We start from the raw sequence: 53,989 nt of genomic DNA on the forward strand, positions 1-53,989 counted from the left end.
CGGTCTGCAGCGACGCGTAGCAGAACGCGTACACGTCGAGTCCGGCCATGTCAGCGATCGCGAACGGACCGAAGAACGGCAGCCGGAAGCCGAAGGTGGTGCGCACGATCGTGTCGATGTCCTCCGGCGTGGCGACGCCCTCCTCGACCAGCTGGGTGGCCTCGTGGAACAGCGCGTACTGCAGGCGGTTGAGCACGAAGCCGGTCGCGTCCTTCACGCGCGCGGTCTCCTTGCCCGTGGCGGCGACGATCGCCTCCACCGTCGGAAGAACGGCCTCGTCGGTTCCCGCGTGCGGGATGAGCTCCACACCCGGGATGAAGGGAGCCGGGTTGGAGAAGTGCACGCCGAGGAAGCGCTCCGGGTTGCTCACCGCTTCGGCCAGGCGGCCGATGAGGATGGTGGACGTGTTGCTGCCGATGATCGCATCGGGTGCCGCGGCCTCTGAGATCCGACGCAGCGTCGCGTGCTTGATCTCGATCTTCTCCGGCACGGCCTCCTCGATGAAGGTGGCGCCGGAGACGGCGTCCTCGATGGTGGCCGCGACGACGCGCTCCGCGATGACCGCGGCGGCGTTCTCCGGAAACAGGCCGTCGGCGGTGAACTGTTCCGCCTCGGCGATGAGACGGTCACGGTTGGTGCGCGCGATCTCGATGTCGACGTCGGCGATGCGCACATCGGCGCCCGAGAGGGCGAGCATCTGAGCGATGCCACCACCCATGTAGCCGCTGCCGATCACCGCGTAGACGGGACGCTCTTCGGTCATGTCATTCTCCTTGTGGATCAACGGATCAGGCGTCTGCCGAGTCGGGCAGAAGCGTTCGCAGGTAGTCGCGGTTGGTGGCGCAGACGCCGAGGCTGTCCCCGCCGTACTGCTCCATGAGAAACGGGCCGCGGAAGCCGAGCTCGAGGGCCCGCGCCACCATCGCGCGGTAGTTGATGAGCCCGAGCTCCATGCTGGTCGGCACCGCGGTCTGCCAGCTGCCGTCTGCGGACTCATCGCGGATGTAGTTCTTCACATGCCAGTAGTTGGCGTACGGCAGGGTCTTCTCGTGCATCTCCCGCCAGTCCTCGATGGGACGGTGCAGACGCACGAGGTTTCCGATGTCGGGGTTGAGGCCCACGTTGTCCAGACCGATCTCCTCGATCAGTCGCACGGCGCTGTCGGCGGTGCCGAGATAAGTGTCCTCGTACATCTCCAGTGCCATCGGCAGGCCCACGGATGCGGCGTGCTCGCCCAGCTCGCGGAGGCGGCGCACGGCCAGCGCTCGTGTTTCCGCGTCGTCGGGGTCGACGGGACCCTGCGCCGTCCAGAACCACAGGGCGCGACGCTGAGCTTCGCTGAACGGCTGGTGCAGACCGGTGGAGAAGACACTCATTCCGAGTTCGGCTGCGGCATCGATCGCCCGGTGCGCGTAGGCGAGGTTCTGCTCTCCCTTGCCCGGCTCGATGACGCTCTGACGCTGCACGTGGACCGAGATCAGCTCGACGCCGTGGGAGGTGGCGATCTGCTTCAGCTCGGCCCGGCGCGCCGGGTCCAGCTCCGAAGGGCGGATGTGGCTGTCGGCGATCTCGACCGCGGTGAAGCCCAGGCGCTCGATCTGACGGAAGACCCCGTCCCAGGTCTCGGCTGACGCATCGTGCAGGCGCGTGCCGTCGGCGGCGACCGGAGCGAATCCGTGCATGCAGACAGCGATGGGCCAGTTCTGACTGGTGAGGGGGTGCGACGTTGCGGTCATGACGACTCCGTTGACGTGATGGCGAACCGTTATCGGCTCTTCGTAGATCCTATAGGAAATAGGTCACGCGTCAACCCGTGACTTTCACGCACGAGAAAAGCGCACGGCCTCGGGCGAGACCGTGCGCATGCCGTCAACGACGAATCAGACCTGCTCGAGGTCGAGGGAGCGCGCCCGCACCTGTTCGATGTGGTGCTGCATGAGGCGTTCGGGTGCATCGGGGTCATCGCCGGCGAAGGCATCGGCGATGGCCTCGTGCTCGGCGATCGCTTCGCGCACATCGGTCACGCCGTGCAGCACGGACTGGCGCATGCGGTGCAGCTGCGCGCCGAGCGACTCGGACATGTCGCTGAGGTAGCGGTTGCCGCAGTGATCGAACACGACGCGGTGGAAGGCCGCGTCGGCGGCGAAGTAGGAGGCCGTGAGTTCCACATCGGTATCTCCGGCGCGCAGCGCCGTGATGACCCGCTCTCCGATCCGGCGGTGCGTCTCTTCCGCCGCCCGCAGCTCGTCGAGCATCGCCGGACTCGCCGGAGTGGCGAGGCGAGCCGCGCGGGATTCCAGCATGATGCGCGCATCGAACAGCTCACGCAGCTGGGCAACGCCCAGGGGCGGAGCAACGCGGTAGCCCTTCAGCGCTTCGCGGGTCACCAGGCCGGTGCGCTCCAGCTGCACCATCGCCTCGCGCACCGGGGTGGGCGAGACGTCGAGCTGGCGGGCGATCGTGTCGATGGACAGGCGTGCACCGGGGGCGGCCTCCCCGCTCAGCAGGAGCCGCAGGATGCGGTCGTACACGTGGTCACGCAGCCCTCGACGTTCGATCGTCGAGTCCAGTCCGCGCAGACCACCGTCGCCTGCTGACACCATCCGTACCTCCCAGAGCCGGGCGCGATCACGCCGTCAGCGCACCCACTTCATCGAGGATGTCACGAACTGCGCCCGGTTCGTGCGCGAATCGGCCGAGGAACAGTCCGTCCACGCTGTCGGAGATACGGGTGAGGAGCCCGGGTCCGGCACTGCCGCCGTAGATGACGCGCGCGGGACGCTCTCCCGCGCTGAGGTGCGCGCGCAGTCGGGTGCACACGCCGCGAATGTGATCGTCGCCGGCTGGGGCCGGCGCACCGATCGCCCAGAGCGGTTCGTAGGCGATGACGACTTCTCCCGCTACCCCCGCCTCATCAGCTGCGCCGAGGGCGAAACGGATCTGCTCGATGCAGGCGCTAGCTGCGCTCGCGGCGTCGACCCGCTCCGATTCCCCGACGCACACGATGGGCACCAGCCCGTTGCGAATCGCGGCGTGGGTCTTCGCCGCGACGACAGCGTCGGTGTCTCCGAACATCCGGCGCCGCTCCGCGTGCCCCACCTCCACAAACCGGCACCCGAGCTCCGCGAGCACCGCGGCGGATACCTCACCCGTGAACGCACCGGAGTCCTCCGCGGCGACGTCCTGCGCCCCCACGAGCAGGTCCCCCGCACGTTCGAGAGCAGCAGGAATAGAGGGGTACTGCGGGATCACGAATGCCGTCACGGCGCTTCGCGCCGGATGCGCCGCGACAAGCGCGGCGACCTCCGACACCCACGCGACGGTCCGCGCGTGGGAGAAGTACATCTTCAGGCTCGCGCCGATGAGCATCGCGATTCAGCGCTCTTCGTAGGCGCAGATCTCCCGCACTTTGTCGGCGGACGCGCTCTGCGGGTCGAAGGTGTAGGTGAGCCACTCCGCGGCCAGCCGGCGGGCGAGCTCGATGCCGATCACCCGCTGCCCCATGCACAGCACCTGGGCGTCGTTGGAGAGCACCGAGCGCTCGACCGAGAACGAGTCATGAGCGGTGACGGCCCGGATGCCGGCCACCTTGTTCGCCGCGATGGCGACGCCCAGGCCGGTGCCGCAGAGCAGGATCGCCCGATCCGCGTCTCCCGCCGCGACACGCTCGGCCGCAGTCGTCGCGATCGTCGGGTAGTTGGTGTGGCCATCGGCGTCCACGCCCACGTCCACCACCTCCGACACCAGCGGGTTGTTCAGCAGATCGGCCTTGATCCGCTCCTTGTAGTCGAAGCCGGCGTCGTCGGATCCGATGACGAGTCGAAGTGCCATGTCAGTTCTCTTTCTGCAGGATGTCGAGGACGGTACGAGTGATGAGCGCGAAGGACACCGCACCCGGATCGGGGGTGCCGAGGCTCTTGTCGCCGTGGGCGCGAGCGCGGCCCAGGCGAGCGGTAAGGCTCGCGGTCGCCTGGGCCGCGGCCGAGGCGGTGGCGGAGGCGCGTGCCCACGCCTCGGTGAGGTTCGCGCCCGCGGCGAGGCGCTCGGCGAGAGCGTCGGCGAACGGCACGATGGCGTCGATCATCGTCTTGTCGCCGACCGTGGCCTTGCCGAAGGACATCACCGCGTCCTTCATCCGGCCGACGCCGGCGCCCACGTCGGCGGCTCCGACCTCAGCGTCGTCGCCGAAGGACTCGCCCAGCGCGACGAGCATCTCGCCCCAGATCGCTCCCGACGTTCCGCCGCCGATGTCCGCCCACGAGTCTCCCGCGTGGTGCAGCACGGTACGTGCGCCCGCGCCTCGCGACAGCACCTCTGCGGCGGCCGTCGCCGCGGCCCGACTACCGCGCTGCATGCCGATGCCGTGGTCGCCGTCTCCGGCGATGCGGTCGATCCGCCCCAGTTCTTCGGCCTCGGCGTCGAGCATGTCGGCGATGGCGGCGAATACGTCCGTGATGAGCGCGGCGGCACGACGCGACTCCTCGGTGGCTGGCGGAACCACGATCTCTTCCGCGACCTCCTCGATCGCGTCGACAGCGACACGCCCCTCGACGGCACCGCGCCGGAACGCCGGGGTGTCGCAGGCTGCGAGCCACAGCCGCTCAAGTTCGTCGTCCAGCCACAGCAGCGTGAGGGAGGCACCCGCCATGTCGAAGCTGGTGCAGAACTCACCGACCTCCGGGGAGATCACGGTGATCCCCGCTTCGGTGAGCAGGCGATCGACGGTCGCGTAGACCACGTAGAGCTCTTCGTACTTGACGCTGCCGAGACCGTTGAGGATCGGCACCACGCGCGCGTTGGCGAGGTCGATGTCGTCGGGCACTTCGGCGAGGAGCGAGGAGACGAACAGCTCGGCGAGGCCTGCAGCCGTGGGGATGTCGACCTCGTCGATGCCCGGCTCGCCGTGGATGCCGAGTCCCACGGCCATCCGCCCCTCGGGAACCGTGAACAGCGGTTCATCGGCACCGGGCAGAGTGCATCCACCGAAGGCGACGCCCAGCGAGCGAGTCCGGTCGTTCGCTCGCGCGGCGACGCGCTCGACGCCGTCGAGGTCCTGGCCCTCTTCCGCTGCGGCACCGGCGATCTTGAAGACGACCAGGTCTCCGGCGATGCCGCGCCGCTTCTCGCGCTCGGTGATCGGCGCACTGGAGATGTCGTCGGTGACGGTGACGGTGCGGCAGTCGACACCCGCGGCCCGCAGTCGCTCCTGCGCCTGAGTGAAGTGCAGGACATCGCCGGCGTAGTTGCCGTAGCTGAGGAGAACGCCGCGTCCCTCGTGCGCTGCCGTGGCGACGGAGTGCACCTGATGCGCGGACGGTGAAGCGAAGAGGTTGCCCATCACGGCGCCGTGCGCGAGCCCGGGGCCGACGAGTCCGGCGAAGGCCGGGTAGTGCCCGCTGCCACCCCCGATGACGACGGACACCGTGGGTTCGGCACCCCGCGTGGAGCGGACCACTCCCCCGGTGACGGCCCGCACCCACCGGCCGGAAGCCGCCACGAACCCCGCCGCCGAATCGGCCGCGAAATCATCCGGGTCATTGAACAAGCGCGTCATTGCGATCTCCTCGAGCTGGAGCGGGCCAACCCCGCTGCTCTGCATCCTATAGGAAATTGGAAAGAGGAAGCGAGGGGTAAGCGGGAGACGGACGCGGGGTGACTCCGGGCACGTCGCGAAAAGAGGACGATGTCGCCAAACGAGGATCACTTCGGCTGAAGCGTCCTCCTTCGGCGACAATGCCCTCCGCTCGCGACATGCCACGCGATGCGCCACAACGACTTAAGGCGGGTGCGGCCCAGGAACGCCGACACACGGCGCGTCACGACGCCAGACCGAACGCCCCGCCCGCACCACCCTCCGAGGCGTACCTGCGCTCAAGGAACGTCCTCAAAAGAGGACGATGTCGCCACACGAGGATGATTTCGGCTGAAACGTCCTCCTTTGGCGACAATGTCCTACACTCGCGACACCGTAGGCCCCCGCGCCGACCCGTACCGCCCCAACCCGGCCCGTACTGCCCACCCGCCCGCGCCACGCCCGCACCCCAGAAACAGCAAAACCCCACGTGCGCGGGGTTTCACTGGTGCCGGATCTCAGCTGAGGCCGGAGTAGGCGTGCAGTCCCTTGAAGAAGACGTTGACGATGGTGAAGTTGAACAGCACCGCGGTGAAGCCGACGATCGACAGCCAGGCGGAGCGAGCACCACGCCAGCCGCGGGTGGCCCGCGCGTGGATGTAGCCGGCGTACAGCACCCAGATCACGAAGGTCCAGACTTCCTTGGTGTCGAAGCCCCAGTACCGGCCCCACGCGTCGTTGGCCCAGATGGATCCGGCGATCAGTGTGAAGGTCCACAGGATGAAGCCGACGATCGTGAAGCGGTACGCGAGACCCTCGAGGCGCGTGGCGTCGGGAATCGTGTCGAGGAACGAGCGCTTCCGGGAGTCTGCACTCTTGGCGGCGCGGCGGGCCTGCATCAGCTGCAGGATCGACAGCCCGCAGGCCAGCGCGAAGAAGGCGCAGGCGAGGGTCGCGACGAACACGTGGATCACCAGCCACACCGACTTCAGCGGGTCGGCCAGCGGCACCACCTTCACGTAGAAGCTCAGGGTCGCACCGGCCAGGAACAGCACCACGATGAGGGAGATGAACGACCCGAGGTAGCGCAGGTCGTAGAAGAACAGCACGACGAGGTACACCAGCGACACCAGGAACGTCCCGGTCATCGCGAACTCGTACAGGTTCGACCACGGCACGTGACCGATCGCGAGGCCGCGCAGGATGATGCCGGCGAAGTGGAACAGCAGGCCGAGCCACATGATGCTCGTGGCGATGCGCGCGTACAGGTTGCGCTTGCCGCCCGATCCAGCGGAAGCGGCCGAGATGCCGCCACTGGTGACTGGGTTGGTGCCGTCGGCGCCCACCAGCACCTTCTCGCGCACGGTCACGGCGGCGTCGACGCGGTCTGCCGCCTGCTGGGCGCGGCGCGCGATGTCGAAGGCGTAGACGAGGAGGGCGAGCGCGTAGAGCGCGATCGCTGTCCAGATCGACAGGAGGGAGAACTGCTCGAAATCGGACGCGGACATGGGCTCAGTCTACTTTCTGACCGGAATCGGACGACGGCTGGGGGGATTCGGCGAGCGCCGCCTGGTGTTTGTCCGCGATGGCCTCCACGGCCGCGGCGAGCTGGGGGTCCTCACCTCGAGCGAGACCCGCGTACTCGAGGGTGACGCGCTCCCCCTTCGGAGTGGCCTTCACCCACACGCGCCGACGCGGGATGAAGAGCGCGAGCAGCAGCCCGAGCAGCGCCAGCACCGCGAAGATCAGCACGAAGATCGACGTCGGGTCGTGGTGCATCTGCAGCGAGACGTAGCGCGGAACGGAGTGCTCGTACTCGGTGGTGTGATCCGCGGCGGGCGACAGCTGCGCCTTGGGATCCAAATTGTCGAACGTGACCGTTCCCCAGCCGTTCGGCAGGTCGACGGTCTCCCCCGGCTTCATGATGAGGGCCGGGAAGTCCGCCTTGGGGCCGGCGATGTTGCGCATGCTGGACACGTCCAGCGTGTAGACGTTCACCGGGGTGCCGTCGTTGATGCCGAGGTCTCCCGCGTACACGTTCAGCGAGAGCGTCGGCATGATCAGGTCGGGATACACCGAGGTGAGGGCGCCGGTGTCGAGCTCTCCGACAGTCGGGTAGAAGAAGCCCTGCAGGCCCACCTGCTCCGGAAGTCCGTCGGTGATCTTCACCACACCGCCCGACATCATCGTGCTGTTCTCCTGCGGCACAAAGGGCACCGCCTGGCTGAAGATCGCCTCGCCGTCCGCGTTTCGCACCGTGATGTGCGGCGCGTAGCCGTTGCCCAGCAGGAACACCCGATCGCCCCACAGGTCGAGCGGATGGTTCACGCGAACCGTCTGCTTCTCCTTGTGGCCGTCGCCGGGAGCCGTGATGGTGAGGTTGGCGGCGAAGTCACCGGCCTGTCCCGGCGAGTTGCTGTCGGGCAGCTGGTAGGTGACGTCGAACGAGTCGAGCGTCATCCCGTACGGGACCAGTGCCTCGTCGCCGACGAAGCGGCCCTTGTTCATCGACGAATAGTCCACGAGCTGGTTGACGAAGGTGGTGCCCTCGACAATCACGGTCTGCCCGGTGTAGGAGAACCCGCCGCCCAGGCCCACGGAGATCAGCACGCCCACGAGCGACACATGGAACAGCAGGTTGCCGGTCTCCCGCCAGTACCCGCGCTCGGCGGACACCGAGAACGCGCCGCGCCCGTCGTACCGTTCCACGCGATAGCCGGCCGAACGCAGCTGACCGGTGGCCACCTCCACGGCGTGCTCAGCCTCCGCTGCGGCATCGCCCGGCACCTCGAAGACGTCCTCGCGATGATCGGCCAGTCGCGACAGACGTGCCGGCGTGCGGGGCGGCCGCGAGCGCAGCGCCTTCGCGTGGTGCTTGATGCGCGGGATGATGCAGCCGACCAGCGAAACGAACAGCAGGAGGTAGATCGCCGAGAACCACACCGACGTGTAGACGTCGAAGAGCTGGAACCAGTCCGCCACCGGGAACATGTCCGGGTTGTTGGTCTTCCACGCCACGACACCATTGGGGTCGGCACTGCGCTGCGGGAAGATCGACCCGGGAATCGCGGCGATCGCGAGGATCAGCAGCAGCACCAGCGCGGTGCGCATGCTGGTCAGCAGTCGCCAGGCCCAGCGGAACCAGCCGATCAGACCGAGCGCGGGCGCATTGACGTCCTCACGATCGGCGCCCGGAGCGCTGTCGATGTAGTCCGACGGGCGAAGCGGATCGGTGGCGTCGGCCGCGGAGGCCTTCGCGATCCGCGGCTTGCCGCCCGGGCGAGGGTCAGAGGGGGAGGATGACACTGGACATCACTGATCCAAGACGGGTCATGAGCATCGTCCAGACGCCCAGGACCATGAGAAGGCCGACGATGATGAGGAGCACGCCGCCGATGATGTTGACGACGCGGATGTGCTTGCGGATGAACGCCACGGACTTGGAGGCCCACCCGAGGCCGAGCGCCAGCAGGATGAACGGGATCCCGAGACCCAGCGAGTAGGCGATACCGAGGATCGCGGCGCGCCCCGGGTCGCCCAGTCCCCACGCGACCGAGATGATCGTGGCAAGAGTCGGGCCCATGCAGGGGGTCCACCCGACGCCGAGGGCGATCCCCAGCAGCGGCGCTCCGATGAGGCCCGTCTTTCCGGACACGTCCATCTTCACCGTGCGTTGCAGGAACGACACCTGACCGATGAACACCAGGCCCATGAGGATGACCACCACACCGAGGATGCGGGTGATGAGGTCCTGGTACTGCAGGAAGACGCCGCCGAAGAAGCCGCCGAGCACGATCACCACGACGAAGACCGCGGTGAAGCCGAGGACGAACAGCAGCACGCCCAGCAGCAGACGCCCGCGTGAAGCCGTGCCCGCCTCGGAGCCGCGGGACATCGAGCCGCCGAGGAAGCCGAGATAGCCCGGGACCAGCGGGAGCACGCACGGCGACAGGAAGGAGATCAGACCGGCGAGCAGTGCCACGGGCAGGGCCGCCCAGAGCGCACCGCTCGCGACGAGCCCGTTCACGAGACCTCCACGGCCGACGGTGAGCCGGTCACGATTCGTCGGAGAGTTCGGTGACGAAGGTGTTCAGCACGGACGGGCCGTCGATCGCACCGATGATGGTGGCGGCGACGCGACCCTTCTTGTCGAGCACGACCGTGTTCGGCGATGCCTGCAGCGGAACCGTCTGCGCGAAGGCGATCTTGGCTGCGCCGTCGCCGGCGTCGATGATGCTGGGGTACGTGACCCCGTAGGTCTTCATGAACGACTTCGCGGTGTCGGCCTGGTCGGCGGTGTTGATGCCGACGAAGCTGACGCCCGAGTCCTTGTGGTCCTGGTAGATCTTCTCCAGGTCGGGAGCCTCGACTCGGCAGGGACCGCACGCGGCGTACCAGAAGTTGATCACCACGACATCTCCGCGCAGATCCTCGCTGGAGATCGCGTCGCCGTCCTGCGTGACTCCGGCGAAGTCGACCGGCTCACCGCGGTCTGCCTCGGGAATCTCCGACCAGCGTCCGTCCCCACCGATGTACCCGGCGTTCTGCCCGTCGCGGAATGCCTGGGTGGCGGCGTCCGTGGACGTGCAGGCCGAGAGCGAGAAGGTGAGAGCCACGGCCGCGAGCGCGGCAGCGGCGGTGGCGAACACACGACGCCTGGTCATACTGCTCCTACATCGACAGCGGATCCGGTGGATGCCGGTTCGGCGTAGCCGACCTCGGTCCACACGCCGTCATGCCGCTCGAACGACGTGACGGAGGAGAGCGCGCAGCGGCGCGTGCTCGGGTTGTGCGCGAGCTTCTCGCCCGCGACGGAGAGGTGCGTGATCCAGATGGGCGCCTGGTGCGAAACGATGACGGCGTCGGCGTCGTCGGTCTCATCCCACAGATCGTCCATCGCGGCGCGCATGCGGGCGGCGATCGATGTGAAGGGCTCCCCCCAGCTGGGAACCGAGGGACGCATCAGGTAGCGCCAGTTGAGCGGGTTGAGCACAGCGAGACGCATCCGCTTGCCTTCGAACGCGTTGGTCGGCTCAATGACCCGATCATCCACCACCGGCGCGAGACCGAAGCGCGCGGTGAACGGCTGCGCCGACTCCTTCGTGCGCTGCAGCGGGGAGCAGATGAGGGCACCCACTGGGCGGTCGAGCCCGGCGACGTAGTCGGCCGACTGACCCGCCATGGCACGCCCGGCCTGGCTCAGCCGATAGCCCGGAAGACGACCGTAGAGCACGCGCTCGGGGTTGAAAACCTCCCCGTGGCGCACCAGGTGGAGACGGGTTGCGGGCACCCTTCGATCTTACTGAGGGCCACCTGGCGACCGGCTGGACGGATGCTGTGCGAGAACGTCAGCCGAGCAGCGACAGCCCCAGGCCTGCGAGGTGCCCCACGACGCCCGCGAGGATGCCCAGCAGGATGCCTAGGATCGTGAGCCAGACCGCCCCGTTTCCGCGCTGACGCCGCCGCAGCAGGCCGATCAGGAAGAACACGAGTGGCAGCGCGAACGGCAGGACCATCGTGGCGAGCGCGACCAGGCGCCGCGTACCGCTCGCGTTCGCCGGGGTCGGCAGGCTCGTGTAGTCCATCAGCAGCACGGCGCCGCCCCAGCCGAGCAGCAGGAAGACGAGGGCGAGCACGAGGTCGACGATGCTCGGGCGGATGCGATCGACCGTCTCAGCGGTGGCGGTGGTGCGTGGCGACATGGTGCTTCCACCGTAGGCGATGAGCGGCGGTCGCGCCTGCCCCCGCTCGGAAACCCGCGGATCATCCGCCGTTCACCGGGCGGACGATTGGCCGCCATGCTCGATGCATAACGTCATCGAGGCCCTGCCGCCGGTCGGGCCTTGAGAGGACACAGCAATGACCCGAACCATTCGTCCGTTCCGCCGCCTCGCCGTGGGCGTCGCGGTCGCCGGAATCGCCGCGCTCACCCTGTCGGCGTGCTCCGGGACCGCTGATGCCGCCGGCACCGCCGGTGCCACTGAGAGCGGCTCGTCGTCGGTCGACGCCGCCACCGCCACCAGCCTCAGCGACTTCGGCACCCTGGCCGACCTGGAGGCCGCCGCCAAGGCGGAGGGAAAGCTCAACGTCATCGCCCTGCCGCGGGACTGGGCCAACTACGGTGAGATCATCGACGCCTTCACCGCGAAGTACCCCGAGATCACGGTCACCGAGCAGTCGCCCGATGTCTCCTCGGCCGAGGAGATCACGGCTGCGAAGACCAACAAGGGTCTGGACACCGCCCCCGACGTTTTCGACCTGGGTCTCACCGTCGCCCTGCAGAACACCGACCAGTTCGCCGCCTACAAGGTGCAGACCTGGGATGAGATCCCCGACGCGCTGAAGGAGTCGACGGGCCTGTTCGTCGGCGACTATGGCGGGTATATGTCGGTGGGCTACGACTCGAAGAAGTTTCCCGCCCCGGCCGCGATCACCGACTTGCTGAAGAGTGAGTACAAGGGTGCGGTCGCGCTCAACGGCGACCCGACGCAGGCCGGTGCCGCGTTCGGCGCCGTGGGTCTGGCTACCGTCCAGAACGGCGGGACGCTGGACGACTACAGCGCGGGCATCGACTTCTTCTCGAAGCTGAACGCAGCCGGCAACCTCCTCAAGGTCGACGTGACGACCGCGACCGTCACGTCCGGCGAGACGCCCGTGGTCTTCGACTGGGACTACCTCAACGCCGCGCACACGAAGGACAACAAGGACTGGAAGGTCGTGGTCTTCCCCGGTAACGGCTACGCCGCGTACTACAACCAGGCCATCAACGTGGACGCCCCGAACCCCGCCGCGGCTCGCCTGTGGCAGGAGTTCCTCTACAGCGACGAGGTACAGAACCTGTGGCTGAAGGGTGGCGCTCGCCCGGTGCGCATGGAGGCCATGACGGAGGCCGGAACCATCGACGCCGACCTGGCAGCCAAGCTGCCGGAAGCGCCGAAGGACACGCTCGTTCCCACCGAGGAGCAGAGCACGGCGGCCGGCACGCTGCTCGGTGAGAAGTGGGCGGCTGCGGTTCAGTGACCGCGACCGCCGTCTCCCACGGCACCGTTCCCGCCGACTCGGAGCTTCGCGCTCCGGGCCGGCGGGTTCGCCGTTCGTCCCTCGCGGGTCTCGGGCTCGCGCCGTTCCTGGTCTATGTAGCGCTGTTCCTCGTGCTGCCCACCATCATCGCGATCGGGTCCGGCCTGTTCGCGAAGGATGGCTCGTTCACGCTGGCCTCCTTCGCCGCGCTCGGCGACCCCGTGATCATCGCCACCTTCGGGAACTCCACCTGGCTGTCACTGCTCACCGCCGTGGTCGGCGCGATCGTGGGCGCCCTCGTCTGCTACGCGCTGCTGGGCCTGTCCCCCACCGGTTTCGTGCGCACGACCGTCGACGCCGCGTGCGGTGTGCTGGCGCAGTTCGGCGGCGTGATGCTGGCGTTCGCGATGATCGCCACCATCGGAATCCAGGGTGTGCTGACTCGATTCCTCCGCGATGTGATGGGAATCGACATCTTCGCGGACGGTGCGTGGATCTACGCTCTCCCCGGTCTCATCCCCGCGTATCTGTACTTCCAGGTGCCCCTCATGGTGATCACGTTCATGCCCGCCGTCGCCGCGCTGCGCGCGTCCTGGGCGGAGGCAAATCTCACGCTCGGCGGCACCCGCGCCGGATTCTGGCTGCACGTCGGCGTCCCGGTGCTGGCACCGTCGTTCCTCGCCAGCGCGCTCCTGCTGTTCGCCAACGCGTTCTCGTCCTACGCGACCGCCGCGGCCCTCGCGAGCCAGGGATCGCAGATCGTGCCGTTGCAGATCCGGACGGCGCTGACCAGCGAGACACTCCTCGGTCGCGAGAACCTCGCCGGCGTGCTCGCGTTCGGGATGATCGTGGTGATCGGCGTCGTGATGTGCGCGTACGCGCTCGTGCAGCGTCGGGCCGCGAGGTGGCAGCGATGAGCCGCGCCGCCGGAGACATCGGCCCCTCCCTGCCCACTCGCTGGATCATCGGAATCGTCGTGGGCGCGATCTTCGCGATCCCCCTGGCGTCGACCCTGCTGTACACGCTGCAGGACGCCGATGGTGCCCTGACTCTGGACCACTGGATCGACCTGTTCAGCGCCGCCAACCCGTCCGTGATGAATCCGCTCACGACGGGTCTCGGCAACTCGCTGATCCTCGCGGTGGTCACCGTCGTGATCGTTATCGTGCTGCTCGCGCCCACGATGATCCTCGTGAATCTGCGCTTCCCGCGGATGAAGGCGGTCTTCGAGTTCGTCGCTCTGCTGCCGATCTCGATCCCGGCCATCGTGGTGGTCGTGGGCCTCACGCCCATCTACCTCCAGATCGGGCGCACGCTCGGCACGGGCGCGTGGACGCTCGCGTTCGCCTACGGGGTCACGGTGCTGCCGTTCGCGTATCGCTCGATCCAGGCGTCGATCGACGCCGTGGATCTGCGCACGCTCACGGAGGCGTCGCGATCGCTCGGCGCGAACTGGCCCACGGTGTTCGTCACCGTGCTCGTGCCGAACCTGCGCTCGGGGCTGCTGGCCGCCTCGCTGATCTCGATCGCGGTGGTGCTCGGCGAGTTCACGATCGCGTCTCTCCTCAACCGCCAGGTGCTGCAGACAGCGCTGGTGGTGGTCGGCAAGATCGACCCCTACGCCTCGGCCATCTTCACACTGCTGGCCCTCACGTTCTGCTTCCTCCTCCTGCTCGCGCTGGGCTTCGCCGCCCGCGGGCGCTCACGAAAGGTGCGGTCATGACTGACGCCCCGCTGAACCTCCCGCCCACGGGCGACAACCTGCTGCTCGCGGATGCCGGCACCGGTACACGGGTCGATCTGGTGAACGTGGTGAAGGACTACGGCAGCACCCGCGTGCTGCACGGACTGGATCTGCGCATCCGACCGGGCGAGTTCGTGTCGCTGCTCGGACCGTCGGGCTGCGGCAAGACCACGGCGCTGCGCGTACTCGCCGGCCTCGAGGACGCGTCCGGCGGATCGGTGCTGATGGACGGGGTCGATGTGTCGGCGGTCCCCGTCAACAAGCGCGACATCGGCATGGTGTTCCAGGCGTACTCGCTGTTCCCCCACCTGCGCGTGCGCGAGAACACCGCGTACGGCCTGCGCCGCCGCAAGGTCGCCCGAGGTGAGGCGCTGCAGCGAGCGCAGGACGCGCTGGAGCTGGTCGGACTCGGCGGCTTCGCCGATCGCTACCCTCACCAGCTGTCCGGTGGACAGCAGCAGCGCGTTGCTCTCGCGCGAGCGCTGGTCACCGCTCCCCGAGTGCTGCTGCTCGATGAGCCGCTGTCGGCCCTCGACGCCAAGGTGCGCGTGCAGCTGCGCGACGAGATCCGGCGGCTGCAGCTGCGTCTCGGCATCACCACGGTGTTCGTGACGCACGACCAGGAGGAGGCGCTGGCGGTGTCGGATCGGATCGCCGTGATGAACGCGGGACGCATCGAGCAGATCGGTACGCCGGAAGAGCTGTACTCGGCGCCCGCGACCGCCTTCACCGCGGCGTTCGTCGGTCTCTCGAGCGTGGTTTCCGCGGTCGCCGACGGCGCTCGTGTCCGCGTGTGGGGCCGGGATCTGCCGCTGCTGGAGCCTGCGACCGGCGAGGTCGAGGTGTTCCTGCGCCCGGAGCATCTCTCGCTGGCACCCGCCGGAGCGGGCGATGCGGAGGGCGTGGTCCAGGAGAGCACGTTCCTCGGCAGCATCCGACGCACGCTGGTGCGCACCGCGGCCGGCGAGCTGGTTCGGGTGCAGCACGACGCCGCAATCCGTCCCGAGTTCGGCGAACCGGTGGGCGTGCGGCTGGCCGATCGTCCTGTCACGAGCAGACCCCTCGGCGAAGCGTGAGTTCGTTCGTCGTCACGTTGCCTGGGGGCTCATCCGGTGAGCCGGTCCGCAACGCTATGTTCCCCTCAGCGCACGCCTCCGAAATCCCGGATGGTGCCCGACCCAGGAGGTTCCCCATGGCAGGAAAGTTCGAGCTGTACCAGGACAAGGCCGGCGAGTGGCGTTTCCGTCTCAAGGCCGCCAACGGCGAGGTGATCGCCAGCGGCCAGGGCTACGCCTCGAAGTCCGGCGCTCAGGGCGGTATCGAATCCGTCCGCCGCAACGCCGCCGACGCCGAGGTGGTCGAAGTCGACGCCTGACTCTCGGAGAGCACTTCGTCTCGCTCCGCGGTTGCTGAGCAGGCGCCAGCGAGACGAAGTGCGCTCAGGGACTGGGCGCCCGGCGCAGTGGCCGAGCGTCAGACCTCGAAGTCGACGGCGACGCGGCCGGAGACCACGCTGCGCACGTAGGCGACGACCTCCTGGTGCGCCGGGTGGATCTGATACCGCTCCAGCGCCTCACGGTCCGCGAAGTCGGCGACCACCGCGACGTCCCAGTTCTGCTCGTAGAGCGCTTCCGGGCCGGCCGAGATCGAGAGGATCTCCGGCACGACGCCCTCAAGTGCCAGCAGCCGATCCGCGATGCCGCGGGCATGCTCGGCCTTCAGCACGGCGTCCTCGGCAGCGACCTGCCAGGCGACGATGTGACGGATGGTCATGGGTCCTCCGGGGATGAGGGTCAGGAGTGTGCGCGATCGGCGTCCAGCAGCGCGGACTGCAGACGATCCGCCGCCACGCGCCAGTGCGCGTGCAGCGAGTCGTCGATCAGCACCACCGGGATCTTCTCCCACCACAGTTCGTAGAGCGCCGGGTCGTCGAGGATCGACTTCTCCACCACCTCGACGCGGTCGGCAACGTCCTCGGGAAGCTCCGAAAGAACCCGCTCGACGACCCCCTGAGCCACATCACAGAGGTGGCACTCGGGCTTGCCGATGATGGTGAGAGTGGTCACTCTCTCATCCTATGCCGCTGCAGGCATACGGGCTTCGCCGCCCCGGACGATGTGGAGAGTCAGTGCTCGACAGGCTTGCCCATCGCGATCCAAGCACCCGTACCGCCGTCGATGTTGGTCGCGTCGTGGCCCTGCGCCTCGAGGTACTCCACAACGCGTGCCGAGCGGCCGCCGGCCTGGCAGATCACATCGAAGGCGCCGGACGGGAGCTCGTCGAGCCGACCGGTGATCTCCGACATCGGGATGTTGACGGCGCCGGGAACGTGTCCGGCCGCGAACTCGTCGGTCTCCCGCACGTCGATGAGCGGCAGGCCACGACCCTCGAGTTCGGTGATGTCAATGCTCTTCATGGCTGAGGATGCCCTTTCCGTGGAAGGCGAGGAGCGTCTGCATCCCGCCGGAGAGTGTCGCGGAGTCGAACCCGGCCGCCACGAGCTGACGGTGGGCGAGATACGAGCGTACGCCCGACGCACAGTGGATACGCACCGGGCGGCCGGCAGCCACCTCCCGCACCTCGTCGATGCGTTCGCGCAGTTCGGTGTGCGGCACGTGCAGCGATCCCGCGAGGAAGCCGCGAGCGCGCTCATCCGCGCGTCGCACGTCGAGGATCAGAGTGTCCCGCTGCGCCGTCTCCAGATCCCACGGGTACCAGAGCACGGTGGTCCCGGTGAGCACATTGTCGCCCACCAGACCGGCCATCGTGATCGGGTCCTTCGCGCTGCCGTAGGGCGGGGCGTAGGCGAGATCCAGATCGATCAGGTCGTCGACGTGAAGTCCCGCTCGCATCGCCGTCGCGAGGACGTCGATGCGCTTGTCGATGCCGTCGCGGCCCACCGCCTGCGCGCCGAGCAGCGTACCGGTCGCGACATGAGCGTCGTCCGCCGCGAAGTGGATCACAAGGTGCACGGGTTCGGATCCCGGGAAGTAGCCCGCGTGCGACCCGGCGTGCAGGTGCAGCGTGTGGTGCGCGATGCCGGCAGCGAGAAGCTCGGCACGGTTGCGACCGGTCATGGCGACGGCCTGCCCGAACACGCGCACGATCGACGTTCCGAGCGGAGTCGGCTGCGTTCGCGCCGCGCCGGAGGTGAGCATGGCGTCGGCGATCAGCCGGCCGTTGCGATTCGCCGGGCCCGCGAGTGCGGCGACCAGGTCGCCACCCGTGAGCGGATCGGTGACGCTGGTGGCGTCTCCTGCCGCCCACACATCGTCCACCGCGGTCGCGCCGTGCGCATCCACCGCTATGAAGCCCGCCGAGGTCAACGGGACCGCGCCCCGCAGAAAATCGGTGTCCGGACGGGTGCCGGCCGCGATGATCACCGTGCGCGCGGGAAGTCGGGTCCCGTTGCTGAGCAGCACCTCGGCCTGGTCGCCCTGATCCTCGATCGCCGCGACCGTCACCCCCGTGTGGACCGACACGCCACCGCGCTGCAGTTCGCCGGTGACGAGGCTCGCCAGCTCCGGCTCCAGTCGGCTGAGGACGTGCGCGCCGCGCTGGATCACGTGCACGTCGTCCCCACGGAGGCGGAAGGCCTCCACCGCCTCCAGACCGATGTAGCCGCCGCCCACCACGACGACGGGTCCCGTGCCGGCGCGCTCGCGCAGGGCCACGGCGTCCTCCACGGTGCGCAGCAGCGACACCTGCGGTGCGTCGATGCCAGGGATCTCGGGACGCAGCGACGCCGCACCGGGGGCCAGCATCAGTCGGTCGTAGTGCTCGATGCTCTCGCCCGCCGCCGAGCGCACGGTGATCGTGCGAGCGGTGGTGTCGACAGCGACCACATCGTGCCCCACGCGCACATCGATGTCCAGCGCCGCGCGCAGGGACTGCGGTGTCTGCACCAGGAGGGCGTCGCGCTGCTCGATCTCGCCGGAGACGTAGTAGGGCAGACCGCAGTTGGCGAAGCTCGGGTGCAGGCCGCGCTCGAACACCACGATCTCAGCGCTTTCATCCAGCCGACGCGCACGCGCCGCGAAACTCATTCCCGCGGCCACGCCGCCCACCACGAGGATGCGCAGCGGTGCCTTCGTTGACTGATCCATTCGTCCTCCGTGATCTCTGCAGAGAGAAACACGAAGCGCCCGTCCGGAGACAGGCGCTCGGTGTCAGGCCCGCCGGGCCTTGCCGCTTACTTCTTGTTGCGGCGCTGGTGGCGAGTCTTGCGAAGCAGCTTGCGGTGCTTCTTCTTCGCCATGCGCTTGCGGCGCTTCTTGATGACAGAACCCACGGAAACCTCACTAGATCGGGGCTGGGTGAACACGTGCGTTCACCCGGGAACGGGCAGATGAAAAATTGCCTCGCGACAGTCTACAGGACGCCGGGAGTCGACTCGTTCAGCCCACGTCCGAGATGGGTCGCTGCAACAGCTGAGCCACCGCGGATTCGGGCACGCGATAGGAGCGGCCGAACCGAACGGCCGGCAGTTCACCGGCGTGCACCATGCGGTACACGGTCATCTTCGACACGCGCGCGAGCTCGGCGACCTCTGCCACCGTGAGGAAGCGCACATCAGAGTAATCGGACACGAAACCCCTCCTTCCGAACCTGCACAGCCTATGGCTTTCCTGAGAAGGATGTAAACATTCGAGTCCAGCGTGACGCCTGTGGCTCGTGTGAACCCTGGGAATTGTGATCACAGCTCAGACGCTCAGCAGACGCATAGGGCGCTCTGCGCCGCGTTTCAGACCCGTGTCGTTTACTTGTTCACATCGAGGCTCGCAGAAGCACTCGATGACCGGACGGGTGCGATGTTCTCCCCTTTCACAGCACCAATCCGGTCCGATCGCGAAGACACGGGACTGAATTCGCGACATCGGATGGCGAGCCTCGCGGTTGTCGGGACCGATGTGACGGGCGGGTGAGCTGAGCTCCCCGCCCGTCGCCATGTCCGCCGTCGTCAGCGCCCTGTCCGCTTGCGGAACGGCGACGTCACCGCATGAGTGATCGCGGCGGCGGTGCGACCGACGAAGTCCGCCGCGTGCACAGCACCCTCCGGGAGCGCGGCGATCACCTGATCGTCGTGGGCGTCGATGAACGGCATCAGCCAGTCCTCGATCGCCTCCATCGGCACGATGTCGAGGCTGTAGAAGCGGTGCTGGCCCTCCTCGCGGACGGTGACCAGCCCCGCGTCGCGCAGGACCTTGAGGTGCTTCGACACGGTGGGCTGGCTGATCCCGAGGTCAGCGACGATCTGGGAGACGCTCGTTCCGTCGTATCCGGGGGCGTCTGATCGGTCCAACAACAGTCGGAGAATCTCTCTCCTGGTGCTGTCGGCGATCACGTCGAAGATGTCGGCCATGTGTTTAGGGTAGTCAGGACCAGACCGGAGTACCATGACGGACGGCCGGAATCGGGAAGAGGGAGCCAGATGCCACGCGTGTCCGCACGTCGGCTGATACCTCAGGAGCCGGGATCATGGATCCAGCGACTGGGCGTGAAGTTGCGCGACACCACCACGGAATCGCCTGCTCGATTCGCCGTCGTGATCTTCGTCTCGCTCATCGCGCTGTTCACCGTGCTGTTCTCGCTGCCCGCCGCCAGCGCCGACGGCCAGCAGACGTCTCTCGCAGACGCCCTCTTCACCGCCGTCTCCACGATCTGCGTGACGGGTCTGGCGACGGTGGACATGGACTCACACTGGTCGCCCTTCGGCAACGCGCTGGTGTTCATCGGCGTGCAGGTCGGTGCGCTCGGCGTGCTGACGCTCGCGTCGATCCTGGGTCTGGTGATCTCCAAGCGCCTCGGACTGCGCGCGAAGCTCATCGCCGCCGGTGACAGCAATCCGCTGCGTGTGCACGGTGGCCCCGTGAACGAGGGGCAGACCGTGCGTCTGGGCGAAGTCGGCTCACTGCTGCTCACGGTGGCGGTCTCCACTCTCATCATCGAGGTGAGTCTGGCCGTCATCCTGTACCCCCTGCTGGTGATCGCGGGAGTCGATCCGCTGATCGCACTGTGGGAGGCGCCGTACTACGGCGCGATGGCGTTCACGAACACCGGCTTCACCCCGAACGCCGGTGGTCTGGCGCCGTTCGCCGACGACCATGCGATCCTCTTCGTGCTGATGCTCGGCGTCTTCCTCGGCTCGATCGGCTTCCCTGTGATCTTCACCCTCGCCAAGCAGCGCTGGCACTACCGCCAGTGGTCGCTGCACGCGAAGCTGACACTGATCACCACGGTGATCCTGTTCTTCGCCGGCGCGGCCATGTTCCTGATTCTGGAGTACGACAACCCCGCCACCTTCGGGTCGATGGATGCCGGAAACACCACGTTCCAGGCGTTCTTCATGTCGGCGATGACACGTTCGGGTGGCTTCTCCGTGGTGGACCAGGCCGACTTGCACGGATCGTCGCTCCTCGTCGCCTCGATGCTGATGTTCGTCGGCGGTGGCTCCGCCTCCACCGCCGGTGGCATCAAGGTGACCACGCTTGCGGTGCTCGCCCTCGCGGTGTTCTCCGAGGCCAAGGGACGCCCGAGTGTGCAGGCTTTCGGCCGTCGCATCCCCTCCGACGTGCAGCGCGTGGCTCTGTCGGTCGTGGCCTGGGGTGCGACCATCGTCGCCGCCTCCACGATCATCCTCACCCAGATCACGAAGGCACCCGTCGAGCACGTGCTGTTCGACGTGATCTCCGGATTCGCGACGGTGGGGCTGTCCACCGGCATCGCGGAGAACCTCCCCGACGCCGGCGTGTACGTCCTCGCGGCCACCATGTTCATGGGCCGCGTTGGTACAGTGACTCTCGCCGCGGCGGTCGCCGCGTCATCGAAGACGCAGCTGTACTCGCTGCCCGTGGAAAGGCCCATCGTTGGTTGAACGGATCCGGAGCGACGCTCCCGTCCTCGTGATCGGCCTCGGCCGCTTCGGCGCCGCCTGTGCCGGTGAGCTGGACCGACTGGATCGTGAAGTGCTCGCCATCGACGACAACCTCGAGCTGGTGCAGAAGTGGTCCGAGCGGGTCACCCACGCCGTGCAGACCGACGCGCGCAACCTCGAGGCGCTGAAGCAGATCGGCGCCCAGGACTTCCAGGTGGCCGTCGTCGCGGTCGGCTCCTCCATCGAGGCCTCGGTGCTCATCACCGCCAACCTGGTCGACCTCAAGGTGCCGCAGATCTGGGCGAAGGCGGTCTCCCAGGCGCACGGCAAGATCCTCGCCCGCGTCGGCGCGAACCACGTGATCTACCCGGAGCGCGAGGCCGGCGAGCGCGTCGCGCACCTGGTGTCGGGTCGCATGCTCGACTTCATCCGCTTCGATGACGACTTCGTGCTGGCCAAGATGTACCCGCCGCGCTTCATCCGTGGTGTGCCCCTCATGGAGTCGGGCGTCCGCAGCAAATACAACGTGACGGTGGTGGGCGTGAAGAGCCCCGGCAAGCCGTTCCGTTACGCCGAGGCGGCCACCGTGGTCACCAACCACGACCTGATCATCGTGTCGGGCACCAACTCGGACATCGAGCGGTTCGCGGGCCTGGACCGCTGATCCGGCCCTGCGCTCGGAATCGACACCCGCGCACCCCGAACCGAGACCTCGCCCCGGAACAGCGGCTCCCGGGCCCGGCTCAAGCCCCGGCCGCGAGCTCCTTCGCGCGCGCCAGCGCGGCATCCGTCGCACGGACGAACACGTCGTCGAGGTGCGCCTCCTGCAGCACCCCGATCGCCCGCTCGGTGGTGCCCTTCGGGCTGGTGACCCGACGGCGCAGCTCGGCGGGATCCTCGCCCGTCGCATCCAGCAGCGCTGCAGCGCCGATGAACGTCTGCTCGGCCATCACGCGGGCGTCGGCGTCGCTGAAGCCCTTGCCGATGGCCGCCTTCGTGAACTCCTCGATGAGCAGGAAGACGTAGGCGGGTCCGGATCCGGAGATCGTCGACAGCGGGTCGATGCCCGCCTCATCGGTCTCGATGACGGTGCCGACGTACTCGAACAGGCGACGGACCGCCGCGATGTCCTCGGCCGTCGCGTGTGCGTTGGCCGCGATACCCGTGACGGCCTTGCCGACCACTGCGGGTGTGTTGGGCATGGCGCGGAGGATCCGACGAGTGCCGCCGAGCGCCGCCTCCATCGTGGCGATCGTGGTGCCGGCCGCGAGACTCACGATCACGGCGTCGGCGTTCAGATCATCGGCGATCTCGCGAAGGAGGTCGGCGACCATCGCCGGCTTCACCCCGACCACGACGATCTGTGCACCGCGTGCGGCCTCACGGTTGCCGTCGGGCTGGTCCGCGAGTGCGATCGAATGCACGCCCTCGAGCTCCGCGAGCGCGGACGCCTTCTCCGCGGTGCGGTTGGTGACGCTGATGCCGCGCACGCCGCCGGCGACGAGCCCCTGGAGGATCGCACCGCCCATGGAGCCGGCTCCGAGGATCGCGATGGACTGGGACGACACCGGTGCGCTCATCCCGTCATCCTACGTCCGCCCAGCCCTGCGGGCCGGGCGCGAACGCAGGATCCAGCGCCCGCTGCATGAGGCTTTCGCTCGATCGCTCATGCATTCGCCGCATGCTCCTGTGCTCGCGACCCGCAGCCGATGCACCCCGACCGTCCAGGTGTCGTGCATATCATCGGAGGACCGATGGCAATCGCGCAGTGGAGCGCGGCGAGCAAAGGAAGATCATGACCCTCTTCGACGGAATCACAGCTCGAGTGGTGCAGACGCCCCGCCTGGCCGTCGGAGTGCTTGAGCGCAACGGCGATGCCGTGGACGCACCGGCGGATCGCACGATCGTGTTCGTCCACAACGTGGTCGGATCTGCCGAGATGTGGCAGAAGACGATGCTCGCCCTGCCCCGCGACCTCCGGCTCATCGCCGTAGACCTGCGCGGCCACGGACGCTCGGAGCGACGGGGTGTGGACGCCACGCGCGGCGTTCGCGACTTCGCGGACGACCTGCACGAGACGCTGAAGGCGCTGGAGCTTGACGCGGCGCACCTGGTGGGCTGGGGACTGGGCGGCGGCGTCGTGCTGCAGTACGCGCTGGATCACCCGGTGCTGTCTCTGACACTGGAGTCGCCCGTCTCCCCCTATGGCTTCGGCGGCACGCGGCGCGACGGCTCGCTCATCAACGAGGACGCCGCGGGAACCGGGGCCGGCGTGGCTGATCCGGAGTTCGTCGCGCGCATCGCCGAGGAGGATGAGACGGCCGAGGTGCCGAGCTCACCGCGTTCGGTGTTCCGCTCCGTGTTCCTCGCCACCGGCTACGTCTCGCGCAACGAGGATGTCTGGGTCGAGTCGATGCTCACCACGGCTGTGGGAGACGACGCCTTCCCGGGCGGCACGACCACATCGCCCTCCTGGCCCGGTTTCGCCCCCGGCACCACGGGTGTGCTGAACGCGCTGTCGCCGCGCTACTTCGACGTCTCCGCCATCGTGGATCTGCCGCAGAAACCACCGATCCTCTGGGTGCACGGCGGTCGCGACATCATCATCTCCGACGAATCCGCCTTCGACTCCAACGTGCGCGGACGTCGTGGCGAGCTCGACGGCTGGCCCGGTGAGGACGCTGCTCCGCCGCAGCCGATGGTGACGCAGACGAAGGATGTGCTCGACGCGTACACGGCGGCCGGCGGTCACGTGCTCGATGCCCTCTTCCCCGGGGTGGGGCACTGCCCGCACCTGGAGGAGCCGGAGGACTTCCGTGCGGCGCTGCTGTCGCGCATCGACTACGTTCCCGTGGGCGGCCCGCCCACGGAGGTCATCGTCCTGAAGTCCGCGGACTGAGTCGTCTCGGGGCGCGGCCCGATAGAATCGCTGGGTCGCCGCACGACCGCGCGGCGTTCGAGGGGGATTCATGTCCGTTGGTCTGCTGGCAGTCGTCGATGACATTCTGAGTGCGGCCCTGAAAGCATCCGCGAAGTCGGCGGGCGTCGTGATCGACGATGCCGCTGTCACCCCGCAGTACGTGCAGGGCATCACGCCGGCGCGCGAGCTGCCGGTGGTGGGGAAGATCGCGCTGGGTTCGATCGCGAACAAGTTCGTGGTGATCATCCCGATCGCGCTGCTGCTCACCCAGTTCGCGCCGTGGATCCTGCCCTGGCTGCTGATCATCGGCGGTGCGTTCCTCTGCTTCGAGGGGGCCGAGAAGGTCCTGGAGTGGTTCGGTGTGGGTCACCACGGTGACGAACACGGCGAGGACCGCAACGAGAACAAGCTGGTGTGGGGCGCGATCCGCACCGACCTCATCCTCTCCACCGAGATCATGCTGATCTCGCTGTCGAACCTCCCCGACGACCTCGACTTCTGGATGCGGTTGGCGGCGCTGGTCGTGATCGCGCTCCTGATGACCGGTGTCGTCTACGGCGCCGTCGCGCTGCTGGTCAAGCTGGACGACATCGGCCTGCGGATGGTGCGCAGCGACGAGAAGCGCGTCCGTCACACGGGAACGCGCATCGTCCGCTCCATGCCGGCGGTGTTCCGCGTGATCAGCATCATCGGCACGGTCGCGATGCTCTGGGTGGGTGGCCACCTCGTGGTCGTGAACCTGGGCGAGGTGGGCTTCCACCCGCCGGCCGATCTGCTGCACGCGGTCGAGCACGCGCTGGCCCCGCTCGGCGGGGTGATCGTGTGGATCGTCGACACCGCCATCTCCGCCGTCGCCGGACTCCTGGTGGGTCTCGTCATCGTCGGCGTGGTGATGCTGATTCGTCGCCTCACCGGGCGAGGTTCCACGTTGCCGTCGGTGGGTGAGGATCCGGATCTGGCGCGTGCCTCCGGGCACTGAGATGTTGACGACGCCGGCCGAAGACGCCGCCATGGTGCACGCCCTGGCTCTCGCGTCCGAGGCTGCCGCAGCCGGCGAGATTCCCGTCGGCGCCGTGGTGCTGAATGCGGACGGCGAGATCCTCGGCGTCGGGCGCAACGACCGCGAGGAGACCGCCGATCCCACCGGCCACGCGGAGGTCGTCGCGATGCGTGCTGCAGCGCAGACCATCGGCTCCTGGAACCTGCAGGACACCACGCTGGTGGTCACGATGGAGCCCTGCGTGATGTGCGCGGGCACCGCGTTGCAGGCGCGTGTCTCGCGCGTGGTGTTCGGCGCCTGGGATGACAAAGCGGGCGCAGCGGGGTCCGTCTACGATGTGCTGCGTGACCGACGCCTGCCCGTGCGCGCCGAAGTGGTGGGTGGCGTCCGTGCCGAGGACGCCGTGGCGCTGCTGCAGGACTTCTTCCGCGGCCGTCGGTGATCCCCGCCAATCGCACAGCGTGAGGCGGGGCGAGCGGATATTCTGTACCTCATGCGTGTTCACGTCGCCGATCACCCTTTGATCACCCACAAGCTCACGGTGCTGCGTGACAAGAACACGCCATCGCCCGTGTTCCGTCAGCTCACCAGTGAGCTGATGACGCTGCTGGCCTACGAGGCCACACGAAACGTCCGCGTCACCCCCTACGAGATCCAGACTCCGGTCACCACGACCACGGGTGTGCGCATCTCGGAGCCGCGACCACTCATCGTGCCGATCCTGCGCGCCGGCCTCGGCATGCTCGAAGGCATGACCACGATGCTCCCGACCGCGGAGGTCGGGTTCCTCGGCATGGCGCGCAACGAGGAGACCCTCGAGCCGCAGACCTACGCCGAGCGTCTTCCCGAGGACCTGAGCGCCCGCCAGTGCTTCGTCCTCGATCCGATGCTGGCCACCGGCGGATCGCTCGGCGCGGCCATCGAGTTCCTGTTCCAGCGGGGTGCGCAGGACGTTACCGCGGTCTGCATCCTGGGCGCCCCGGAGGGCCTTGCGGCCATCGAGAAGCAGGTCGACGGTCGCGACGTCACGCTCGTGCTCGGTGCGTTGGACGAGCGTCTCGATGAGAACGGCTACATCGTCCCCGGCCTCGGCGACGCAGGAGACCGTCTCTACGGCACGGTCTGATCACCGATCTCTTACGCGAATCGCCCCGCTGCGTCAGCGGGGCGATTCGCGTTGACGGGGGGCTCACTCGGACGGGATCAGCGCCCACGCCACGACGTACGCGAGGAGCGGAACGCCCAGCAGCACGGTGAAGATGCGAACGAGGGTGACACTGATGTTGAAGTGCTCGGCCAGCCCGAGACAGACGCCGGCGATCCATCGGCCGTCGCGCGGTCGTCGCCGCCTCAGCGGTCAGTCATCCCCCGGCTCGGCGCCGACCATGCGCGCGAAGGCGGAAAGGCGCGCGACACCCGCCGGTGTACGGGGAAGATCGTCGAGCAGCCCCGGCGCGTATAGGACGTAGGCCGCGACCTGCGCGCGGGAGATCGCCACGTTGAGGCGATTCTCGAGCAGGAGGAACTCCAGGCCCCGCGGTGCGTCACGGGCGCTTGAGGCGGCCAGCGAGACGATCGCCACGGCTGCTTCCTGCCCCTGGAACTTGTCCACCGTGCCGACGGGTGTCTCGGCGAAGCCCGCAGCGACGAGCGCCTCGTGCACGGTCTGCTGCTGGGCGTTGTAGGGGGTGACCACGATGATGTCGGACGCGTCGATCGGACGCACGGCAGCACCCTCGCCCGGATTGAACGCGCGGCCGATCAGATCCCGGACGAGTTCCACCACGCGCGCCGCCTCCGCCTCGCTGTGCGACGTGTTGCCCCGGTGATCCACGGTGACGGCGTGCACGCCGGGCTCGATCCCCTCGATCGTGCGCTCGAGTGCGGCGGCGGCTGCGGTGAGCCTGCCCTCGTAGGACAGCTCGGACACCACATCCGCGACTTCGGGTCGCATCCGCCAGGTGTGTTCGAGGAAGTAGCCGAACTCGGGGCGGATGACGTCGTCGCCGTCCATCACCCACCCCAGCGCCGAGGTGTCCACCGGCTCGGGATGCGTACCCTGGCTCACCTGCGGCAGCTGCTGCGGGTCGCCCAGGAGCAGGAGATCGCGTGCTGCCACGGAGGTCGCGATGGTGTTGGCGAGGGAGTACTGACCCGCCTCGTCGATCACCAGCAGATCCAGGCTTCCCGGAGGCACGCGGCGTCCATTGCAGAAGTCCCACGCGGTACCGCCGAGCACGAAGCCCTCGCGATCGAACTCCTCGCGGAACTGTCCGATGGCGTCACGCTGGATGGGGGTGAATCGCTCGTCTTCGGCGTCCTTGTCGGCGGTCGCCTTCCCGACCCGCTCGATGGGGAGACCCGCCTGGACCACGCGGGTCAGCAGGTTCTCCACCACCGCGTGCGACTGTGCCACCACACCGATGCGGTAGCCATGATCGGCCACGAGTCGCGCGATCACGTGCGAGCCGACGAACGTCTTCCCGGTGCCGGGAGGACCCTGCACCGCGACGTAGCTCGAGTCGAGATCGCGCACGCTGGCGACGATGGCCGACACGTCGTCTCCCGCGGACGGAGTGAGGCGTCCGGATCGGGTGCGTGGCGGGCGCCGCAGCAGGATATCGGCGGCCGCATCACGCGGTAGCGCCGGTGCGGTGCGCAGCACACCGTCGGCCCAGAGGTCGATGCGCTCCTGGATGTTCTTGGTGGACGGCGGCGGGCCGGGGACCACCGCGATCGGCGCACGCTCCCACTCGACCTCCGGCATTCCCCGTTCGGCGATGAGGAGGCCGTCGTCACGCACCTCGATGATTCGTGCGGGGACGGGCACGTTGATCCACCGCGACGACTTCAGCGCCGGGAACGGGACCGGACGCTCGTAGACGGTGAACACCTCGGCGCCCTCACGCAGGCTGGAGCCCGGGGCGATCTCGCCACGCAGCATCAGTTCGCGCTGTGGCGAATGCGCTCGCTCGGGCAGGTACCACGGCTGGGAGACGTAGGAGCGGGCGATGTCCACCGTCAGGACATCCCGACCCTGGTTCCAGCTGGAGAGCGGCTCGCGCAGGCGGAGGTAGTGCCCTGCCCAGAATGCCCGGCTCTCGCGCGGGTGATAGTCGATGGCGGCGGCGGCCAGGCGTAGAGCGGTCTCCTCGGGTGTGCGCTCCGCGCCCGGCGTGCGGGCGGCAAGCGCCTCGGCATCGTGCAGCAGCGCGGTGGAGCGCTCGGACGGGTGGTAGGCGTTGGTCTCCGCTTCGATCTGCTGGCCCGGTTCCACGCCGGCTTCGGCCGCGCGGACGCGCAGCCAGTCCCGGAGACGTCGGGTGGAGACGCAGTCGTACCGGTTGTAGTCGGCGAGGTCGTCGAGGATCTCCTGTGCCGCAGCCTCATGCCCGTCGGCCGCGAGTGCGCGTGCCTCGACGTACCGCTCGATCGATTCGTCGCCCTTCTGCACCTCCGCCGTGCGGACCTCGTCACCCATGTACAGCGGTTCGAGCTTCTTGATGGAGTACGAGCGCGACCCCACCCGTACGGCGCGCTTGATGATCGGGTACAGGTCCACGAAGACGCCCTCGGCGAGCAGCCGGTCGACCTCGGACTCGCCGAACCCGTGACGCGCCGCCATGGCCGCGAGGTGCGTGGGCTCATACGGCGCGTAGTGGTAGATGTGCATCTGCGGGTGCTGCGAGCGCAGCAGCGACACCGTCCGCAGGAACGTCTCCAGCGCCGTCCGCTCGGCGGCGAAGTCGTGCGCCCAGATCGCGGAATACGTCTCGCTGTCGTCCACCCAGCCGAACAGGTAGTCGAGCCCCCACTGCTCCCCCGCGCCCTCGGTGTAGAGCGGATCGCCCTCGAAGTCGAAGAAGATGTCTCCGGGGTCGGCGGGAGGCAGAATCGCGAGGGCGGAGGGCAGGATGACCTCGCAGGTGGGCACCGGATGCGCGGGCGCGTCCACTCCCGCGACGGGCACGCCCGCGGGGCTCGCCAGCTGCAGCTGGGCCTGGATTCGCAGCGCATGGAACACGTCGGCCGCGATGTCCTCGGGGGCGGTATCGGCCACCGCCAGATCATCGATCGTGAGGATCCCGGCGGCGCGAAGGCGGCGGCGCTGCTGCGGGCGCATGCCAGCGACCAGCAGAAGGTCGCGATGCGCGATGGACTCCGACTCACAGGTGGCGCAGCGACCACACGCGATGAGGCCGAGATCTCCCCGCTCATCGGCCCACGCGACGGCATCGACCGCGGCGCCGGCGGACACCTGCCGGTCGGCGATGAGGGCCCGCAGCCGCTCACGACGCAGCCGGAACACGGGGCGGATGTCGTCGATGCGGTGCGTGCTGATCTCTCCCGTCCCCAGGATCAGCTCGACCGTGGGGGCGATGGGAACGCCTTCGGCCTCCAGTCGGTCCACGTAAGCCACCAGCTGCATCAGCGCGGTGACGCGCGCGCTACGCGCGAGCTTGGTGTCCTGTACCAGCCATCCGTCGGGGGTGCGGACGATGAAGTCGGCGAATCCGATGAAGTCGGCAGCGGTGAATGCACCCTGGTACACCACCTGTGCGTCCGAGCCGCGCAGTGCTTCCAGCGTGCGGGCGAAGGCAAGCTCTCGATCCTCGGCCCCGCCCTGACTGACATCGTCGATCTCCACCACGGCGCCGGGAAAGCGACGGTGGTAGTCGGCCAGCACGCGCTTCTCATGCTCCAGACCGAGATCGATCGCGCGCCGCATCATGGCGTCTTCCGGCTCTTCGACGGCCTCGATGCGCCCGAGCTTCGCGTCGATGCCACGCACCCAGGCGAATTCGCAGTCGGCAGCCTTCTTCAGATCGGTCGCGCTCCAGATGACCCGGCCGCCATCAGCAATTCGCATGTTTCCTCCTGCTTCAGACGCTACCGCGGGCCACCGACGTTGAAGCGTTCCGGTGGCCCTGGCAGCGCCGCGAGGAGTCACGCAGAGCTTCGCGAGCGCCGGATGGCGGCGAGATCGCCCCGGGCCATCACCCGCTCGTCGTGCGCCGGGTCAGCTGTCGCGGCGCGCGGTGGCCATGCGGATGACGCCGTAGACGATGACCGCTACGACCGCCACGATCGCGATCTTCGCGATCAGCCAGGCCAGGGAGAACAGCACATTCACCAGGAACCAGGCGATCACGACCGCCACGATCACGGTGATCCAGGTTCCGAGCGAAGACTTCATGCCTTCACCGTATCGTTCGTTCCCGAGCGCGCGCTCGACGCGCGGATCAGGTGGTGTCAGAGCACCGGCGCGGATACCTCACGCGAGACCACGCTGGAGCCGTCCGCTCGCACGCTCACGCGCAGTCGGGCGGGGATCTGGTCCTGCATGGCCTCCACATGGCTGATCACGCCGACGGTACGGCCACCCTGACGCAGTTCGTCCAGAGTGCGCATCGCGACGTCGAGCGTCTCCACGTCGAGCGAGCCGAAGCCCTCGTCGATGAACAGCGTGTCCAGCTGCACGCCACCCGCACGCGAGGTGACCACCTCCGCGAGGCCGAGCGCGAGCGCCAGCGAGGCCAGGAAGGTCTCGCCTCCGGAGAGCGAGGTCGCGGGTCGTGAGCGGCCCGTATGGGCATCGACCACCTCGATGCCCAGTCCGGACGCGGCGTTGCGGGCCGCGCGCTCGTCGGTGTGGGCGAGCGTGTATCGCCCCGAGGACATCTCGGCGAGCCGAAGGTTGGCGGCCGCGACGATGTCCTCCAGTTCGGCGGCGAGGACGAATGTCTCCAGGGACATCTTGCGGGTGTTGGGTTCGCGACCGGCAACGGTGTCCGCGAGCCGAACGATCACTGCGCACCGTGCTTCGGCCTCGCCGGTCTCCCGCAGGGAATCCTCGGCATCCTTCGTTGCGCGCGACAGCTGTTGCACGGCCGATTCGGCCCGGGCGGCCTCGGCGGCAGCATCCGCGCCGACCGCACGGGCCGCGGCGACGGCATCCTGGGCGGACGTCAGATCGATCGGGTCCTCCGGAAGCATCTCGAGCTCCGCCTGGAGCAGGACGGCGCGCAGATCCCGGAGGGTCGCGTCATGGGTGCTGAGGACGACCTCGAGACGGTCACGCTCCGCTCGAGGCAGGAGGTTGGCGCGCGCTTCCTCGGCGGATTCGATGCCCGCACGCTCCAGCACCTCGGCGAGCGCCGTTCGGGCGTCGGCGAGCGCTGCGAGACGGTCCGCGCTGTCATCGAGCGCCTCCGCGAGCGCCGCGGCGGCGTCTCGGACCTCGGTGAGCCTCGAGATGCGCTCGGCCACGGTGGCCGCACCGGCGCGCGCCTGCGTGATCGTCTCCGATGCCGCCCGCACGCGCTCGGTGATGGCGTCGTGGGTCGACTGCAGGTCGGCGCGCTCTCGGGTGAGGACGGCGAGCGCGGCTTCCTGCTCTTCTCGGACGCCGGTGAGCTTCTGGAGCTTCTCGGCGAGGTTCGCGGCCCGTGAGAGCGCGGCATCGGCCGTTTCTCTGGCCGAACGAGCCGCAGCGACGAGCTCCTGGAGGGCGTCGGTCTCCTGGCCGCCGGCCGCAGCGAGGGCCGCGGCATACGCGTCTCGGACGTCCCGCGCGGTGTCCGTTGCGGTCTGCGCAGCCGCCGCGGCAGCCTCCGCAGCATTCTCGGCCGAGGTGATGTCGGCGTCCGATATCACCTCGCCATCACCCGCTGCCGGTGCAGGGTGGTCTGGCGAGCCGCACACCGGGCAGGCTTCTCCGTCGTGAAGATCGCGAGCGAGCTCGGCGGCGTGCCCGTCGAGTCGGCGTCGCATCAACTCGGTGAGTGCGGCGCTGGTGCGAGTGCGAGCGTCGGACGCCGCCGCTTGCGCTTCCTCCGCGCTGCGCAGCCGGGGACGGATCGCATCGGCCTGACGCGCGGCGGCGAGGGCCGTCTCCAAACGCTCCTGCTCGGCGACTGCTGCGGGCTGGGCCGCGGCCGCTGCCACGGCCTCGGTATGGAGATCGGTCAGTGCGCGCAGCTCTTCGGGAATCTCGGCGAGCCGGACGGTCACGTGCCTGATCCGCTCGTCGATCGCCGTCAGATCATCGTGCGCCTGGCGCTGCTGCGCGGCGAGATGATCGGCGTCCTGTTCGAGTCGATGAGCGTGAGCCAGAGCGCCGAGCAGCTCCGACGCGCGCGATGCCGTCGCACGCAGCGCGGCGATATCGGCGGCACCCGGCGTGACTTCCCCGGCACCCACACCGGTGAGATCATCGCCGGCGCCATCCCCGGCGTCCGCCGGATCGTCCGGGGGGCTGTCCGCGGCCTGCGGACCTCCGGGGCGCTCATCACGCGCCTCCGACGGCAGATCACCGCCCGCACCCGCAGCACCCGCGAGATCGTCGTCGACGACGAGTTCCCAGCGTGATCGTGCCTCGTCCACCGCTGCAGCGGCGTCGCGATGGCGTCCTTCGGCCACCACGAGAGCGTCCAACGTCGCCCGCGTCTCCTCCGCCCGCTGAGCCGCGAGCAGCCGCGCGCGATCCTGCTCCCGAGCAGGCACCGCCGCCTCAACCTCGGCCAGCTGCGCGCGGGCGTCGTCCCGACGCCGTTGCCCCTGCCGCTGCACTTCCAGCTCCGCGGCGACGCTCGCGAGCCTGTCCTGTTCGGCCACCAATCGCCGGGTCTCCTCGCGGGCGACGTCGCGGCGGTACTCCGCTCGCGGCAGCGCCTCCCGGATGACGTCGAGCCGTTCCGGACGACTGAGCCGCATCGCCCGGACGACGCCCCCGCCTGCCGGAACGCCCCCACCTGCCGGAACGCCCCCACCTGCTGGAACGGACGCCGCGCCGCCCTCCCGGACCCCTGTGCCGAAGGCGGGATCCGCGTCGGACTCATCGTGCTTGGGGGCTCCCGCCGCCGAAGCCGCCGTGGCAGGGGCTCCGGGAGCTGCCTCTGTCGAACCGGCCCCCGAGCCGGATGCCTCTCTCGCAGGCGCCTCCTCCGGGTCCTCGTCGAAACCGAGGTCACGAATGATGCGCTCGGCGGCGTCAAGCCGGGCATCCGTCACAGAGACACTTCCGGCAAGCTCCGCCTCCGCCGCGCGCCGCCGCACCTCGAACGCATCGGCATAATCCTGGAACCGACGGGTACCGAACAGCGTCTGCAGCACCTTGCGTCGTTCGTCGTTTCCCGCGAGCAGGAACTCGGCGAAACGGTTCTGCGCGAGGAGGATCACCTGCAGGAACTGCTCACGCGACAACTGCAGGATCTCGTCGAGGTCATGACCCACATCGCGAGCACGTGCTGACATCCCCTGCCAGCCACCGTCCTCCCACCGGGCCAGCTGCACGGCAGCCGCCTGCGTTGTCATCCCCTCGCCGCGCTGCTTGGGTTTCAGATACTCGGGATTGCGGATCACCCGATACCGGTGATCGCCCGCGCTGAACTCCAGCACCACCTCGGTGGGCTCCTCCGGCGCGCTGTGGTCGCTGCGCAGGCGCTTCTCGCCGCTGGAGTAGCGCGGAATCGAACCGTAGAGCGCGAAGGTGATGGCATCCAGAATGCTGGACTTGCCCGCGCCGGTCCGACCGGAGATGAGGAAGAGTCCGTCTCCCGCGAAGTCATCGAAATCGATGTACTGGCGCTCGCGAAACGGACCGAAACCCTCGATCTCCAGACGGTGAAGCCTCATACGAGCGCCTCAGCGCGGGCGTGCTCGTCCAGGATCTCGCGGATCAGCGCACGTTCGGCCGGGCTCGCTCCTTCCTCCGCCCGAACGTGCACCAGGAACGCCTCGATACGCTCCTCGTCCGAGGTGGCGGCCCGGAGCCGCTCGCGGTACGTGGCCGTCGTCTGTACCTTCGCGCCGTGCGGCACGTGAACCACGACCGCGCAGAACGGGAAGCGCTGCTGGAGCCGGCGCATCGTGTCGCGCTGCGGTGTGCGATCGGTGTACTCGACCGACACCCACGCATCTTCCACACCGGAATACGCGGGATCTGTCAGCAGCGCGTCCAGCGTGTCTCGCAGCACGACCAGTCGTCGTGGCACGGGCAGCGGCAGCCACTCCACCTGCCTGAGCCCCTGCGCATCCAGGTCGACGAGCCAGGAGCCGCGCGGCTTGTCGCGCTCTCCGAAGCTGTAGTGCAGCGGCGCCCCGCTGTACCGCACGCGATCCGACAACTGCTGGCGTCCGTGGATGTGACCGAGCGCCACATAGTCGGGTCCGTCGAAAGCAGACAGCGGCACCATGTCGAGACTGCCCTGCCGCACCTCGCGTTCGACGCCCGGCGTCGCCTCCACGCCCACCGCGAAGCAGTGTGCAATAGCGACCGAGCGCACACCGCGACGCTGGATCGACGCGCGGACGAGAGACATCGCGTGGCCGATGGTCTGCGCCTGGGACCGCAGATCCGCCCCCTCCCAGGTGTTGCGCACGATCGCGGGTTCGAGATACGGAATCCCGTAGAAGTCCACCTCGCCGTGCTCGTCACGGATGGTGAGCGGGAGATCCAGCGCGAGCGGGTCGGTGACGACGTGGATGCCCTCGCGCAGGAGCGCGGACTGGAATCCGAGCCGAGCGGCGGAATCATGGTTACCGCTGGTGACGATGACGGATGCTCCCGTGTCGGCCAGAGCGCGCAGCGTGTCGGTAAGCAGCGTGTAAGCGGCAGCGGCGGGTGTCGATGAGTCGAACACATCGCCCGCCACGATGACGACGTCGACGTCGTTCGCCCGCACCTGCTCGACCAGCGCGTCCAGCACCTCACCGAGCGCGGCCAGGGTCGGGTTGCCGTGGAAGGTCCGCCCGATGTGCCAGTCAGAGGTGTGCAGGATTCGCATGTCTTCACCGTAGAAGGGGCCTCCGACATTGCTGCGACGGCGAGCCGACAACGGCCCGGAGACGCCGATCGGCCGGTGCCCGCGCGGGCACCGGCCGATCACACACGAACGCGGTGAGGATCAGTAGTTCTCGTCGATCGAGACCATCCAGCTGACTCCGAAGCGGTCGATCAGCATGCCGAACTCGGCGCCCCAGGGGGCCTTCTCCAACGGCACCGTCACGGTCCCGCCGTCGGACAGTCCGTTCCAGAATCCGCGGAGCGACCCCTCGTCGGATCCGGAGACCGAAACGGACACTCCCGCCGGCGCCACCCACTCCATGTGGCTCGGGGTGTCGGAGCCCATGAGGACGAAGCCATCGGAAGTGGTGAGCTGGGAGTGCATCACCAGCGACTGCTCGTCCTCCGGCACACCCATCCCACCGATATCGGCGAAGGTCATCACCTGCAGGTCGCCCCCGAAGACGCTCTGATAGAACTCCATAGCCTCGCGCGCGTTCTGATGGAACGAGAGATAGGGGTTGAGGGTGGACATATGAGGCTCCCATCCGCGCGTCGATCTGATGCGCACGAAGGCCAGTGTGGAACCGCCGCGTCCCGTCGGCAATACCCGCCGGTATATTCCTTGCGTGGTGCCGCTCAGCGGTCGCGATGATCCTCCGGATGCAGTCGCGGCGCTCGCCTCGGCTCCCCGAGTCCGGCGGCGCCGATCAGACGGATCACCCGCTGCCGCTGCCCCTTCCACGGCGCGAGCAAGCGCAGCATTCCGGCGTCATCCGTGCGCTGACCCGCCAGCGCATGACCGACATGGTGCGCCAGATGGAAGTCGCCGACGCTGACCGCATCGGGATCGCCGAACGCCCGGATCCGCACCTCCGCAGACGTCCACGGGCCGATCCCCACCAGGGAGGTGAGGATGCGCTCGCGTTCACCGGCATCGGGCGCTGACTGCACCGCGTCGAGCACCGATGACCCTCGCGATGCGGCCAGGACGATCGTTCGCGACTGGGGCGGCTCGACGCCCGCACGGTGCCAGGCCCACGACGGAATGCGCCGCCACTGATCCCAGGTGGGCGCCACGCGCAGCGGCCGCGGCGCGGGAGACGGCACCGTCTCGCCGTATCGCGTGATCAGATATCGCCAGGCGCCGTACGCCTGCATGGCGGTGACCTTCTGCTCCAGCACCGCGCTGACGATCACCTCGGTGAGGCCCGAGCTGGCGCCGATGCGGAGCCCGGGATGGCGTCGGTGAGCCTCAGCGATGATCGGATTGACCCCTGGGTCGAAATCCTCGGGACGATCTTCCGCACCGCAGAGCCGCGGGACGGTGTCGAGTGCCTCCGCCGCGCCGCTCCCCCACGCAGCCACGAGCACTCCATCCGTGTTCTGTCGCAATGCCAGGACGGCGGGTCCCGCGGGGGTGCGCAGCGCGCGCCAGATCACTCCGCCCGCGACGAGCATGGTGGGGTCAGTGCCACCGCGCCGGTGGATCCCGACCGTGCGCATCAGATCGAGGTCGTGCCGTGGTCGGTATCGCATCTCCCGGCGGGCAGGAACACGCACAGACCGCTCGACGACGGATCTGCGCGGCAGCGTCCGAGGCGGCGAGAAGGTCATGCGATCACGCTACGCCGCACCTCCGACACCGGCCGCCGCGAAACGGCCGACACGAAGGGGCGCGCTCAGAAGCGGTCGGGCGAGGGCGTACCCGAGCCGTAGCGGATCACGACGTCGGCGTGGCGGTCGAAACGGTAGCCGACACCGCGCACGGTGCGCACGATGTCCTCATAGCGTCCGAGCTTCGCGCGCAGGCGACGAACGTGGACGTCGATCGTCCGCTCGCCCGGAGCATCCGCATCGCCGGCGCTCCACAGCGAGGAGACCAGCTCGCTGCGCTCGATGGTTCGACCCTCGCGCAGCACGAGATACTGCAGCAGCTCGAACTCCTTGTAGGTGAATCCGGCGGACTCGCCGTCGATCACGACGCGCTTGCGAGAGATGTCGACGATGACGCGGCTGGCCTCGTCGTCTTCGGCCGTGGTCGGACGGTTGCGGGCGACGGCACTCGGCTCGTGGAGCGCCAGACGGACGACGTCCACATCACGTCCGCCCGCGCTGGTGGGAGCGAGGGCGACGGTGGCGTAGGTCTCCGCGGAGGGCGACAGTTCGGCGAGCGTGCGGCGCAGAGCGTCGACCAGAAGCGGGAGGCTGACACCGTCGGCAGCGGCCTTGAGCTCATCGATGCCGACGTAGAGGGCGAAGCCGCGGGGCGAGGGGCCGGTGGTCACGATGTTCTCGGTGCGAGAGACGGCACGCAGGTGCGGCTGGCTGACGGGGGCGGTACGGGCGGGTGCATCGATGTAAGCGAGGTTCGACATGATGATGAGAAGTCCTTGGAGGGGTTGCCGAAAAGGCGAGTGATGAGCTTGCTGCGAGGTGGGGCCGTCATCGGCCGGCGCCTTCGCTCAGCGCCTCCTGGTGTGGGGCGGAGCGGCGACGCGGGGTCCACATGTCTCACGCCAGATTGGAGCGTGGAATCGGACCGAGCGAGAGCTGCAGGTTTAGCGGCACATTCGGCAACACATGCCAACACGGCCGGCCATCATCATGCCGGCACTCCCGTTCGCCTCCCAGGCGGACACAGGATATGCGTTGTTGGTCATGTGGGCATTATGACGAGACAAGTCCTTCCATGTCAAACTGAGGCATGCTATGTGCCCCCTGTGAGCGCCTGGCGATGACAGTTCTGGGCCACTAGGGTCGGAGCATGAAACTCGCCGAAGCCCTGGCCCTGCGCGCGGATCTGCAGCGGCGGATCGAGCAGTTGCGAAGCCGGATCATCCAGAACGCGCGCTACCAGGAGGGTGAGCCACCGGCCGAGCAGGCGACGGATCTCCTGGCCGAGGCCGAGCGGTCTGTCGAGCGGCTGCGCCTTCTCATCTCCGCCATCAACACCACCAATGCCGCGATCGATCTCGGTGCCGATGGCACGATGACCGAAGCCCTGGCCGCGCGTGACACCCTGCGTCTGCAGCACTCGCTGCTGACGGCGGCGGCTGATGCCGCGAGCCCGGCCGGTTTCCGCCAGATGCGATCGGAACTGCGTCAGATCACCGCCTTCGACGTCGCCGAGGTGCGCTCGCGCGCCGATGACGTGGCGCGCCGGCTGCGGGAGCTGGACGGACGCATCCAGCAGGCGAACTGGCTGCACGATCTTCGTGATGAGGCGGGAGTGATCTCCCAGGACGATTGAGCGGAGTCGGTAGTCGACGACAGCGGACACACCACCCACGAGCACGGGTATATGTGCTCACTGTCTGGGTCTGAGCAGCCCATCCATCACGGTGCACGCTCAGCACACAGCACCTGTGACGGTGCATCGGGACAGAGCATCACCACGTGTCGGGTCGTCGATGAGGGCGGGTTCGGGGACCTCCGCTGAACGTCGACTGCGCATCTCGCCTGCGCCGCGCTTCCCCCGCCCGCGACGGGCGTACGCTGTCTCGATGACTGATCTGGAGTTCGCGCGCGAGCGGGATGCGATGCGCTTCACTCTGCGCCGCGGCGACGAACTGCTGAGCGTGCTGGACTACCGCGATGACGGCCGCACGATCGCCCTCACACGGGCCTACACCGTGCCGACGCATCGTGGCCACGGATACGCGTCCGTGCTGGTGGAGCGCGCGGTGACGGATCTGGAGGCCGAGGGCGACCGAGCGGTGCTGCCGGTGTGCTGGTACGTGTCCGACTGGTTCCGCGACCACCCGGAGCGCCGCGCCATCCTGGCGGCGCACAGCTGACGCCGGCTCAGCGCAGGTTGCGCTCCAGCAGGAACTGCTCGATGCGGATGACCGACGCCTCCGGGCGGACGATGAGCGCCGCGTGGCCGCGGCCGGGAAGCTCGGTGAGCACACCATCCGGAAGCAGAGAGAGCACCTTCTCGCTCCACTTCTTCGGCACGACGTGGTCGTTGGCACCGCGCAGCACCAGCACGGGAACGTCCATTCGCGGGTAGGTCCGCTCGGGCCGATGAACAACGGTGGCGCGTGCCTTGCGGATCAGGTTGGGCCCGGCTTTCAGGTACTCCGCGGCGCCGCGGACGAAGGTCAGCGGATGTGCGCTGACGATGTCTCGAGCCAGGCGCAGCGTCTGTCGCATCAGTCCGCGAGCGCCGGAGTCGGTGGTGGGAGCGACGAGCACGGCAGCGCGCACAGTCGAGTCGGGGTGGCGGGCAACCGCTTCGGCGACGATCTGCGTTCCCATCGAGTGACCGATGAGAACCACACGCTGCAGCCTCCGATCGGCGATGAACGCGGCGACGAGGTCGCCGAGCTCCTCCATGGTGGGAGTCCGAGTCGGCTCGGGTGCATCGCCGAAGCCGGGCAGGTCGAGCGCGATCACACGACCGGCATCGGTCAGGCGCTGCGCGATCTCGATGTAGGCGGCACGCCCGAGACCGAAACCGTGGACCACGATGAACGTGAGGACGTGCGGCCCGGCGAGTTCTTCGGCGACGAGTTCGCGACCCTCGAAAGAGAAGTTCGTGACGCTGGCGTCGGATTCGGAGAGTTCGGGCTCAGGCAGGTCATCGGCCCCGGAGTGCTGCTGCGCACTGGTCGAGGTCATACCGACTCCTTCCTGGCGATGTGGGAACGCGACCGGAAATGGGGTGGTCGTCCTGTGCCCCCCGGCGTTGACGACCACCCCGCGCGGTCTCGATGAGCTCCGGCGCCTGCAGCGTTACCGCTGCTGCTGCGATCGCCCCCACGACGATGGCAGCAGTCCAGATGGGCGATCCGAGAATCACCCTGTCGTTGCCCGCGGGGTCGGGGAACGACGGATTTCTCCTCATTATGCATGCCCCACCTGGGGAACAGCAGATTGCGACAAGCCGCACCCCTCACGAGAGCGGATCGCCGGGGCCCTTCGAGGTGCGGAGCCCGCGTTTGTCGACGATGCGCTCGCACACGGCGAACACCGCGGTGGAGACGACGGGCACGAGCAGGATCGATGCCGTGACGTCCGTGGGGTGATGCACTCCGAGGTACATCCGCGACCACGCCGTCACCAGTGCCAGAACCGCGGCCAAGGCGATCACCGCGACGACCGGCGCCGTGCGGCGGGTGCGGCTCAGCACGGTCCACACCAGCGCCATCCCCAGCGCGGCCGCGAACCCCGTGTGGCCGCTCGGATAGCTGGCTGACAGGGGTTCGCTGATGATCTGGTTCACGAGCACGCCAGAATCCGGTCGTGGGCGGGAGACGATCGCCTTGACGAGGTCGACCGCAAGCCACGGCACCACAACGAGCAGGCCGAATCGGGCCGCCGACCACACGCCTCCCCCGCTCACGCCCACCACGATCGCGATGATCAGCGAGACGATCACCGCTCCCACCGGCCCGAAGCCGATGTTGATCACCAGCGCGATCGGCGAGAGCCACGCGTTGTGCATCGCGCTCAGATCACGCAGGAACGACAGTTCTGCCTCGTTGATGACCGTACTGTCCCGAATAAAGATGCCCGCCACGGCGATCACGATGGTCGTGACGAGGGCGATCGGAATCCAGACCGCGGGTCGGGGTCGGGGAACCGGGAGGTCGCTCATCCCGCCAGCGTGCCATAGCCACCCGAGCGGTTCCTGCTGACGGATCGTGAACCTTCGCCCAAGGTGAGGACATTCTCATACAGGCGAGATCGCCCATCGACGCCCGCCCAGCAAACGCATAGATTGAGGACCATGATCCCGCTGATGACGCTGCTCACGCTGGCGCTGTTCGTCACGTCCCTGGTGGACATCATTCTGCGCGACTCGAGCAAGGTGAAGCACCTGCCGAAGGTCTTCTGGATCCTCATCGTGATCTTTCTTCCCCTGATCGGAAGCCTGTTGTGGTGGATTCTCGGTCGCGAGTACGACAGCCCGCGCATGCCGACGGCGCGCACCCAGCGCCCCTTGGCAGAGCCCGGATACACGTCACCACGCACGGCGGATACCCGAACCACCGAGCAGCAGATGGCCGACCTCGATCGCGAGATCGAGGAGTGGCGCCTGCGTGAGGAGCTGGAGCGTCGCCGCCGCGCGAAGGAGGGTGGGAGCACTCCCGCCGCGGAATGAGCGCGGCCCCCGCTGTACGATCTTCCTCAACGATCGGCGGACTGCTCGGTCGGTCCTGAGGGGGAGTTGCGATGAGCGACAACAGCGCTGACCAGCCGACGAACGAGAATGCGCCCGATCAACCGGCCACGCAGCCGCCGTATCCGACGCCGACGATCGACTTCGGCGACGCACCAGTGACGGCACCGCAGCAGCCCTCCTACGGCCAGCCGCCGGAACCGGTGCCATCGGATGGCGGCATTCCCCCGTACGTCGGGACACCGTATGGAGCGCCGAATCAGCCCACCGATCCCTCCGGTGCCCCGCAACAGCCGACCCCGCCGTATGGCGCGCCCCAGCAGCCGACCCCGCCGTATGGCGCGCCCCAGCAGCCGGCCCCGCCGTATGGCGCGCCCCAGCAGCCCCTCCCGCCCTACGCCTCCCCGACCCAGCCTGTCGCACCGTATGGCGGCCCGGCGGTTTACCCCGGCGCCCCCGCGGGCTCCGGCGGTCCTGGCACCCCGACATACGGATCGACTGTCGTCCCCGACCGCCCGAACCGGACGGGACTCATCGTCGGTCTGATCATCGCCGGTGTCGCGGTGCTCGCGATCATCGTGGTGATCATCGCCCTTGTCATCGGCTCGATCCGCGGTAGCGCGGCGCACGATGGCACCCCGCTCAATCAGCCCGCCAACGGGGATGCCGCGACGGCGGCGGAGGAGGCCGTGCAGGGCTATTTCGATGCCCTCATCGACTCGGATTCGAAGAAGGCCCTCTCCTACCTGGATGACACGGCCGGGTTGGACAAGACCTTCCTCACCGACGAGGTGCTGGAGTACTCCAACAAGCTCGCCCCGATCACCGACGTGGAGATCGACACCGACGACGTTCGAAACTACGGCGGGTACGCCACGGTCGACTTCATGGTGGGCGACAACGCGGTGTCGGAGGACTTCCTGATCTCCATCGACAAGAAGGGGCGCGCGAAGCTCGCCTCCTACAACATGGTGCAGACGCTCTACCTCTCGCAGAACCAGTTCGCCCTCGAGCTCAATGGCATTCCGCTGACGACCGACAGCGCCGATCTGTTCTTCGGCGTGTACCGAGTGACCCCGGTCAACAAGAACTTCACGCTCCCGGGCGGCGGCCAGTTCGCCGTCACCCCGCTGAACGCGTCACTGCCGCGCTCGAGTGAGATTCAGTTGACGGATGACGCCCGCGCCAAGGTCATCAAGACCGTGAGCGCCGCCGTCACGGAATGCCTGGCAGAGAAGACGGTCGAGGCGGGCTGTGGGCTCTCCCTCGATGCGTCGGAAGCCGGCGACACCATCGCCGAAGTCACCCGCAGCATGGATGAGGACTCCCTAAGCCGTCTCGCCGACCCCACGATCGACGTCTCCTACGACGCGGTCGGGGTGGAGGTGACCGACTTCGGCTCGGTGGACTTGGCGGCCACCTGCACGAAGGACGGCGCCACCGCTCCGTGCCAGGTGTACAGCGCTCCGGACTTCTATCGGGTGACCGTCGACATGTCGGGCGAGACGTGGAAGCTCACCTGGGAGAACTTCTGATCACCACCGCGCTCACTCCTCTCGCGTCTACGCTGGAGGGGTGAGCTCACCCGATTCGGCTTCGTCAGCATCCGACGGCGACCCCATCTCCCCTGAGGATACCGTCGGCGCGGCGGACACGGCTGACGCCGAACGCACGACCGGATCACGACGCGGCGCTCGCCCGACTCCGAAGCAGCCACGGCCGCATCGCCTGCGGCGCGTGCTCGGCTGGGTGGGGGGCAGCGTGCTCGCCCTCATCATCGGTGCGGGCGCCGGCTTCCTGATCTGGGCGAACACGGGCGTCATGGCGGCAGAGCCCGATCCGCTGGCGGCTGTCCGCGCCGATCCCGAGATCGAGCTGGTCGATGAGGGCACCGCCTGGGTCATGCGACCCACCGATGCCGCCGATGGCACGGGGCTGGTGTTCATCCCCGGCGCGAAGGTGGCCCCGGAGGCCTACGCCGCGACCTTCCAGGCCCTGGTCGATGACGGCACCACCGTGGTGATCACCAAGCCACCGCTGAACCTGGCCATCCTCGATCTGCGACCGCTCTCACGATTCACCGAGCTGGTGCCGGAGATCTCCGACTGGGCGGTGGGCGGCCACTCCCTCGGCGGTGTGAAGGCCTGCCAGTTGGTCGGGGGCGCCGGTGTCGAGCGACTCATCCTCTTCGCCAGCTACTGCTCCAACGACATCTCCCAGACCGGGTATGACGTGCTCAGCATCTCCGGCAGCGCGGACGGGCTGTCCACGCCGGCGAAGATCGAAGCGGCCTGGCCCCTGCTGCCCGCCGATGCCGCGGCGTTCGTGCTGGACGGCGGCAGCCACGCGTCCTTCGGAGCGTATGGACCGCAGGCCGGCGATGGCACGCCCACCATGCCGGCTGACGAGGCGCACGCGCGCATCTCGAGCGTGGTGCACGCCTTCCTCACCGCACCGTAGGCCTCAGCCGCGGCGAGACCTCATCGCCGCCGTCTGCGTGAGTTCCGTCGACGCGGCGAGCCGGTCATACTCCGCGCTTCCCATCGGCACGAGCGCCACACGTCCCTCCGCGTCGTGATGCGTTCCCCAGCCGTATCGCTTTCCGAGGGCGCTCGCTCGCAGGCACGCCTGCCCACGGGAGAAGAACTCCTCCCGTGCCGCGGGGCGGTCTGACTCGGCGATGCCGGCGCGGTCCGCGTACACGGTGAAGAGCACGTCGTCCGAGGTGAACTCGTACGGGTGATCGTGCAGCATCGCAAACTGTCGAGCCGCGATGCTCGGCTTGTCCGCATCGGCCGGCGGCGCCTCGGCGGCCACCGCGCGGCTGTCCGGTGCTACGGCGATGAAGGTGTCGACGTAGTTCGTGGTGTGCATGACGACATCCTCACACGGGCCACGGACGCCCGCGCCCTATTCGCCGACGGTACCCGTCTGCGGAGCCAGATCCACGGGACCGTAGCGCAGCGTGAGCACGCCGAGCGAGGAGGTGGTCGCCGGTGCCAGTAGCCGAACGTTCGCTGGCGTCGCCCCCTCGGGGAACACCCGCTTGCCCTGTCCCAGCACGACCGGGTACGTCCACAGTTTCAGCTCGTCGTAGACCTGAGAGGCGAGCAGTGTCTGCACCAGATCCACGCTTCCGATCACGTGGATGCTGCGATGCCGATCCCGCAGCGCATCGACCTCCGCGGGGACATCGGCACCGATCCGCGTGGTGTTCTCCCACTCCGGTTCCCATTCGCTCCGGGAGGCCACATACTTCGGGACGGCGTTGATGATGCGTCCGATCATCCCCTCCGGGCCGTCTGTGTGATTCGGCCAGTACGCCGCGAAGATGTCGTAGGTGCGCCGCCCCAGCACCAGCGCATCCATCGACTGCAGACCGGCCACGATGTCCGCACCGATCTCCTCATCCTCGAACGGCGCCTGCCATCCGCCGAACCGGAACCCGTTGCTGGGATCCTCCTCCGGCCCGCCCGGCGCCTGGACCACACCGTCCAGGGTGCTGAAGAGGTCGATCACAATGCGCCCGCGCGCGTCTTGTTCGCTCATGTGGACAGTCCACTCCCCGGAGGCCCGCCCCGCAAGACCCTCAGCGGGAGCGGGAGAACAGGGCGAACGCGCCTACCGGAGCGGACCCGATCATCAGCACCGCGCCCAGCACAGGATCCGATCCGTGCACCACCGCGCCGCCGATGATCAGCCCGGCGAAGACCACCCCGGCGATCACTCGGCGCGCCAGCCGCTCGACCCGTCGCTCCAGCCGAGACGTGTCCACCACCAGCCGGCCTTCGTCCAGCGTGGTAATGAGCTTGTCCGCCCGCTGCGGCAGCCGAGCCACCACGGCGGCGACTTCCACGGCCTGCTTTCCGAGCCCGCGCAGAGCGCCGCCGGTCTGCCGACTCATCAGGCCCATCGCGTAGGGCTCCGTCGCGTTCCAGATGTTGAACGCCGGATCCAGCGCGCTGCACACTCCCGAGGTCAGCGACACAGCCCGGATGAGCAGGAGGAAGTTCTCCGGGAGCTGGAAGGGCAGCTCCCGCACGACGTCGCCGAACTCACGAGCGAAGTCGCGGAACTCCCGCGGATCGACCTGCTGCAGCTCCGCGAACCCCATCCCCCCGAATCGATCGAACAGGGCGGTTAGCGCTCGCTCGAGCTCCGCCGTGTCCGCGGACGGCAGCAGCATCCCGACGTCGCGGAAAGCACGAACCACACCGGCTCCGTCTCGGGAGACGACCGCGATGACGGCGGTCTGCAGGCGCTCGCGCAAGTCGCCGGAGACTTCGCCCATCATCCCGAAGTCGATGAAGGTGAGGCGGAACCCGTCCTCCACGCTCGCGTCAGGTGTCACGAACACGTTGCCCGGGTGCGGATCCGCGTGGAATGGGCCGTCGAGGAAGACCTGGTCCAGCATCGCGGTCGCGAAGGCGTGCGCCACCGCGGTCGGATCGATGCCCGCGGCCCGGAGCGCCGCCACGTCGCTGATCTTGATCGCAGAGACGTCCTCCAGCACCAGCACGTTTCGCGTCGTGCGCTCCCACGCCACGCGGGGTCCGCCGACGCCGGGCCGATCGGCCGTGTTCAGCGCGAACCGCTCCGCGCTGGCCGCCTCATGCAGATAGTCGATCTCGTCCCGGCTGACCGCCGCGAACTCGGCGACGAGCGCGGGAGCGTCGACCCGACGCGACACCATGCGCACACGCGCCAGGATGCGACCGATGCGCTCGAGAGCAGCAAGATCGGTGTCCACGATCCGCTCGATGCCCGGGCGCTGGATCTTCACCACGACGTCCGCGAAGCCCGCGATCTCGGCGTCCTCGGGGCGCAGCACCCCGCGATGCGCCTGTCCCAGCGACGCCGCCGCGAGCGGGACAGGATCCAGCCGCTCGAAGGCGCTGTCCAGCGGCACTCCCAGACTCGCCTCCGCGGCGTGGCGGATCTCATCGAAGGGCACCGGAGGGGCTTCATCCTGCAGGTCGGCGAGTTCGGCCGTCACCTCGGGCGGGAGGACGTCCAGCCGCGAAGAGAGGAACTGCCCCACCTTGATCATGAGCCCGCCGAGCTCCACGGCCAGCGGATGGAAGCGGCGGGCGATTGCCACCATGCGACGCGTGCGGGAGCGGTTCGCGAGCGCGCGCAACCCCACGGTGGGCAGCACCAGCTCGTACCACCACGACTGCACCAGCACACGCGTGGCGAACCGCATGATGCGGCGATAGCGCCCGCGCAGCGCGGGATCGACCCGCGCGTGCGTCGCTGGTGCACCCGCCTCAGCGATACCGAGCTGACGTATCACCGCGTCCGCGGCGGATCCTGCGGTCGAATCGCGCCGGTCCTCCGCCATCACTCCTGCGCGAGAATCGCGTAGAGCTTGCGGCGCGCGTCGTCGAGCACGGCGATCGCCTCCTCGACCTGAGCAGGGCTGCCGTCGCGTCCGACCTGCGCTGCGGCCTGCGCCAGCTTCGCGCCCGCTTTCGGCAGGGCGAGGTTGTGCGAGGGTCCGCCGGATGAGGCCGAGCCCTCCCAGGGTGCCGCGCCCTCGCTGGCGGCCGCGGCCGAGCGACCCTCGTCAGTGAGCGAGTACGTCTTGCGGCCGTCGGCTTCGTCGGCCTCGATCAGGCCTTCGTCCGCCAGCAGCTGCAGCGTGGGGTACACGGATCCGGGGCTCGGCTTCCACGCTCCATCGCTGCGATCGGCGATCTCCTGGATGATCTGGTAACCGTGCATCGGCTGCTCCGCGAGGAGCGTCAGGATCGCCGTGCGCACATCTCCGCGCGCCATCCGCGGCGGCGCGAACCGGCGCTCGAAACCCTCGCGCAGCTGCTCCATCGCGTCCCACAGGCCGTTCATCGGATTGCCGAATCCGGGCATCGAGTTGGTTGCGTTCATGATCGTCTCCTTCTCCGCGTCGATCGCGCCGACGCATCAAGCGATATATACCGATATATCGCTTCCTCGCTGCCGTCACCAGAGACCTCGGCGCTCTCTCAGCCGACCCGCAGGCGACAGGGGCTGGCAGGCGCTCCGCTTGCGCTGTCGGCGGCCCGGCGTAGGGTGGGCGCCATGCCCGAGCTGCCCGCCCCCTGCCTGCTGTGTCGTGGGGAGCGCGCCGAGCGCGCCGATGGTGCGATCCGGTGCGCCCGATGCGGCTGGCGATTCGGCGACGCACCCGACCCGGATCTCCCTCCCCCGCGCGTGGACGTCGTGTACTACCTGCGCTGGCGCGACCGAATCAAGATCGGCACCACCGCCAATCCACGCCAGCGTCTCGCCGCCATCAGGCACGAGGAACTGCTGGCGTTCGAACGCGGCGATCGGACGCTCGAGCACAGTCGGCATATCGAGTTCGCGGAACTCAGACTCGGCGGCGAGTGGTTCGCGGCCGCGGACCCCCTCGTGACACACGCGTCGCGGCTCCGCGGGGATCGGGAACCCTGGGACAGCTACCTTCGCTGGTTCGCCACCGACCTCGCCGCGATCACGGGGTGACGGCGGGCTCTTGGTCCTCGTAGCCGATCAGCCAGCGCACGCCCCAGCGGTCGCGCACCTGACCATCGTGGGAGCCCCACGTGGTGGCGTCCAGCGGATCGATCACCGTGCCGCCGTCGGCGAGCAGGTCGAACCACCGGGTCAGGGTCGCGGCATCTGCCGTGCCGAGCAGGGCGATGGCCACGCCGCGGATGTCGACAGCGTCCTCGTCGCCGGACGCATCAGTCGCGAACAGCGTCACCGGACCATCGAGGGAACCGTGGGCGATAGCGTCAGCCGGCCCGTCCGCGCGGCCGAACTCCGCATAGGTGTGCTTCGTGACCTCGCCACCGAAGACGGACTGATAGAAGTCCAGAACCTCGCTCGCGTTGCCGGGAAACCAGAGGTACAGCGTCGGTGATGTCACGATGCTCCTTCGTTCGTGTCTCGCCCACCCTACGTCGTTGCCGCAGTGGCGAGCAGGTGCAGGAACGAGAACGGGCCCGCACCAATGGTGCGGGCCCGTTCGAAGTCTTACTTCGTCGCGGAAGGCGACGGCGTGGCCGTGCCGGAGGACGACGGCGAAACCGATGCACTCGGAGCCGGGGACTCGGTGGGGGTGGCCGAGCCGAACTTGTCGGCGAAGAAGGTAGCGGAGGCGCCGATCGTGGCCAGCTGCTGGTACTCGTCATCGATCACGATGGTGGGCGTCGCACTCTGTCCCGTGGCAGGGTTCTTCGGCAGCTTCTTCGTGGACCAGGTCACGTACTTGGAGAACTTCGCCTCCTGCTGGCACGTGGTGATGTCGACGCCGAGGTCCTTCGCGAATCCGACGATCTGCTCGTCCGTCAGACCCGAGGTGTTCTCCGCCGGCTGGTTGGCGAACATCGTGGTGGTGAACTCCTGCAGCTTCGAGCTGTCGGTGTCCGCCACGCAGTAGTAGGCGTTGGCGGCGCGGCTGGAGTAGTTCGTGCCCATCGAGAAGCGGTCCAGGATCGCCACCGGGTGCACCGCGAGGGTGATGTCGTTGTTGGCCGCGAGCTCTGCGAGCTGCTCGCCATACGCGCCTTCGAACTGGTTGCACGCGGGGCACTGGAAATCGATGTACGTCTCCACGCGGTTCTCGCCCTCACCGAACAGCAGCGCGCCGCTGTCCTTGTCGAGGTTCGAGGCGGCCGGCGCGGTACCGGAGCTCGTCGCGACGCTGTTGCCGATGACGACGGCCACACCGGCGCCGATCACGATGACAGCGACGATCACGCTGGTCCAGATTGCGAACCAGTTCGTCTTGCGGGCAGCAGCCTTCGCCATGTCTTCCTCTGTTCAGGGCCGTGGGCTCCAGAGCGGAGCCGCATTCAATGCACTGGAATCCATTTTGCCCTGCACCAGCCTGAGCCTGCGGTGTGAGCGAGAACGATGACGTAACGGATCAGGGAATCGGAACCGGCACCACACCGAAGGGGGCGAGCCCGGCAGCACCGCCGTCCGCGGCGGTGAGCACCCAGATGCCTCCGTCGTGAACCGCGACCGAGTGCTCCCAGTGGGAGCCCATCGAGCCGTCGGTGGTGCTGATGGTCCAGTCGTCCTCTTCGATCACGACCTGCTCGGTGCCTGCCGTCATCATCGGCTCGATCGCCACGCACAGCCCGGGCTGGATCTCAGCACCCAGACCGCCGGCCTCGTAGTTGAAGATGCTCGGCTTCTCGTGCATCTTGCGACCGATGCCGTGCCCCACAAAGTCGCGCAGGATGCCGGCCGGGCGGCCGTGCTCCGACAGCGGGTGCTCGAGGATGTACTTCTCGATGGCGATGCCGATATCGCGCGTGTAAGAGCCGGTCGCGAGCGCCGCGATGCCCGCCCACATCGACGTCTCTGTCACCCGCGAAAGCTCTTCGCGATGGGCCACCAGCTCCCGCCGCGAGGGGTCAGGGATCACGAACGTTCGGGCCGAATCGCCGTTCCACCCGTCGAACTCCGCACCCACGTCCACCGAGACGATGTCACCCGGCTGCAGCACGAGGGATCCAGGGATGCCGTGCACAACCTGCTCGTTCACCGAGACGCACGTGGTGTGGTGGTAGCCCTTCACCATCTTGAAGTTGCTCTTCGCTCCGTGGCGGAGCATCTCCGCCTCGGCTGCGGCGTCCAGGTCGAGCGTTGTGATGCCGGGACGGATGGTCGCCGCGACCGCGTCGAGCATGGCGGACGTGATCCGCCCAGCTGCGACCATCTGGCGCAGCTGGGCGGGCGTCTTGTACTGCGAATTGGGAAAGAGACGCATCAGACCGCGACGGGAGCGAGACCGCGCGCTGCCAGAGCCGCGAAGATGCGCTCGGTGATCTCGTCCAGCGTGCCGACGCCGTCGATCGTGTCGACCACACCGCGCTCTTCGTACACCGCGAGGATCGGCGCGGTCTCCCGCTCGTAGATCTCCAGACGGTGCGCGATGGCCTCCGGGGTGTCGTCCTCACGACCCTGCTCCTGGGCGCGCAGGGCGATCCGCGCGATGGACTCCTCACGGGGCACATCCAGCGCGATGACCGCGTCCAGTGCCACGCCCTGGTCGGAGAGGATCTCATCCAGGTGACCCACCTGCGCCCGGTTGCGCGGGTAGCCGTCCAGCAGGAATCCGGCGGCCGCGTCCTCCTGCGAGAGGCGGTCGCTCACCAGCTCCCCGGTGAGTTCGTCCGAGACGAGGTCACCGGCGGCGGTGATGGCCTGGACCTTCTTGCCGAGGTCCGTGCCCTGCTTGATGTTCGCGCGGAAGATGTCACCGGTGGAGACCACCGGGATGCCGAACGCGTCCGCGATGCGGACCCCCTGCGTTCCCTTTCCGGAGCCCTGCGGGCCGACGATCAGGAAGCGTGCAGAGGAGTTCGTCATCGGAGGAGCCCTTCGTAGTGGCGCTGCTGAAGCTGCGCGTCGATCTGCTTGACGGTCTCCAGACCCACACCGACGATGATGAGGATCGAAGCGCCGCCGAACGGGAAGTTCTGGTTCGCGCCGACCGTGGCCAGAGCGATGAGCGGGAGCAGAGCCACGAGACCGAGGTAGATGGCGCCCGGAGTGGTGATGCGGTTGATCACGTACTCGAGGTAGTCCGACGTCGGCTTGCCCGCACGGATGCCGGGGATGAACCCGCCGTACTTCTTCATGTTGTCGGCGACCTCGACCGGGTTGAACGTGATGGCCACGTAGAAGAACGTGAAGCCGACGATCAGCAGGAAGTACAGGATCATGTAGAGCGGGTGGTCGCCCTTCACGAGGTACGTCTGGATCCAGATGACCCAGCCGGGGATGTTGCCGTCCTTGTCCGGGTTCTGGTTGAACTGGGCGATGAGGGCGGGCAGGTACAGCAGCGACGAGGCGAAGATGACCGGCACCACACCGGCCATGTTGACCTTGATCGGGATGTAGGTGTTGGTGCCGCCGTAGGTGCGGCGACCCACCATGCGCTTGGCGTACTGGACCGGGATGCGGCGCTGGGACTGTTCGACGAACACCACGAGCGCGACGACCAGGATGCCGACGGCCAGCACGAGGAAGAAGACCTCGGGGCTCTTGGCGGTCCAGATGGCCCACATCGAGGCCGGGAAGCCGGCGGCGATGGAGGTGAAGATGAGGAGGGACATGCCGTTGCCGATGCCCCGCTCGGTGACGAGCTCGGCGAACCACATGATCAGACCGGTACCGGCGGTCAGCGTGATGATCATCATCAGCTGCGCCCACCAGGCGGTGTTGGTCAGCAGGTTCTCGCACGCGGCGGGACCGCCGGTGCCGAACAGCTGACCGGTGCGAGCCACCGTGACGAGGGTGGTCGACTGCAGGAGCGCCAGGGCGATGGTCAGGTAACGCGTGTACTGCGTCAGCTTGGCCTGGCCCGCCTGGCCTTCCTTGTAGAGCGTCTCGAAGTGCGGAATGACCACACGCAGCAGCTGCGTGATGATCGTCGCCGTGATGTACGGCATCACACCGAGGGCGAAGATCGACAGCTGGAGTAGCGCCCCGCCAGAGAACAGGTTGACGAGCGAGAGCAGACCCTCAGAGGTCGACGCGCTCGCGACACAGGCCTGGACGTTCGGGAAGTCGACGAACGGAGCCGGGATGTGCGCACCCAGGCGATAGATGGCGATGATCAGCAGTGTGAAACCGATCTTGCGCCGAAGATCCGGGGTGCGGAAGATCCGCGCGATTGCGCTGAACAAACTCGTCCTCCTGACGAAACGTCTATAAGCGGGGAACGGGCGGCCGGGGTTTTGACCCCGGCCGCCCGTTTCACGACTCAGGCTCTGAGCCTCAGCCTACCGAACCACCGGCGGCGACGATCTTCTGCTCAGCAGAGCTGGAGACCTTGTCCACCTGGACGTTCAGCTTAACGGTGATGTCACCGTTGCCGAGAACCTTGACCTTCTCGTTCTTACGCACAGCACCCTTGGCGACCAGGTCGGCGATGGTCACATCGCCACCGGCCGGGTACAGCTCCGAGAGCTTGTCCAGGTTCACAACCTGGTACTCCACGCGGAACGGGTTCTTGAACCCGCGCAGCTTCGGGGTGCGCATGTGCAGCGGCATCTGGCCACCCTCGAAGCCGGGACGCACCGAGTAGCGCGCCTTCGTACCCTTGGTACCGCGACCCGCAGTCTTACCCTTGGAGCCCTCACCGCGACCGACACGGGTCTTTGCGGTGTGAGCGCCCGGGACGGGACGCAGGTGGTGGACCTTCAGCACCTGCGGGCGCGAGGCGGGAGCCTCAGCCTTGGCGGGAGCCTTCTTGGCGGCCGGCTTCTTGGCGGCAGCCTTCTTCGGGGCGTCGACCGTCTCCACGGTCTCGTCCTTCTTCTCTGCCATTAGTCGATCTCCTCAACCTTGACGAGGTGAGCGACGGTCTTGACGTAACCGCGCGTCTGCGCGTCGTCCGGACGGACGACCGAGTCGCCGATCCGCTTCAGACCGAGCGAACGCAGCGTGTCGCGCTGGTTCTGCTTCTCGCTGACCTTGGACTTGATCTGGGTCACCTTGAGACGCGAGGCCATCAGGCACCAACCTTCTCAGCTGCAGCATCGGCGGCGGCCTGGGCCTCCGCCTTGAGGATCTTCGCGGGAGCGACCTGGTCGTAGTCGAGACCACGACGGGCGGCCACAGCGCGCGGCTCCTCGAGCTGCTTCAGCGCCTCGACGGTCGCGTGCACGATGTTGATCGTGTTCGACGAGCCGAGGGACTTCGACAGGACGTCGTGGATACCGGCGCACTCGAGGACGGCGCGAACCGGACCACCGGCGATAACACCGGTACCCGGAGCGGCCGGACGCAGCAGGACGACGCCGGCAGCGGCCTCACCCTGGACGGGGTGCGGGATCGTCTTCAGGATGCGGGGAACGCGGAAGAAGTTGCGCTTCGCCTCCTCGACACCCTTCGAGATCGCCAGCGGAACCTCGCGCGCCTTGCCGTAGCCGACGCCGACGAGGCCGTTGCCGTCGCCCACGACCACGAGGGCCGTGAAGCTGAAGCGGCGTCCACCCTTGACGACCTTCGACACGCGGTTGATCGTGACGACGCGCTCGAGGAACTGGCTCTCCGCGCGGTCACGCGAACCGCGGTCGCGGTTCGGGTTGCGCTCACGTCCACCGCGGCGCGGCTCGCGCTCACGCTCGGTGGTCGCCGCCTCAGCCGCGGGGGCTGCGGTCTCGGTCACTTCGGTCTCCTTGTTGTCGCTCACAGGCTCAGACCTCCCTCACGGGCGCCGTCAGCGATAGCTGCGACGCGACCCGCGTAGCGGTTGCCACCACGGTCGAAGACGACCTCGGTGATGCCTGCTGCCTTCGCACGCTCAGCGACGAGCTCGCCGACCTTGCGTGCCTTGGCGGTCTTGTCCTCGGTAGCCGCACGGAAGTCCGCCTCGAGCGTCGAAGCGGAGGCAACGGTGTGACCCTTGCTGTCGTCCACGACCTGGACGAACACGTGGCGGGCGGAACGCGTCACAACCAGGCGCGGACGCTCGGCGGTGCCAACGATGCGCTTGCGAAGACGGGCGTGACGACGCGCGCGGGCGTCGGACTTGCTCTTCACAGCCATGATTACTTACCAGCCTTTCCGGCCTTGCGACGCACGACCTCGCCGGCGTAGCGCACACCCTTGCCCTTGTACGGCTCGGGCTTGCGGATCTTGCGGATGTTGGCAGCAGTCTCACCGACGGCCTGCTTGTCGATACCCGACACGGTGACCTTGTTGTTGCCCTCGACCGTGAAGGTGATGCCCGCGGGCGGGTCCACCAGGACGGGGTGCGAGAAGCCGAGAGCGAACTCGATAGAGCTGCCCTTCTGCGCCACGCGGTAACCGGTGCCGACGACCTCGAGGCCCTTGGAGTAGCCCTCGGTCACGCCGATGATGTTGTTGCTGATGAGGGTGCGCGTCAGGCCGTGCAGCGAGCGCGAAGCGCGCTCGTCGTCGGGACGAGTGACCAGGATCTGGTTCTCC

Annotated in this window: 61 protein-coding genes (2 of these 61 running past the window's edge); 17 read left to right on the forward strand and 44 right to left on the reverse strand. The window is 68.2% G+C overall.

Features of this window, described 5'->3' with window-relative positions:
• The 12 genes from ABTV68_RS16935 to ABTV68_RS16990 all read right to left on the reverse strand — a co-directional run.
• On the reverse strand, positions 1-763 hold the 5' portion of the coding sequence (locus ABTV68_RS16935) for a 3-hydroxyacyl-CoA dehydrogenase family protein (RefSeq protein ID WP_433674861.1). The gene continues 206 nt to the left of window position 1, outside the view; only the first 763 of its 969 coding nucleotides appear in the window; the start codon lies at positions 761-763; the stop codon falls past the left edge of the window.
• Between the two features lie 25 nt (positions 764-788).
• On the reverse strand, positions 789-1,736 hold the full coding sequence (locus ABTV68_RS16940) for a sugar phosphate isomerase/epimerase family protein (protein ID WP_433674862.1): 948 nt from the start codon (positions 1,734-1,736) through the stop codon (positions 789-791).
• Between the two features lie 144 nt (positions 1,737-1,880).
• Positions 1,881-2,603: a GntR family transcriptional regulator gene (locus tag ABTV68_RS16945; RefSeq protein WP_433674863.1), complete on the reverse strand. Its 723-nt coding sequence runs from the start codon at positions 2,601-2,603 to the stop codon at positions 1,881-1,883.
• 25 nt (positions 2,604-2,628) lie between these two features.
• Positions 2,629-3,369, reverse strand: a complete 741-nt coding sequence (locus ABTV68_RS16950) for a triose-phosphate isomerase family protein (protein ID WP_433674864.1) — start codon at positions 3,367-3,369, stop codon at positions 2,629-2,631.
• A gap of 6 nt (positions 3,370-3,375) precedes the next feature.
• On the reverse strand, positions 3,376-3,831 hold the full coding sequence (locus ABTV68_RS16955) for a ribose-5-phosphate isomerase (RefSeq protein WP_433674865.1): 456 nt from the start codon (positions 3,829-3,831) through the stop codon (positions 3,376-3,378).
• A gap of 1 nt (position 3,832) precedes the next feature.
• Positions 3,833-5,554 (reverse strand): dihydroxyacetone kinase family protein, encoded by a 1,722-nt coding sequence (locus ABTV68_RS16960; protein WP_433674866.1) that lies wholly within the window; start codon positions 5,552-5,554, stop codon positions 3,833-3,835.
• 536 nt (positions 5,555-6,090) lie between these two features.
• Complete coding sequence (ccsB, locus tag ABTV68_RS16965) at positions 6,091-7,080, reverse strand: c-type cytochrome biogenesis protein CcsB (RefSeq protein ID WP_433674867.1); 990 nt, start codon at positions 7,078-7,080, stop codon at positions 6,091-6,093.
• Positions 7,081-7,084: 4 nt separating this feature from the next.
• Positions 7,085-8,878, reverse strand: a complete 1,794-nt coding sequence (gene resB, locus ABTV68_RS16970; RefSeq protein ID WP_433674868.1) for a cytochrome c biogenesis protein ResB — start codon at positions 8,876-8,878, stop codon at positions 7,085-7,087.
• Positions 8,859-9,599 (reverse strand): cytochrome c biogenesis CcdA family protein, encoded by a 741-nt coding sequence (locus ABTV68_RS16975; RefSeq protein ID WP_433674869.1) that lies wholly within the window; start codon positions 9,597-9,599, stop codon positions 8,859-8,861. Before ABTV68_RS16975 ends, resB begins: the two co-directional genes overlap by 20 nt.
• A gap of 28 nt (positions 9,600-9,627) precedes the next feature.
• The gene (locus ABTV68_RS16980) at positions 9,628-10,236 is read right to left on the reverse strand and encodes a TlpA family protein disulfide reductase (RefSeq protein WP_433674870.1); all 609 of its coding nucleotides are present in this window, start codon (positions 10,234-10,236) and stop codon (positions 9,628-9,630) included.
• Positions 10,233-10,862: a histidine phosphatase family protein gene (locus tag ABTV68_RS16985; RefSeq protein ID WP_433674871.1), complete on the reverse strand. Its 630-nt coding sequence runs from the start codon at positions 10,860-10,862 to the stop codon at positions 10,233-10,235. The genes ABTV68_RS16980 and ABTV68_RS16985 overlap by 4 nt, the downstream gene beginning before the upstream one ends.
• 58 nt (positions 10,863-10,920) lie before the next feature.
• The gene (locus ABTV68_RS16990) at positions 10,921-11,274 is read right to left on the reverse strand and encodes a hypothetical protein (RefSeq protein ID WP_433674872.1); all 354 of its coding nucleotides are present in this window, start codon (positions 11,272-11,274) and stop codon (positions 10,921-10,923) included.
• Between the two features lie 157 nt (positions 11,275-11,431).
• Here ABTV68_RS16990 and ABTV68_RS16995 point away from each other — a divergent pair, with 157 nt between their 5' ends.
• The 5 genes from ABTV68_RS16995 to ABTV68_RS17015 all read left to right on the forward strand — a co-directional run bounded on the left by ABTV68_RS16995 (position 11,432) and on the right by ABTV68_RS17015 (position 15,711).
• The gene (locus tag ABTV68_RS16995) at positions 11,432-12,592 is read left to right on the forward strand and encodes an ABC transporter substrate-binding protein (RefSeq protein WP_433674873.1); all 1,161 of its coding nucleotides are present in this window, start codon (positions 11,432-11,434) and stop codon (positions 12,590-12,592) included.
• Complete coding sequence (locus tag ABTV68_RS17000) at positions 12,589-13,509, forward strand: ABC transporter permease (RefSeq protein ID WP_433674874.1); 921 nt, start codon at positions 12,589-12,591, stop codon at positions 13,507-13,509. Before ABTV68_RS16995 ends, ABTV68_RS17000 begins: the two co-directional genes overlap by 4 nt.
• Positions 13,506-14,315 (forward strand): ABC transporter permease, encoded by an 810-nt coding sequence (locus ABTV68_RS17005; protein ID WP_433674875.1) that lies wholly within the window; start codon positions 13,506-13,508, stop codon positions 14,313-14,315. Before ABTV68_RS17000 ends, ABTV68_RS17005 begins: the two co-directional genes overlap by 4 nt.
• On the forward strand, positions 14,312-15,412 hold the full coding sequence (locus ABTV68_RS17010) for an ABC transporter ATP-binding protein (RefSeq protein WP_433674876.1): 1,101 nt from the start codon (positions 14,312-14,314) through the stop codon (positions 15,410-15,412). Before ABTV68_RS17005 ends, ABTV68_RS17010 begins: the two co-directional genes overlap by 4 nt.
• A 116-nt stretch (positions 15,413-15,528) precedes the next feature.
• Complete coding sequence (locus tag ABTV68_RS17015; protein WP_433674877.1) at positions 15,529-15,711, forward strand: YegP family protein; 183 nt, start codon at positions 15,529-15,531, stop codon at positions 15,709-15,711.
• Between the two features lie 98 nt (positions 15,712-15,809).
• On the opposite strand, the gene ABTV68_RS17020 is transcribed toward ABTV68_RS17015, so the two are convergent.
• From ABTV68_RS17020 to ABTV68_RS17050, 7 genes are all read right to left on the reverse strand, one after another.
• Complete coding sequence (locus ABTV68_RS17020) at positions 15,810-16,109, reverse strand: Dabb family protein (protein ID WP_433674878.1); 300 nt, start codon at positions 16,107-16,109, stop codon at positions 15,810-15,812.
• A 20-nt stretch (positions 16,110-16,129) separates the two neighbouring features.
• Positions 16,130-16,402 (reverse strand): glutaredoxin family protein, encoded by a 273-nt coding sequence (locus tag ABTV68_RS17025; RefSeq protein WP_433674879.1) that lies wholly within the window; start codon positions 16,400-16,402, stop codon positions 16,130-16,132.
• Positions 16,403-16,461: 59 nt separating this feature from the next.
• Positions 16,462-16,752: a rhodanese-like domain-containing protein gene (locus tag ABTV68_RS17030; RefSeq protein ID WP_231091618.1), complete on the reverse strand. Its 291-nt coding sequence runs from the start codon at positions 16,750-16,752 to the stop codon at positions 16,462-16,464.
• Positions 16,739-18,442, reverse strand: coding sequence for an FAD-dependent oxidoreductase (locus ABTV68_RS17035; protein ID WP_433674880.1), 1,704 nt, complete (start codon positions 18,440-18,442; stop codon positions 16,739-16,741). Before ABTV68_RS17035 ends, ABTV68_RS17030 begins: the two co-directional genes overlap by 14 nt.
• An 86-nt stretch (positions 18,443-18,528) precedes the next feature.
• A complete protein-coding gene (locus ABTV68_RS17040) occupies positions 18,529-18,627 on the reverse strand; it encodes a 30S ribosomal protein bS22 (RefSeq protein ID WP_003792170.1) in 99 nt (32 codons plus the stop codon).
• A 106-nt stretch (positions 18,628-18,733) separates the two neighbouring features.
• Entirely contained in the window at positions 18,734-18,925 is a 192-nt protein-coding gene (locus ABTV68_RS17045) for a helix-turn-helix domain-containing protein (RefSeq protein ID WP_231091616.1), read from the reverse strand.
• A 371-nt stretch (positions 18,926-19,296) separates the two neighbouring features.
• A complete protein-coding gene (locus tag ABTV68_RS17050) occupies positions 19,297-19,698 on the reverse strand; it encodes an ArsR/SmtB family transcription factor (protein WP_433674881.1) in 402 nt (133 codons plus the stop codon).
• A 69-nt stretch (positions 19,699-19,767) separates the two neighbouring features.
• Here ABTV68_RS17050 and ABTV68_RS17055 point away from each other — a divergent pair, with 69 nt between their 5' ends.
• Complete coding sequence (locus tag ABTV68_RS17055) at positions 19,768-21,210, forward strand: TrkH family potassium uptake protein (protein WP_433674882.1); 1,443 nt, start codon at positions 19,768-19,770, stop codon at positions 21,208-21,210.
• Positions 21,203-21,874, forward strand: a complete 672-nt coding sequence (locus tag ABTV68_RS17060) for a potassium channel family protein (RefSeq protein ID WP_231091613.1) — start codon at positions 21,203-21,205, stop codon at positions 21,872-21,874. The genes ABTV68_RS17055 and ABTV68_RS17060 overlap by 8 nt, the downstream gene beginning before the upstream one ends.
• Before the next feature lie 79 nt (positions 21,875-21,953).
• Here the strand turns inward: ABTV68_RS17060 and proC are convergent, their stop codons facing one another.
• A complete protein-coding gene (gene proC, locus ABTV68_RS17065) occupies positions 21,954-22,790 on the reverse strand; it encodes a pyrroline-5-carboxylate reductase (protein ID WP_433674883.1) in 837 nt (278 codons plus the stop codon).
• A gap of 215 nt (positions 22,791-23,005) precedes the next feature.
• Here proC and ABTV68_RS17070 point away from each other — a divergent pair, with 215 nt between their 5' ends.
• The 4 genes from ABTV68_RS17070 to upp all read left to right on the forward strand — a co-directional run bounded on the left by ABTV68_RS17070 (position 23,006) and on the right by upp (position 26,256).
• The gene (locus ABTV68_RS17070; protein ID WP_433674884.1) at positions 23,006-24,109 is read left to right on the forward strand and encodes an alpha/beta fold hydrolase; all 1,104 of its coding nucleotides are present in this window, start codon (positions 23,006-23,008) and stop codon (positions 24,107-24,109) included.
• Between the two features lie 70 nt (positions 24,110-24,179).
• Positions 24,180-25,109: a DUF808 domain-containing protein gene (locus tag ABTV68_RS17075; RefSeq protein ID WP_433674885.1), complete on the forward strand. Its 930-nt coding sequence runs from the start codon at positions 24,180-24,182 to the stop codon at positions 25,107-25,109.
• Between the two features lie 31 nt (positions 25,110-25,140).
• Positions 25,141-25,572: a nucleoside deaminase gene (locus tag ABTV68_RS17080; RefSeq protein ID WP_433677636.1), complete on the forward strand. Its 432-nt coding sequence runs from the start codon at positions 25,141-25,143 to the stop codon at positions 25,570-25,572.
• 51 nt (positions 25,573-25,623) lie between these two features.
• On the forward strand, positions 25,624-26,256 hold the full coding sequence (upp, locus tag ABTV68_RS17085; protein ID WP_433674886.1) for a uracil phosphoribosyltransferase: 633 nt from the start codon (positions 25,624-25,626) through the stop codon (positions 26,254-26,256).
• 63 nt (positions 26,257-26,319) lie between these two features.
• Here upp and ABTV68_RS17090 read toward each other — a convergent pair whose 3' ends face one another.
• The 8 genes from ABTV68_RS17090 to ABTV68_RS17125 all read right to left on the reverse strand — a co-directional run bounded on the left by ABTV68_RS17090 (position 26,320) and on the right by ABTV68_RS17125 (position 37,295).
• Positions 26,320-26,484 (reverse strand): PspC domain-containing protein, encoded by a 165-nt coding sequence (locus ABTV68_RS17090; RefSeq protein WP_433677637.1) that lies wholly within the window; start codon positions 26,482-26,484, stop codon positions 26,320-26,322.
• A gap of 3 nt (positions 26,485-26,487) precedes the next feature.
• The gene (locus ABTV68_RS17095) at positions 26,488-30,000 is read right to left on the reverse strand and encodes a TM0106 family RecB-like putative nuclease (RefSeq protein ID WP_433674887.1); all 3,513 of its coding nucleotides are present in this window, start codon (positions 29,998-30,000) and stop codon (positions 26,488-26,490) included.
• Positions 30,001-30,150: 150 nt separating this feature from the next.
• Positions 30,151-30,327 carry a hypothetical protein gene (locus tag ABTV68_RS17100; RefSeq protein WP_433674888.1) on the reverse strand — a complete coding sequence of 59 codons (177 nt, stop codon included), beginning with the start codon at positions 30,325-30,327 and terminating at the stop codon, positions 30,151-30,153.
• A gap of 56 nt (positions 30,328-30,383) precedes the next feature.
• On the reverse strand, positions 30,384-33,767 hold the full coding sequence (locus ABTV68_RS17105) for an AAA family ATPase (protein ID WP_433674889.1): 3,384 nt from the start codon (positions 33,765-33,767) through the stop codon (positions 30,384-30,386).
• Positions 33,764-34,918 carry an exonuclease SbcCD subunit D gene (locus ABTV68_RS17110; RefSeq protein WP_433674890.1) on the reverse strand — a complete coding sequence of 385 codons (1,155 nt, stop codon included), beginning with the start codon at positions 34,916-34,918 and terminating at the stop codon, positions 33,764-33,766. Before ABTV68_RS17110 ends, ABTV68_RS17105 begins: the two co-directional genes overlap by 4 nt.
• Before the next feature lie 120 nt (positions 34,919-35,038).
• The gene (locus ABTV68_RS17115) at positions 35,039-35,452 is read right to left on the reverse strand and encodes a VOC family protein (RefSeq protein WP_433674891.1); all 414 of its coding nucleotides are present in this window, start codon (positions 35,450-35,452) and stop codon (positions 35,039-35,041) included.
• 104 nt (positions 35,453-35,556) lie between these two features.
• Positions 35,557-36,534 (reverse strand): DNA-3-methyladenine glycosylase family protein, encoded by a 978-nt coding sequence (locus ABTV68_RS17120; RefSeq protein WP_433674892.1) that lies wholly within the window; start codon positions 36,532-36,534, stop codon positions 35,557-35,559.
• Positions 36,535-36,599: 65 nt separating this feature from the next.
• Positions 36,600-37,295: a winged helix-turn-helix domain-containing protein gene (locus tag ABTV68_RS17125; RefSeq protein WP_433674893.1), complete on the reverse strand. Its 696-nt coding sequence runs from the start codon at positions 37,293-37,295 to the stop codon at positions 36,600-36,602.
• Between the two features lie 389 nt (positions 37,296-37,684).
• Here ABTV68_RS17125 and ABTV68_RS17130 point away from each other — a divergent pair, with 389 nt between their 5' ends.
• Together ABTV68_RS17130 and ABTV68_RS17135 are read left to right on the forward strand one after the other, a co-directional pair.
• Complete coding sequence (locus ABTV68_RS17130; RefSeq protein WP_433674894.1) at positions 37,685-38,170, forward strand: DIP1984 family protein; 486 nt, start codon at positions 37,685-37,687, stop codon at positions 38,168-38,170.
• 253 nt (positions 38,171-38,423) lie between these two features.
• Entirely contained in the window at positions 38,424-38,717 is a 294-nt protein-coding gene (locus ABTV68_RS17135) for a GNAT family N-acetyltransferase (RefSeq protein ID WP_433674895.1), read from the forward strand.
• Positions 38,718-38,724: 7 nt separating this feature from the next.
• Here the strand turns inward: ABTV68_RS17135 and ABTV68_RS17140 are convergent, their stop codons facing one another.
• Together ABTV68_RS17140 and ABTV68_RS17145 are read right to left on the reverse strand one after the other, a co-directional pair.
• The gene (locus tag ABTV68_RS17140; protein WP_433674896.1) at positions 38,725-39,543 is read right to left on the reverse strand and encodes an alpha/beta fold hydrolase; all 819 of its coding nucleotides are present in this window, start codon (positions 39,541-39,543) and stop codon (positions 38,725-38,727) included.
• A 274-nt stretch (positions 39,544-39,817) separates the two neighbouring features.
• On the reverse strand, positions 39,818-40,522 hold the full coding sequence (locus tag ABTV68_RS17145) for a phosphatase PAP2 family protein (RefSeq protein ID WP_433674897.1): 705 nt from the start codon (positions 40,520-40,522) through the stop codon (positions 39,818-39,820).
• Positions 40,523-40,654: 132 nt separating this feature from the next.
• On the opposite strand from ABTV68_RS17145, the gene ABTV68_RS17150 reads away from it, so the two are divergent.
• From ABTV68_RS17150 to ABTV68_RS17160, 3 genes are all read left to right on the forward strand, one after another.
• A complete protein-coding gene (locus ABTV68_RS17150; RefSeq protein WP_433674898.1) occupies positions 40,655-41,029 on the forward strand; it encodes a PLD nuclease N-terminal domain-containing protein in 375 nt (124 codons plus the stop codon).
• Positions 41,030-41,100: 71 nt separating this feature from the next.
• A complete protein-coding gene (locus tag ABTV68_RS17155; protein WP_433674899.1) occupies positions 41,101-42,582 on the forward strand; it encodes a hypothetical protein in 1,482 nt (493 codons plus the stop codon).
• Positions 42,583-42,622: 40 nt separating this feature from the next.
• The gene (locus tag ABTV68_RS17160; RefSeq protein ID WP_433674900.1) at positions 42,623-43,507 is read left to right on the forward strand and encodes an alpha/beta hydrolase; all 885 of its coding nucleotides are present in this window, start codon (positions 42,623-42,625) and stop codon (positions 43,505-43,507) included.
• A 3-nt stretch (positions 43,508-43,510) separates the two neighbouring features.
• On the opposite strand, the gene ABTV68_RS17165 is transcribed toward ABTV68_RS17160, so the two are convergent.
• The 4 genes from ABTV68_RS17165 to ABTV68_RS17180 all read right to left on the reverse strand — a co-directional run bounded on the left by ABTV68_RS17165 (position 43,511) and on the right by ABTV68_RS17180 (position 46,936).
• On the reverse strand, positions 43,511-43,921 hold the full coding sequence (locus ABTV68_RS17165; protein WP_433674901.1) for a DUF6157 family protein: 411 nt from the start codon (positions 43,919-43,921) through the stop codon (positions 43,511-43,513).
• A 36-nt stretch (positions 43,922-43,957) separates the two neighbouring features.
• Positions 43,958-44,596 carry a dihydrofolate reductase family protein gene (locus ABTV68_RS17170; RefSeq protein WP_433674902.1) on the reverse strand — a complete coding sequence of 213 codons (639 nt, stop codon included), beginning with the start codon at positions 44,594-44,596 and terminating at the stop codon, positions 43,958-43,960.
• Positions 44,597-44,636: 40 nt separating this feature from the next.
• Entirely contained in the window at positions 44,637-46,253 is a 1,617-nt protein-coding gene (locus tag ABTV68_RS17175; protein ID WP_433677638.1) for an ABC1 kinase family protein, read from the reverse strand.
• A 137-nt stretch (positions 46,254-46,390) separates the two neighbouring features.
• On the reverse strand, positions 46,391-46,936 hold the full coding sequence (locus tag ABTV68_RS17180; RefSeq protein WP_433674903.1) for a PadR family transcriptional regulator: 546 nt from the start codon (positions 46,934-46,936) through the stop codon (positions 46,391-46,393).
• Between the two features lie 174 nt (positions 46,937-47,110).
• On the opposite strand from ABTV68_RS17180, the gene ABTV68_RS17185 reads away from it, so the two are divergent.
• Entirely contained in the window at positions 47,111-47,536 is a 426-nt protein-coding gene (locus ABTV68_RS17185) for a GIY-YIG nuclease family protein (protein WP_433674904.1), read from the forward strand.
• Here the strand turns inward: ABTV68_RS17185 and ABTV68_RS17190 are convergent.
• The 10 genes from ABTV68_RS17190 to rplF all read right to left on the reverse strand — a co-directional run.
• The gene (locus ABTV68_RS17190) at positions 47,526-47,942 is read right to left on the reverse strand and encodes a VOC family protein (protein ID WP_433674905.1); all 417 of its coding nucleotides are present in this window, start codon (positions 47,940-47,942) and stop codon (positions 47,526-47,528) included. The two genes, ABTV68_RS17185 and ABTV68_RS17190, sit on opposite strands and share 11 nt — an antisense overlap.
• 107 nt (positions 47,943-48,049) lie before the next feature.
• Positions 48,050-48,826, reverse strand: a complete 777-nt coding sequence (locus ABTV68_RS17195; RefSeq protein WP_433674906.1) for a DsbA family protein — start codon at positions 48,824-48,826, stop codon at positions 48,050-48,052.
• Between the two features lie 118 nt (positions 48,827-48,944).
• Positions 48,945-49,796: a type I methionyl aminopeptidase gene (gene map, locus ABTV68_RS17200; RefSeq protein ID WP_433674907.1), complete on the reverse strand. Its 852-nt coding sequence runs from the start codon at positions 49,794-49,796 to the stop codon at positions 48,945-48,947.
• Entirely contained in the window at positions 49,796-50,398 is a 603-nt protein-coding gene (locus tag ABTV68_RS17205; protein WP_433674908.1) for an adenylate kinase, read from the reverse strand. The genes map and ABTV68_RS17205 overlap by 1 nt, the downstream gene beginning before the upstream one ends.
• The gene (gene secY, locus ABTV68_RS17210; protein WP_433674909.1) at positions 50,395-51,720 is read right to left on the reverse strand and encodes a preprotein translocase subunit SecY; all 1,326 of its coding nucleotides are present in this window, start codon (positions 51,718-51,720) and stop codon (positions 50,395-50,397) included. The genes ABTV68_RS17205 and secY overlap by 4 nt, the downstream gene beginning before the upstream one ends.
• 91 nt (positions 51,721-51,811) lie before the next feature.
• Positions 51,812-52,363 (reverse strand): 50S ribosomal protein L15, encoded by a 552-nt coding sequence (gene rplO / locus ABTV68_RS17215; protein WP_404920958.1) that lies wholly within the window; start codon positions 52,361-52,363, stop codon positions 51,812-51,814.
• Positions 52,363-52,548 (reverse strand): 50S ribosomal protein L30, encoded by a 186-nt coding sequence (gene rpmD / locus ABTV68_RS17220; protein WP_167038504.1) that lies wholly within the window; start codon positions 52,546-52,548, stop codon positions 52,363-52,365. The genes rplO and rpmD overlap by 1 nt, the downstream gene beginning before the upstream one ends.
• Positions 52,548-53,231 (reverse strand): 30S ribosomal protein S5, encoded by a 684-nt coding sequence (rpsE, locus tag ABTV68_RS17225; protein WP_433674910.1) that lies wholly within the window; start codon positions 53,229-53,231, stop codon positions 52,548-52,550. Before rpsE ends, rpmD begins: the two co-directional genes overlap by 1 nt.
• Positions 53,228-53,587 carry a 50S ribosomal protein L18 gene (gene rplR, locus ABTV68_RS17230; RefSeq protein WP_404920956.1) on the reverse strand — a complete coding sequence of 120 codons (360 nt, stop codon included), beginning with the start codon at positions 53,585-53,587 and terminating at the stop codon, positions 53,228-53,230. Before rplR ends, rpsE begins: the two co-directional genes overlap by 4 nt.
• 2 nt (positions 53,588-53,589) lie before the next feature.
• Positions 53,590-53,989, reverse strand: partial view of a 50S ribosomal protein L6 gene (gene rplF / locus ABTV68_RS17235; RefSeq protein WP_433674911.1) — the 3' portion only. It continues 137 nt past the right edge of the window; 400 of the gene's 537 nt are visible here — the last part of the coding sequence; its start codon lies off the right edge, out of view; its stop codon occupies positions 53,590-53,592.

Origin of the sequence: Microbacterium gorillae (assembly GCF_050990725.1) — a bacterium.
GTDB classification, from domain to species: domain Bacteria; phylum Actinomycetota; class Actinomycetes; order Actinomycetales; family Microbacteriaceae; genus Microbacterium; species Microbacterium gorillae_A.

What these genes read in the sequence shown, in the direction of transcription:
- ABTV68_RS16940 (WP_433674862.1), bottom strand. Translation starts at nt 1,736, where the DNA reads ATGACCGCAACGTCGCACCCCCTCACCAGTCAGAACTGGCCCATCGCT.
- ABTV68_RS16945 (WP_433674863.1), bottom strand. Translation starts at nt 2,603, where the DNA reads ATGGTGTCAGCAGGCGACGGTGGTCTGCGCGGACTGGACTCGACGATC.
- ABTV68_RS16950 (WP_433674864.1), bottom strand. Translation starts at nt 3,369, where the DNA reads ATGCTCATCGGCGCGAGCCTGAAGATGTACTTCTCCCACGCGCGGACC.
- ABTV68_RS16955 (WP_433674865.1), bottom strand. Translation starts at nt 3,831, where the DNA reads ATGGCACTTCGACTCGTCATCGGATCCGACGACGCCGGCTTCGACTAC.
- ABTV68_RS16960 (WP_433674866.1), bottom strand. Translation starts at nt 5,554, where the DNA reads ATGACGCGCTTGTTCAATGACCCGGATGATTTCGCGGCCGATTCGGCG.
- ccsB (WP_433674867.1), bottom strand. Translation starts at nt 7,080, where the DNA reads ATGTCCGCGTCCGATTTCGAGCAGTTCTCCCTCCTGTCGATCTGGACA.
- ABTV68_RS16980 (WP_433674870.1), bottom strand. Translation starts at nt 10,236, where the DNA reads ATGACCAGGCGTCGTGTGTTCGCCACCGCCGCTGCCGCGCTCGCGGCC.
- ABTV68_RS16990 (WP_433674872.1), bottom strand. Translation starts at nt 11,274, where the DNA reads ATGTCGCCACGCACCACCGCCACCGCTGAGACGGTCGATCGCATCCGC.
- ABTV68_RS16995 (WP_433674873.1), top strand. Translation starts at nt 11,432, where the DNA reads ATGACCCGAACCATTCGTCCGTTCCGCCGCCTCGCCGTGGGCGTCGCG.
- ABTV68_RS17005 (WP_433674875.1), top strand. Translation starts at nt 13,506, where the DNA reads ATGAGCCGCGCCGCCGGAGACATCGGCCCCTCCCTGCCCACTCGCTGG.
- ABTV68_RS17010 (WP_433674876.1), top strand. Translation starts at nt 14,312, where the DNA reads ATGACTGACGCCCCGCTGAACCTCCCGCCCACGGGCGACAACCTGCTG.
- ABTV68_RS17015 (WP_433674877.1), top strand. Translation starts at nt 15,529, where the DNA reads ATGGCAGGAAAGTTCGAGCTGTACCAGGACAAGGCCGGCGAGTGGCGT.
- ABTV68_RS17020 (WP_433674878.1), bottom strand. Translation starts at nt 16,109, where the DNA reads ATGACCATCCGTCACATCGTCGCCTGGCAGGTCGCTGCCGAGGACGCC.
- ABTV68_RS17030 (WP_231091618.1), bottom strand. Translation starts at nt 16,752, where the DNA reads ATGAAGAGCATTGACATCACCGAACTCGAGGGTCGTGGCCTGCCGCTC.
- ABTV68_RS17035 (WP_433674880.1), bottom strand. Translation starts at nt 18,442, where the DNA reads ATGGATCAGTCAACGAAGGCACCGCTGCGCATCCTCGTGGTGGGCGGC.
- ABTV68_RS17050 (WP_433674881.1), bottom strand. Translation starts at nt 19,698, where the DNA reads ATGGCCGACATCTTCGACGTGATCGCCGACAGCACCAGGAGAGAGATT.
- ABTV68_RS17055 (WP_433674882.1), top strand. Translation starts at nt 19,768, where the DNA reads ATGCCACGCGTGTCCGCACGTCGGCTGATACCTCAGGAGCCGGGATCA.
- proC (WP_433674883.1), bottom strand. Translation starts at nt 22,790, where the DNA reads ATGAGCGCACCGGTGTCGTCCCAGTCCATCGCGATCCTCGGAGCCGGC.
- ABTV68_RS17070 (WP_433674884.1), top strand. Translation starts at nt 23,006, where the DNA reads ATGACCCTCTTCGACGGAATCACAGCTCGAGTGGTGCAGACGCCCCGC.
- ABTV68_RS17075 (WP_433674885.1), top strand. Translation starts at nt 24,180, where the DNA reads ATGTCCGTTGGTCTGCTGGCAGTCGTCGATGACATTCTGAGTGCGGCC.
- ABTV68_RS17080 (WP_433677636.1), top strand. Translation starts at nt 25,141, where the DNA reads ATGGTGCACGCCCTGGCTCTCGCGTCCGAGGCTGCCGCAGCCGGCGAG.
- upp (WP_433674886.1), top strand. Translation starts at nt 25,624, where the DNA reads ATGCGTGTTCACGTCGCCGATCACCCTTTGATCACCCACAAGCTCACG.
- ABTV68_RS17095 (WP_433674887.1), bottom strand. Translation starts at nt 30,000, where the DNA reads ATGCGAATTGCTGATGGCGGCCGGGTCATCTGGAGCGCGACCGATCTG.
- ABTV68_RS17100 (WP_433674888.1), bottom strand. Translation starts at nt 30,327, where the DNA reads ATGAAGTCTTCGCTCGGAACCTGGATCACCGTGATCGTGGCGGTCGTG.
- ABTV68_RS17105 (WP_433674889.1), bottom strand. Translation starts at nt 33,767, where the DNA reads ATGAGGCTTCACCGTCTGGAGATCGAGGGTTTCGGTCCGTTTCGCGAG.
- ABTV68_RS17110 (WP_433674890.1), bottom strand. Translation starts at nt 34,918, where the DNA reads ATGCGAATCCTGCACACCTCTGACTGGCACATCGGGCGGACCTTCCAC.
- ABTV68_RS17115 (WP_433674891.1), bottom strand. Translation starts at nt 35,452, where the DNA reads ATGTCCACCCTCAACCCCTATCTCTCGTTCCATCAGAACGCGCGCGAG.
- ABTV68_RS17120 (WP_433674892.1), bottom strand. Translation starts at nt 36,534, where the DNA reads ATGACCTTCTCGCCGCCTCGGACGCTGCCGCGCAGATCCGTCGTCGAG.
- ABTV68_RS17125 (WP_433674893.1), bottom strand. Translation starts at nt 37,295, where the DNA reads ATGTCGAACCTCGCTTACATCGATGCACCCGCCCGTACCGCCCCCGTC.
- ABTV68_RS17130 (WP_433674894.1), top strand. Translation starts at nt 37,685, where the DNA reads ATGAAACTCGCCGAAGCCCTGGCCCTGCGCGCGGATCTGCAGCGGCGG.
- ABTV68_RS17135 (WP_433674895.1), top strand. Translation starts at nt 38,424, where the DNA reads ATGACTGATCTGGAGTTCGCGCGCGAGCGGGATGCGATGCGCTTCACT.
- ABTV68_RS17140 (WP_433674896.1), bottom strand. Translation starts at nt 39,543, where the DNA reads ATGACCTCGACCAGTGCGCAGCAGCACTCCGGGGCCGATGACCTGCCT.
- ABTV68_RS17145 (WP_433674897.1), bottom strand. Translation starts at nt 40,522, where the DNA reads ATGAGCGACCTCCCGGTTCCCCGACCCCGACCCGCGGTCTGGATTCCG.
- ABTV68_RS17150 (WP_433674898.1), top strand. Translation starts at nt 40,655, where the DNA reads ATGATCCCGCTGATGACGCTGCTCACGCTGGCGCTGTTCGTCACGTCC.
- ABTV68_RS17155 (WP_433674899.1), top strand. Translation starts at nt 41,101, where the DNA reads ATGAGCGACAACAGCGCTGACCAGCCGACGAACGAGAATGCGCCCGAT.
- ABTV68_RS17165 (WP_433674901.1), bottom strand. Translation starts at nt 43,921, where the DNA reads ATGCACACCACGAACTACGTCGACACCTTCATCGCCGTAGCACCGGAC.
- ABTV68_RS17170 (WP_433674902.1), bottom strand. Translation starts at nt 44,596, where the DNA reads ATGAGCGAACAAGACGCGCGCGGGCGCATTGTGATCGACCTCTTCAGC.
- ABTV68_RS17175 (WP_433677638.1), bottom strand. Translation starts at nt 46,253, where the DNA reads ATGCGGTTCGCCACGCGTGTGCTGGTGCAGTCGTGGTGGTACGAGCTG.
- ABTV68_RS17180 (WP_433674903.1), bottom strand. Translation starts at nt 46,936, where the DNA reads ATGAACGCAACCAACTCGATGCCCGGATTCGGCAATCCGATGAACGGC.
- ABTV68_RS17185 (WP_433674904.1), top strand. Translation starts at nt 47,111, where the DNA reads ATGCCCGAGCTGCCCGCCCCCTGCCTGCTGTGTCGTGGGGAGCGCGCC.
- ABTV68_RS17195 (WP_433674906.1), bottom strand. Translation starts at nt 48,826, where the DNA reads ATGGCGAAGGCTGCTGCCCGCAAGACGAACTGGTTCGCAATCTGGACC.
- map (WP_433674907.1), bottom strand. Translation starts at nt 49,796, where the DNA reads ATGCGTCTCTTTCCCAATTCGCAGTACAAGACGCCCGCCCAGCTGCGC.
- ABTV68_RS17205 (WP_433674908.1), bottom strand. Translation starts at nt 50,398, where the DNA reads ATGACGAACTCCTCTGCACGCTTCCTGATCGTCGGCCCGCAGGGCTCC.
- rplO (WP_404920958.1), bottom strand. Translation starts at nt 52,363, where the DNA reads ATGGCAGAGAAGAAGGACGAGACCGTGGAGACGGTCGACGCCCCGAAG.
- rpmD (WP_167038504.1), bottom strand. Translation starts at nt 52,548, where the DNA reads ATGGCCTCGCGTCTCAAGGTGACCCAGATCAAGTCCAAGGTCAGCGAG.
- rplR (WP_404920956.1), bottom strand. Translation starts at nt 53,587, where the DNA reads ATGGCTGTGAAGAGCAAGTCCGACGCCCGCGCGCGTCGTCACGCCCGT.